Source organism: Virgibacillus oceani, from assembly GCF_041521345.1.
GTDB classification, from domain to species: Bacteria; Bacillota; Bacilli; order Bacillales; family Amphibacillaceae; genus Virgibacillus_N; species Virgibacillus_N oceani_A.
This window is the reverse complement of the sequence record NZ_JBGOHB010000008.1, coordinates 1-57,671: the sequence shown is the minus strand read 5'-3', so window position 1 is coordinate 57,671 and position 57,671 is coordinate 1. Positions and strand designations below refer to the sequence as shown.

General features: G+C 36.2%; 55 protein-coding genes and 4 pseudogenes. 49 read left to right on the top strand and 10 right to left on the bottom strand.

From position 1 onward, the window contains the following. The first annotated feature begins 52 nt into the window (after positions 1–52). The 28 genes and pseudogenes from ACDX78_RS07885 (at position 53) to ACDX78_RS07750 (ending at position 26,271) form a co-directional block, all read left to right on the top strand. Positions 53–1,048, top strand: a complete 996-nt coding sequence (locus tag ACDX78_RS07885; RefSeq protein ID WP_486026774.1) for a TRAP transporter substrate-binding protein — start codon at positions 53–55, stop codon at positions 1,046–1,048. Positions 1,049–1,165: 117 nt separating this feature from the next. Then, on the top strand, positions 1,166–1,642 hold the full coding sequence (locus ACDX78_RS07880; protein ID WP_486026772.1) for a TRAP transporter small permease: 477 nt from the start codon (positions 1,166–1,168) through the stop codon (positions 1,640–1,642). Positions 1,643–1,762: 120 nt separating this feature from the next. Next, positions 1,763–3,034 (top strand): TRAP transporter large permease, encoded by a 1,272-nt coding sequence (locus ACDX78_RS07875; RefSeq protein WP_486026770.1) that lies wholly within the window; start codon positions 1,763–1,765, stop codon positions 3,032–3,034. Positions 3,035–3,269: 235 nt separating this feature from the next. Further along, positions 3,270–3,983, top strand: coding sequence for a FadR/GntR family transcriptional regulator (locus ACDX78_RS07870; protein ID WP_486026768.1), 714 nt, complete (start codon positions 3,270–3,272; stop codon positions 3,981–3,983). 117 nt (positions 3,984–4,100) lie between these two features. Beyond that, positions 4,101–5,588 carry a malate dehydrogenase (quinone) gene (gene mqo / locus ACDX78_RS07865; protein ID WP_486026766.1) on the top strand — a complete coding sequence of 496 codons (1,488 nt, stop codon included), beginning with the start codon at positions 4,101–4,103 and terminating at the stop codon, positions 5,586–5,588. A 967-nt stretch (positions 5,589–6,555) separates the two neighbouring features. Beyond that, positions 6,556–7,029: a MarR family winged helix-turn-helix transcriptional regulator gene (locus ACDX78_RS07860; RefSeq protein ID WP_486026764.1), complete on the top strand. Its 474-nt coding sequence runs from the start codon at positions 6,556–6,558 to the stop codon at positions 7,027–7,029. Between the two features lie 17 nt (positions 7,030–7,046). Then, a complete protein-coding gene (locus ACDX78_RS07855) occupies positions 7,047–8,591 on the top strand; it encodes an ABC transporter substrate-binding protein (RefSeq protein WP_486026763.1) in 1,545 nt (514 codons plus the stop codon). A 78-nt stretch (positions 8,592–8,669) separates the two neighbouring features. Beyond that, positions 8,670–9,587 (top strand): ABC transporter permease, encoded by a 918-nt coding sequence (locus ACDX78_RS07850; protein WP_486026761.1) that lies wholly within the window; start codon positions 8,670–8,672, stop codon positions 9,585–9,587. Positions 9,588–9,601: 14 nt separating this feature from the next. Further along, positions 9,602–10,489, top strand: coding sequence for an ABC transporter permease (locus tag ACDX78_RS07845; RefSeq protein ID WP_486026759.1), 888 nt, complete (start codon positions 9,602–9,604; stop codon positions 10,487–10,489). 17 nt (positions 10,490–10,506) lie between these two features. Continuing rightward, positions 10,507–11,484, top strand: coding sequence for an ABC transporter ATP-binding protein (locus ACDX78_RS07840; protein WP_486026757.1), 978 nt, complete (start codon positions 10,507–10,509; stop codon positions 11,482–11,484). 8 nt (positions 11,485–11,492) lie between these two features. Further along, positions 11,493–12,506, top strand: coding sequence for an ABC transporter ATP-binding protein (locus tag ACDX78_RS07835; RefSeq protein WP_486026756.1), 1,014 nt, complete (start codon positions 11,493–11,495; stop codon positions 12,504–12,506). Then, positions 12,481–13,662 carry a M24 family metallopeptidase gene (locus ACDX78_RS07830; protein WP_486026754.1) on the top strand — a complete coding sequence of 394 codons (1,182 nt, stop codon included), beginning with the start codon at positions 12,481–12,483 and terminating at the stop codon, positions 13,660–13,662. The genes ACDX78_RS07835 and ACDX78_RS07830 overlap by 26 nt, the downstream gene beginning before the upstream one ends. A gap of 83 nt (positions 13,663–13,745) precedes the next feature. Then, on the top strand, positions 13,746–14,594 hold the full coding sequence (locus ACDX78_RS07825; RefSeq protein ID WP_486026753.1) for a M55 family metallopeptidase: 849 nt from the start codon (positions 13,746–13,748) through the stop codon (positions 14,592–14,594). Positions 14,595–14,659: 65 nt separating this feature from the next. Beyond that, a complete protein-coding gene (locus ACDX78_RS07820; protein WP_486026751.1) occupies positions 14,660–15,952 on the top strand; it encodes a M20 family metallo-hydrolase in 1,293 nt (430 codons plus the stop codon). Between the two features lie 178 nt (positions 15,953–16,130). Beyond that, complete coding sequence (locus ACDX78_RS07815; protein WP_486026749.1) at positions 16,131–16,337, top strand: ATP-binding protein; 207 nt, start codon at positions 16,131–16,133, stop codon at positions 16,335–16,337. 103 nt (positions 16,338–16,440) lie between these two features. Beyond that, positions 16,441–17,142, top strand: a complete 702-nt coding sequence (locus tag ACDX78_RS07810; RefSeq protein ID WP_486026909.1) for an ATP-binding protein — start codon at positions 16,441–16,443, stop codon at positions 17,140–17,142. Next, positions 17,142–17,708 (top strand): transposase, encoded by a 567-nt coding sequence (locus tag ACDX78_RS07805; RefSeq protein WP_486026747.1) that lies wholly within the window; start codon positions 17,142–17,144, stop codon positions 17,706–17,708. The genes ACDX78_RS07810 and ACDX78_RS07805 overlap by 1 nt, the downstream gene beginning before the upstream one ends. Positions 17,709–17,890: 182 nt before the next feature. After that, on the top strand, positions 17,891–18,253 hold the full coding sequence (locus ACDX78_RS07800; protein ID WP_486026746.1) for a DUF4433 domain-containing protein: 363 nt from the start codon (positions 17,891–17,893) through the stop codon (positions 18,251–18,253). After that, a complete protein-coding gene (locus ACDX78_RS07795) occupies positions 18,253–18,522 on the top strand; it encodes a DarT ssDNA thymidine ADP-ribosyltransferase family protein (RefSeq protein WP_486026744.1) in 270 nt (89 codons plus the stop codon). The genes ACDX78_RS07800 and ACDX78_RS07795 overlap by 1 nt, the downstream gene beginning before the upstream one ends. Before the next feature lie 12 nt (positions 18,523–18,534). Continuing rightward, complete coding sequence (gene darG, locus ACDX78_RS07790) at positions 18,535–19,557, top strand: type II toxin-antitoxin system antitoxin DNA ADP-ribosyl glycohydrolase DarG (protein ID WP_486026743.1); 1,023 nt, start codon at positions 18,535–18,537, stop codon at positions 19,555–19,557. A gap of 118 nt (positions 19,558–19,675) precedes the next feature. After that, positions 19,676–19,906 (top strand): annotated as a pseudogene (locus ACDX78_RS07785) (GDP-mannose 4,6-dehydratase); the annotation flags it as partial. Positions 19,907–19,961: 55 nt separating this feature from the next. Continuing rightward, the gene (locus tag ACDX78_RS07780) at positions 19,962–20,471 is read left to right on the top strand and encodes an NAD-dependent epimerase/dehydratase family protein (RefSeq protein WP_486026741.1); all 510 of its coding nucleotides are present in this window, start codon (positions 19,962–19,964) and stop codon (positions 20,469–20,471) included. A 712-nt stretch (positions 20,472–21,183) separates the two neighbouring features. Next, on the top strand, positions 21,184–22,209 hold the full coding sequence (locus ACDX78_RS07775) for an SMODS domain-containing nucleotidyltransferase (protein ID WP_486026739.1): 1,026 nt from the start codon (positions 21,184–21,186) through the stop codon (positions 22,207–22,209). Next, positions 22,206–22,637 (top strand): type II CBASS E2 protein, encoded by a 432-nt coding sequence (locus tag ACDX78_RS07770; RefSeq protein WP_486026737.1) that lies wholly within the window; start codon positions 22,206–22,208, stop codon positions 22,635–22,637. Before ACDX78_RS07775 ends, ACDX78_RS07770 begins: the two co-directional genes overlap by 4 nt. Then, entirely contained in the window at positions 22,637–23,599 is a 963-nt protein-coding gene (locus ACDX78_RS07765) for a CBASS cGAMP-activated phospholipase (RefSeq protein WP_486026736.1), read from the top strand. Before ACDX78_RS07770 ends, ACDX78_RS07765 begins: the two co-directional genes overlap by 1 nt. Positions 23,600–23,718: 119 nt before the next feature. After that, positions 23,719–24,723: a virulence RhuM family protein gene (locus ACDX78_RS07760; RefSeq protein ID WP_486026734.1), complete on the top strand. Its 1,005-nt coding sequence runs from the start codon at positions 23,719–23,721 to the stop codon at positions 24,721–24,723. Between the two features lie 37 nt (positions 24,724–24,760). Beyond that, positions 24,761–25,240 (top strand): annotated as a pseudogene (locus ACDX78_RS07755) (GDP-mannose 4,6-dehydratase); the annotation flags it as partial. A gap of 128 nt (positions 25,241–25,368) precedes the next feature. After that, complete coding sequence (locus tag ACDX78_RS07750) at positions 25,369–26,271, top strand: IS1634 family transposase (RefSeq protein WP_486026907.1); 903 nt, start codon at positions 25,369–25,371, stop codon at positions 26,269–26,271. Between the two features lie 409 nt (positions 26,272–26,680). Here ACDX78_RS07750 and ACDX78_RS07745 read toward each other — a convergent pair whose 3' ends face one another. Continuing rightward, a complete protein-coding gene (locus ACDX78_RS07745; protein ID WP_486026733.1) occupies positions 26,681–26,818 on the bottom strand; it encodes a hypothetical protein in 138 nt (45 codons plus the stop codon). A 349-nt stretch (positions 26,819–27,167) separates the two neighbouring features. Next, positions 27,168–28,067: a LysR substrate-binding domain-containing protein gene (locus ACDX78_RS07740; RefSeq protein ID WP_486026731.1), complete on the bottom strand. Its 900-nt coding sequence runs from the start codon at positions 28,065–28,067 to the stop codon at positions 27,168–27,170. A 125-nt stretch (positions 28,068–28,192) separates the two neighbouring features. On the opposite strand from ACDX78_RS07740, the gene ACDX78_RS07735 reads away from it, so the two are divergent. The 12 genes from ACDX78_RS07735 to ACDX78_RS07680 all read left to right on the top strand — a co-directional run bounded on the left by ACDX78_RS07735 (position 28,193) and on the right by ACDX78_RS07680 (position 39,361). Further along, positions 28,193–29,188: a tripartite tricarboxylate transporter substrate-binding protein gene (locus ACDX78_RS07735; protein ID WP_486026729.1), complete on the top strand. Its 996-nt coding sequence runs from the start codon at positions 28,193–28,195 to the stop codon at positions 29,186–29,188. Between the two features lie 127 nt (positions 29,189–29,315). Further along, positions 29,316–29,759 carry a tripartite tricarboxylate transporter TctB family protein gene (locus ACDX78_RS07730; RefSeq protein WP_486026727.1) on the top strand — a complete coding sequence of 148 codons (444 nt, stop codon included), beginning with the start codon at positions 29,316–29,318 and terminating at the stop codon, positions 29,757–29,759. Between the two features lie 13 nt (positions 29,760–29,772). Beyond that, entirely contained in the window at positions 29,773–31,284 is a 1,512-nt protein-coding gene (locus ACDX78_RS07725; RefSeq protein ID WP_486026726.1) for a tripartite tricarboxylate transporter permease, read from the top strand. After that, positions 31,281–32,330 carry an Ldh family oxidoreductase gene (locus tag ACDX78_RS07720; RefSeq protein ID WP_486026725.1) on the top strand — a complete coding sequence of 350 codons (1,050 nt, stop codon included), beginning with the start codon at positions 31,281–31,283 and terminating at the stop codon, positions 32,328–32,330. The genes ACDX78_RS07725 and ACDX78_RS07720 overlap by 4 nt, the downstream gene beginning before the upstream one ends. Positions 32,331–32,352: 22 nt before the next feature. Continuing rightward, positions 32,353–33,723 (top strand): acyclic terpene utilization AtuA family protein, encoded by a 1,371-nt coding sequence (locus ACDX78_RS07715; protein WP_486026723.1) that lies wholly within the window; start codon positions 32,353–32,355, stop codon positions 33,721–33,723. Position 33,724: 1 nt separating this feature from the next. Continuing rightward, entirely contained in the window at positions 33,725–34,684 is a 960-nt protein-coding gene (locus ACDX78_RS07710; RefSeq protein WP_486026721.1) for a DUF4387 family protein, read from the top strand. Between the two features lie 4 nt (positions 34,685–34,688). Continuing rightward, positions 34,689–35,669 carry a D-2-hydroxyacid dehydrogenase family protein gene (locus ACDX78_RS07705; protein ID WP_486026719.1) on the top strand — a complete coding sequence of 327 codons (981 nt, stop codon included), beginning with the start codon at positions 34,689–34,691 and terminating at the stop codon, positions 35,667–35,669. 41 nt (positions 35,670–35,710) lie between these two features. Beyond that, the gene (locus ACDX78_RS07700) at positions 35,711–36,895 is read left to right on the top strand and encodes an MFS transporter (protein ID WP_486026717.1); all 1,185 of its coding nucleotides are present in this window, start codon (positions 35,711–35,713) and stop codon (positions 36,893–36,895) included. A gap of 157 nt (positions 36,896–37,052) precedes the next feature. Next, positions 37,053–37,199 carry a hypothetical protein gene (locus ACDX78_RS07695; RefSeq protein ID WP_486026715.1) on the top strand — a complete coding sequence of 49 codons (147 nt, stop codon included), beginning with the start codon at positions 37,053–37,055 and terminating at the stop codon, positions 37,197–37,199. A gap of 97 nt (positions 37,200–37,296) precedes the next feature. Further along, entirely contained in the window at positions 37,297–37,485 is a 189-nt protein-coding gene (locus tag ACDX78_RS07690) for an RraA family protein (protein WP_486026713.1), read from the top strand. Positions 37,486–37,604: 119 nt separating this feature from the next. After that, positions 37,605–38,480, top strand: coding sequence for a fumarylacetoacetate hydrolase family protein (locus ACDX78_RS07685; protein WP_486026712.1), 876 nt, complete (start codon positions 37,605–37,607; stop codon positions 38,478–38,480). 89 nt (positions 38,481–38,569) lie between these two features. Then, positions 38,570–39,361, top strand: coding sequence for an SDR family oxidoreductase (locus ACDX78_RS07680; protein ID WP_486026711.1), 792 nt, complete (start codon positions 38,570–38,572; stop codon positions 39,359–39,361). A gap of 633 nt (positions 39,362–39,994) precedes the next feature. Here ACDX78_RS07680 and ACDX78_RS07675 read toward each other — a convergent pair. From ACDX78_RS07675 to ACDX78_RS07650, 6 genes and pseudogenes are all read right to left on the bottom strand, one after another. Beyond that, a pseudogene (locus tag ACDX78_RS07675) lies at positions 39,995–40,302 on the bottom strand (hypothetical protein); the annotation flags it as partial. 22 nt (positions 40,303–40,324) lie between these two features. Beyond that, entirely contained in the window at positions 40,325–41,173 is an 849-nt protein-coding gene (locus ACDX78_RS07670) for a M55 family metallopeptidase (RefSeq protein WP_486026709.1), read from the bottom strand. 75 nt (positions 41,174–41,248) lie between these two features. Further along, positions 41,249–41,746: a hypothetical protein gene (locus tag ACDX78_RS07665; protein ID WP_486026708.1), complete on the bottom strand. Its 498-nt coding sequence runs from the start codon at positions 41,744–41,746 to the stop codon at positions 41,249–41,251. Next, positions 41,743–43,230 carry a tripartite tricarboxylate transporter permease gene (locus tag ACDX78_RS07660; RefSeq protein WP_486026706.1) on the bottom strand — a complete coding sequence of 496 codons (1,488 nt, stop codon included), beginning with the start codon at positions 43,228–43,230 and terminating at the stop codon, positions 41,743–41,745. Before ACDX78_RS07660 ends, ACDX78_RS07665 begins: the two co-directional genes overlap by 4 nt. A 74-nt stretch (positions 43,231–43,304) precedes the next feature. After that, positions 43,305–44,426 carry a type 2 periplasmic-binding domain-containing protein gene (locus tag ACDX78_RS07655; RefSeq protein ID WP_486026705.1) on the bottom strand — a complete coding sequence of 374 codons (1,122 nt, stop codon included), beginning with the start codon at positions 44,424–44,426 and terminating at the stop codon, positions 43,305–43,307. A 58-nt stretch (positions 44,427–44,484) separates the two neighbouring features. After that, on the bottom strand, positions 44,485–45,222 hold the full coding sequence (locus ACDX78_RS07650; protein ID WP_486026703.1) for an RraA family protein: 738 nt from the start codon (positions 45,220–45,222) through the stop codon (positions 44,485–44,487). 749 nt (positions 45,223–45,971) lie between these two features. Between ACDX78_RS07650 and ACDX78_RS07645 the strand changes: the two genes are divergently transcribed. Together ACDX78_RS07645 and ACDX78_RS07640 are read left to right on the top strand one after the other, a co-directional pair. Further along, entirely contained in the window at positions 45,972–46,286 is a 315-nt protein-coding gene (locus ACDX78_RS07645; RefSeq protein WP_486026701.1) for a helix-turn-helix domain-containing protein, read from the top strand. 77 nt (positions 46,287–46,363) lie between these two features. Next, positions 46,364–46,934: pseudogene (locus ACDX78_RS07640) on the top strand (NAD-dependent epimerase/dehydratase family protein); the annotation flags it as partial. A 254-nt stretch (positions 46,935–47,188) separates the two neighbouring features. Here ACDX78_RS07640 and ACDX78_RS07635 read toward each other — a convergent pair. Next, a complete protein-coding gene (locus ACDX78_RS07635) occupies positions 47,189–48,064 on the bottom strand; it encodes a hydroxymethylglutaryl-CoA lyase (protein WP_486026699.1) in 876 nt (291 codons plus the stop codon). Then, entirely contained in the window at positions 48,061–48,726 is a 666-nt protein-coding gene (locus tag ACDX78_RS07630; protein WP_486026698.1) for a GntR family transcriptional regulator, read from the bottom strand. Before ACDX78_RS07630 ends, ACDX78_RS07635 begins: the two co-directional genes overlap by 4 nt. A gap of 295 nt (positions 48,727–49,021) precedes the next feature. On the opposite strand from ACDX78_RS07630, the gene ACDX78_RS07625 reads away from it, so the two are divergent. From ACDX78_RS07625 to leuD, 7 genes are all read left to right on the top strand, one after another. Then, complete coding sequence (locus ACDX78_RS07625; RefSeq protein WP_486026697.1) at positions 49,022–49,420, top strand: nuclear transport factor 2 family protein; 399 nt, start codon at positions 49,022–49,024, stop codon at positions 49,418–49,420. 20 nt (positions 49,421–49,440) lie between these two features. Continuing rightward, the gene (locus tag ACDX78_RS07620; protein WP_486026696.1) at positions 49,441–50,061 is read left to right on the top strand and encodes an isochorismatase family protein; all 621 of its coding nucleotides are present in this window, start codon (positions 49,441–49,443) and stop codon (positions 50,059–50,061) included. Between the two features lie 2 nt (positions 50,062–50,063). Next, positions 50,064–52,112, top strand: coding sequence for a hydantoinase/oxoprolinase family protein (locus tag ACDX78_RS07615; RefSeq protein WP_486026694.1), 2,049 nt, complete (start codon positions 50,064–50,066; stop codon positions 52,110–52,112). Positions 52,113–52,115: 3 nt separating this feature from the next. After that, positions 52,116–53,879 (top strand): hydantoinase B/oxoprolinase family protein, encoded by a 1,764-nt coding sequence (locus ACDX78_RS07610; protein ID WP_486026692.1) that lies wholly within the window; start codon positions 52,116–52,118, stop codon positions 53,877–53,879. 85 nt (positions 53,880–53,964) lie between these two features. Continuing rightward, positions 53,965–55,173: a CaiB/BaiF CoA transferase family protein gene (locus ACDX78_RS07605; protein WP_486026691.1), complete on the top strand. Its 1,209-nt coding sequence runs from the start codon at positions 53,965–53,967 to the stop codon at positions 55,171–55,173. Between the two features lie 20 nt (positions 55,174–55,193). Continuing rightward, on the top strand, positions 55,194–56,612 hold the full coding sequence (gene leuC / locus ACDX78_RS07600; protein ID WP_486026689.1) for a 3-isopropylmalate dehydratase large subunit: 1,419 nt from the start codon (positions 55,194–55,196) through the stop codon (positions 56,610–56,612). A gap of 2 nt (positions 56,613–56,614) precedes the next feature. Continuing rightward, positions 56,615–57,220 (top strand): 3-isopropylmalate dehydratase small subunit, encoded by a 606-nt coding sequence (leuD, locus tag ACDX78_RS07595; RefSeq protein ID WP_486026687.1) that lies wholly within the window; start codon positions 56,615–56,617, stop codon positions 57,218–57,220. Positions 57,221–57,671: the final 451 nt, after the last annotated feature.

The window sequence follows — 57,671 nt, the reverse complement described above, 5'->3', positions numbered from 1 at the left end:
TATCATGATTATAATTTTTCGACAATACGTAAAAAAATATAGAGGTGACAATATGAAAAAGATAATTATTTTCCTGTCAGTAATAATTACTACTTTATTTATAATATCAGGATGTAATTCAAATGAAAATTCTCTTAACAGTGAGGCTAAAATTTTACAGCTTGCAAATGTAACAACTGCTTCGGATGATATAGGAGTAACACTAGAAGACTTTGCAAAGAGTGTAGAGGAAGAAACTAATGGAGAAATTCAAGTAGAGGTCTATAATGATGGGGTTTTGGGTTCAGAATCTAAAACAACAGATCATGTTAGACAAGGACAAATTCAAATGCAACTCACACATAGTATTTCTATTTTAGAACAGTATGACCCGATATTTGGTATAGATGAGTTACCATATCTTTTTAAAAGTAGAGAAGATGCGCGTGCGGCTTATGATGGCGAAGTTGGAAATATTATAAATGAAAAGGCAGAAAATAATGGATTTAAGGTACTAGCTTATTGGGAGCATGGGGTCAGGCATATAACAAATAATGTCAAACCAATTAAAAATCTTGAAGATTTAGATGGAATTAAATTGCGTGTTACATCAGATACCAGAAGAGAAGTGTTTGAAAAACTAGGTGCATCACCTGTAACTATGGGTTTCACAGAGCTATATTCCGCTTTACAACAAGGAGTAATGGATGGGCAGGAAAATTCAATAAACAATATATATACTTCAAATATTTATGAAGTGCAAGATTACCTAAGCTTGTCATCCCACATGTATTCATCATCACCATTAATTATTAATCTTGATGTATGGAATAGTTTATCAGAAGATGAACGTAAGGTTCTTGAGGAGAATGCTGTAAAGTACCGTGATATACAGAGAGAAAGACATGTAGAACAAGAGGAAGAAAATATAAAAAGAATTGTAGATGAAGGTGTTGAGCTAAATGAAGTTGATATTGAGGAATTTGAACAAATTTCCGAACGAATTATGGATGAGTTAAGTGAGAGGTTTGGTGAAGAATTAATTAATGCCGTTGAAAAATATAGATGATTTCTTCTTACTAATAAGTACAGTGTTGAGGTTGGGGATAGTAATTAAGTATGAGGAGATGGCAATAAAAAAATATCAATATTAACTTTAGATTAGCATTTTTAAGGGGATGATAATATGAAATTACAAAGACTATTGACTATAATATTGGGGAATCTTACGAATATTTTACTTATAGCATTTACAGTTACAATTTTTTTTCAAGTGATTTTAAGGTATTTATTTGGTATAACTATTTTTTGGGGTGAAGAATTTACAAGATATTCATTGGTATTTCTGACTTTTTTGGGGATGGCCTTATCAACATCAGAAAAAACGAATATACGGATAACAGCTTTGATAGATATGTTTCCTCAGTATATCAGGCAATGGATTGAATTTACAGTGAATCTGTTATGTATTTCATTTGTTGTTATTGTTTCTGTTTATTCTTATGACTACCTATTAAATAACATGGACTTTAATTCTATATCTTTAAAAATCCCAATGACCATTATATACAGTATATTTCCTATATCTGGTTTATTTATTGTATACTTTATGCTTTTAGAAAATATAAATATAGTAAAAAATTTCAAAAGGAAAGTTAATTGAGGAAATTAAAACATCAGAAAAAACATCGTATTTTTAATCCTCTGAAATGAATGCTTTGTATATACTTATTCACAAAATTGGTTCTACTTTTTAGACGATTCAGGAGGAGAGTGGTTTTATATGATAATGTTACTTGGAAGTTTATTTTTCTTTTTGTTGATTGGTGTCCCTGTGGGTTTTGCCATTGGTCTCAGTGTTCTTTTGTTTATAGTGATTGACCCAATTCAGTCAGTTGATATAATTATACCAAGTATGGTGGCAGGTGTTGACTCTTTCCCATTAATGGCAATCCCTTTATTTATTTTTGCTGGTGTACTAATGGAAAAAGGTAGTACACCTAGGTTAACAAGATTAGCAGACAGTATAGTTGGTGCGATTAAAGGCGGATTTGGTGTGGTTGCCGTTGTTGCAAGTGCATTTTTTGGAGCAGTGTCAGGATCTGGCATAGCTAGTGCAGCAGCAATAGGCTCAATCATGGGACCGGAAATGACGAAACGTAATTATGAAAAAGGTTATTCTGCTTCTGTTATCACTGCTTCTAGTGGTTTAGGAACGCTGATCCCTCCGAGTATAACTTTAGTTGTATTTGGAGCTGTAAGTGGTACTTCAATTGGAAAACTACTAATAGCAGGAGTAGTACCAGGAATAATTACCACTATTTTATTAAGTATATGTACAATTTTATTAGCAAGAAAATTAAATTATCAAGGAAGTAGTAGTGATTTTAGCGTTAAGCAGTTTTTCATTTCTTTCAAGGAGGCTATTCTACCTTTACTAACTCCCATTATTATTATTGGAGGTATATTTACAGGTATATTTACTCCAACTGAATCTGCTGCTGTAGCTGTTGTTTACGCTTTTATTTTATCATTTTTTGTATATAAAGAATTGAGGATTAAAGACATTCCGAAGGTTTTAAAAAGCACAGTAATTACTAGTTCATCTATACTCTTTATTGTTGCTGCTACAGGTCCTTTTGGGTGGGTAATTACTACTGAAAATATACCACAAATGATTAGTAATACATTACTAACATTTTTTGAAAACCCTATCTTCATAACAATAATAATTTTGTTATTAATTGTAGTACTCGGAACTTTTATGGAGCCGACAGCAATCATTATTATTACAACTCCTATATTTTTTCCTATTTTAACTAGTATAGGAATGGATCCACTTGTATATGGTATTATTTTAACAATTTGTTTGATAATTGGTGGTATGACCCCTCCGGTTGCTATCAATCTTTTTGTTGCATCAAATGCGCTTGGTATACAAATACAAGAAACTTTTAGATATTTGTGGCCATTTATAATTACTGTAGTTTTATCATTAATTTTGCATTTAATGTTTCCTGTTTTTAGTACTTGGTTACCTAATCTACTATTATAATAATTTTAATTTTTTACCGAAACTTAAAGAAGATTAGTTGCAAAACGATTACTTTCCATTTATTTATCAAATCTTTCTGTTAACCAATCTAGTACAACTAAGCTAGGAGGTGCAATTTTAATCATTAATAGTTAAAGAAGGAGAAGTAATTCTAAACACCAGAGGATATATTAGAAATTGTTAATTAAGATGTGTCCTTTTTCAACAAAATATAATAAATAGGTGATAATTAAAGATGGAATATAAAAAAATACAAACAAAAAAAATTTATGAAGAGGTAGCAGAGTCTATTATAAGTATGTTAAAGAATGGAGATTTAAAACCAGGTGATAAATTAGAGTCAGTAGAACGATTGGCTGAACAATTTGATGTTGGCAAATCTACTGTTCGGGAAGCACTTAGTGGTTTACGTACAATGGGGATTGTTGAAATGAGACAAGGTGAGGGGACTTACATTCAACCTTTTGATTCTTCTAAATTTTCATTGCCAGTTACAACAGCCTTTCTTATGAAAAAAGATGACGTGAAAGAATTATACGAGCTTCGAAAAATTTTGGAAGGTGGTACAGCAGCACTTGCTTCTAAAGCTCATAAAGAAGAAGATTTAATACTAATTGAAGAGTCTCTTCAAAAAATGAAAAATGCACAGATAAATGAAAGTTTAGCATCAAGTGCCGATACAGATTTTCATATGGCTGTTGCCAATGCAACCCACAATGCATTAATCATAAACCTGATATCTAATGTTTCGAATCTAATTTCTGAAACGATACGAGAAACTAGGAAAGTCTTGTTATATTCCAACAATCAACCTGATAAACTATATTTGGCACACAAAGAAATATTTCAGGCAATTAAGAACAGAAAACCTGAACTTGCACGTGAATATATGTATAAACATCTTGATGAAGTAAATAAGGAATTATTTAGTCATCTAGACAAAATATAAGTATTCTTAAAAATAGTCTTTTATATTAATTTATTTTCTAGTGGTTTAAACACAAAATGAGTATTTTAAGTGTATTAAAATTTCTAAACTAATTACTTTATAGATAGGGTGAATCAAATGGATTATGCATCATCTGCGCCCAATGTGATTTTAATAGGTACAGGGATTGTTAGCGCAACTTTAGGCACTCTCCTAAATAAATTAGAACCAGACTGGCATATCACTATATTGGAGAAACTAGAAACAGCAGGAGAAGAAAGTTCTAATGAATGGAATAATGCTGGTACTGGACATGCAGCTTTTTGTGAATTAAATTATACTCCCGAAAATCAAGATGGTTCCATAGATATAGACAGGGCAGTAGAAATTAATGAACAATTTCATGTCTCACAACAATTCTGGTCTTATTTAGTAGAAGAGAATAAGATATACAATCCTGAAGAGTTTATACAGCCTTTACCGCATATAAGTTTTGTTTATGGGGAAAAAAATAAAGAATATTTGAAAAAGAGGTATGAAAAACTTTCTACTCATCCTCAGTTTCAAGGTATAGAGTTTTCCGATAATCATGGTCAATTAAAAGAATGGCTACCATTAATGATGAAAGGACGTACTACTGATGAAACCTTAGCAGCTACCAAAGTATCCCATGGCACCGATGTTAATTTTGGTGAATTAACACGTAAATTGTTAGGCAACTTAGAAAACCAAAATAATGTAGACATTCATTACAATCATAAGGTGACAGATATTAGTCAAACGAATAATAAATCATGGGAAGTCAATGTTCATGATTTCAAAAATAATATGTTAAAAGTTTACACTGCTGATTTTGTTTTTATTGGTGCTGGGGGCGGTGCTTTACCATTATTACAAAAAACAAGAATTCCAGAAAGTAAACGTATTGGTGGATTTCCAATAAGTGGCGAATTTTTAGTTTGTAATAATCCTGAAGTAATAAAACAACATGATTCGAAAGTGTATGGTAAAGAACCGCCAGGAACCCCACCTATGACTGTCCCGCACCTGGACAGACGACACATCAATGGCGAAGATACATTATTATATGGACCATTTGCAGGTTTTTCACCTAAATTTCTTAAGTCTGGTTCTTATACAGATTTATTGGCTTCTGTGAAACCAAATAATATTTTCACAATGTTGGCAGCTGCGGGGAAAAATATATCTATGATTAGATACCTAGCCCAACAGTTGATGATGTCTAAAGAACAAAAGATGAGAGAGTTACAGAAGTTTGTGCCGAATGCTAAAAGCAATGATTGGGAAATCTTAGTAGCAGGACAACGTGTTCAGGTTATTAAAGATACAGATACTCAAGGTAAAGGAGCCCTTCAATTTGGCACAGAATTAATTCATTCTGAAGATCTTTCATTAGCTGCGTTGTTAGGCGAATCACCTGGTGCCTCGGTTTCTGTTTCGATTATGTTGGAGGTCCTTGGAAAATGCTTCCCGCAATATTCTGATAAATGGAAACCGTATCTCAAAGAAATGATTCCTTCTTATGGTGAAAAATTAGCTGATAACCCTGAGCTTATTGAGAAAATCATACCTTCAACAATGAAAACTTTGAAATTGTATAACTGATGCTTGGCATTAAAAATATGGAGATTATAATTTTTAAAATTCCATTAATATGCCAATCTCAAAAACTTGTTTAATTTGGAGTACAACTTCTTGCTGCATATTTCTTGTTTTTTTTATACATTAATGGTTGCAGTTACTCCGCCTACAGGAAGTGCTGCTAATGTAGCAATGCTATCTGCGTCTTAAGTATTCTTCAATATCTATTGTTTTAGAAAGATACATGATTAATAAGTTGGCGGTTTGGGAAATGCTAGGATTATTTTTAGTTGTAATTCTAGCTTTTATTCACCCTTTCAAGAGATACCGCTAATTGGTAATGCTGTTTACTATAATATTTGATTATTGCAGATGAATTGAGCCACTTATATGGAGTTTTGAGTCAGAAAGTGCGAGAAAAGAACGCCTTCTGCGGACCGGAGAACCAGTGCTATTAATTGAATAACCTCTTGTATAATTAAAAATGTATGCAAACAAGCATCACAATATTATACAGGGGTTTTTTTATGGTTAATTGCCGTAAGATTCTGGAGTTGTATTTCAAAGGTGTCAGTCAAAGAATGCAGTCTCTGAGATTGTTCAGCATACCAAGAAAGTTGTTTTAGAAAGTTTGAACGAGACTATGATCAATTCTCGGGGAGCGTGTTACGCAGTGGAGTGAGTCCATGGGGGAATAATCATACAAAAAAAGAAGTGGTGCTAGCATGGTTTTTGTAGCAAAAAAGAAGAAAAATCAGGAACATGCTCCTAAGGTGATCCACGATTCTAAGAGAACGGATACTAAAGAATTTAGGGTAGTGAAAAGTGTAAGCTGCGAGATATCAGATTATTTAGTGTCTAAAACGTCTAAAGCAAACCATTAATAAAAAATTTCTAAAAAATTGGTTGACAATGACAACTAATTATTATAAGATTTACAACAAGTTGTTTGAAGCAACTATTTTATTTCTTTATAAAAGGATGGAAATGAATGGAGAAATCAATTGAAAATTACAGATTAGTCTCAACAGATGATTCAGCTGATAAAATTGAAAAAATTAAGAGATTCAACCGGTTCTATCTTAATATGATAGGTTTATATGCTCAATACACTGATGGAAGCCCTTACTCTATGTCAGAAGCGATGATCATGTTTGAAATTGATCAAATGAATAAGTGCACTGCGACTCATTTGTCGGAATATTTTTCATTTGATAAAGGTTATGTGAGCAGAATAATTAACAAACTTATTAAGGATAAAGTTATTGAAAGAGTATCGGCAGATGATGACAGGAGAATAAAATACTTACTTATAACAGAGCATGGAAAGAAAGAATTGCAATTATTATCAGACAGGGCAAGTGAAAATGTAAGGGGGATGATTGAGAAAGTTGATGAAAAAGAGATAGAGATGTTAATTAAATCAATGCAAAACATAGAAGCTATTTTATCAAAAAATGAGTGAAAAGGGAGATGGATTTCATGTTAAAGAAAAGTTTACTGGCAGTCCTTATGCTGCTGTTTCTAGCTGCCTGTACAGAAGGCACTGATGTAGAAAGTCAAAATGGAGGTGCAGACGAATCTGGGAATACTGATGGGGAACAACAAGAATCAATTGTTATTGGTTTTGAAGGGGATGCCGCTACAATGATGGCTAACCATGATGTGAATTATACAACAGACACATTAATTCGAAATATTTATGACCCGCTTATTGATCGGGATGGACAAACAGGTGAATTTGTCCCTGTTCTTGCAGAGGAATGGGAAAACATTGATGAAACAACTTGGTATTTTAAATTAAAAGAAGGGGTTGAATTCCATAATGGAGCAGAATTTAACGCCGAATCTGTGAAATATAGCATTGATTATATTTTAGATGAAAGCAATGGTTCTTATTACCGCTCAAGATGGGTTGACGTGGAAGAAGTTGTAGTTGTTTCCGACTATGAAGTGGAAATACATACATCCCGCCCTTTCCCGAGTATGATAGAACGTATTACAGAGGATCTGCTGATTATGGAACCAGGATATGTAGAAGAAGTAGGGGTTGATACAGCTTCTAATGAACCAATTGGAACAGGCCCATATACTTTTGTTGAATGGTCCAGGGATAATCACTTAAAACTAGAAGCATTTGATGATTATTGGCAAGGGGAGCCTTCTATTAAAAATGCGGAATTCAGAATTATCCCGGAGTTCAGTGCAAGAATGTCAGCTTTTATGGGTGGGGAAGTTCATCTTTTCAAAAATATTCCAGTAGATTCTGTTGAGGAAATAGGAGAAGACCGGGTGGGAGAGGTTCCTTCTTCCCGAATTAATTATTTGGCACTTTCTAACTTAGTTGATGGCCCATTAGAAGATGTAAATGTGAGGAAAGCTATTAACCACGCAATCAATGCAGATGAACTATTGGAAGCTGTTTTAAATGATTATGGTACAAGGATTACTGGTCCACTTTCCGAACTCAACTCTAATTACGTTGAGACAGAAGATTATGCTTATGATCCTGATTTAGCTGTTGAATTAATTGAAGAAGCAGGCTACACTCCTGAAGATTTAACGTTAACCCTTGATACACCTAGTGGACGTTATCCAATGGATTCACATATTGCCCAAGCAATTGCTTCACAGCTGCAAAGTATAGGAATTAATGTAGAGGTACAGGTAAATGAATGGGGTAATCACTTAGAAGGAGTTCAGAATAGAGAAACAGGAGATATGTTCATCTTAGGCTGGGGACCTGCTTTTGAGCCTCAATCAACAATTGAAAACTTGTTTACTGAAGATGCACCATATAGTAGTTTTTATGATGAAGAACTCGAAGAAAAGATATTTGAAACAAATGCATTATTTGATGAAGATGCACGTTTTGAGGGCTATGCTGAACTGCAGCATGACTTAGTAGAGCAGGCAGCTTGGGTACCGTTATGGCAGCAGGCAGATCTTTATGCTATTAATGAGTCTTTGAATTTCTCCCCTCGTGTGGATGAAAAGATAAATGTATTTGAAATTTCATGGGAATAAAAGAATGAATTTTTATTTAAAAAAATTATTTAGTATTTTCACCCATCTATCATTAAGAAACATAAGGGAAGGGATCGCATGCTAGATTTTATAGTAAAGAGATTTATACAAGTTATTATCGTCGTATTCTTGGCTCTTACCGTTGTATTCTTTTTAATTCGTCTTTCTGGCGATCCAACGACATTATTCCTGCCACCTGATGCGCCAAGGGAACAAATTGAGGAGTATCGGGAACAGCTGGGATTTAATCGGCCATTATACGCACAATATGGTGACTTCATGATTGATGCTGTACAAGGAGATTTTGGTGAATCTTTAAGAAGTGGGGAAGATGCCCTTGGCCTTGTATTGCAAAGAATGCCTGCAACATTTCAGTTAGCATTTGCAGCATTAATTGTTTCATTGTTAATTGCGATTCCTTTAGGTGTTCTTTCGGCGTATAAACGAAATACGCTATTTGACAGAATAGGTGTTGGCCTTTCCGTTGTAGGTCAGGCCATCCCCAACTTTTGGTTCGGGTTGATTTTAATTTTTATATTTGCTGCACAGTTGCAGTTTCTCCCATCAAGCGGTGGTGGTTCAATAAGTCATATGATTTTGCCTGTATTTACTTTAGCGTTATACAGCATTTCAAGGTTTGTACGTTTTACAAGGTCAGCCATGCTTGATGTGCTCAATAAGGATTATATCCGTACATCGAAGGCAGCAGGCGCACCCACCTCCAGTTTAGTAATGAAATATGCTTTAAGGAACTCATTGATACCAATTATCACGTTAGTGGCTCTTGATCTGGGTGTCTTATTAGGAGGAGCGGTAGTAACGGAAGTTGTTTTCTCCTGGCCGGGTGTAGGAAGGCTGCTGCATCAGTCATTATTAAACAGAGACTTTCCAATTGTACTGGCAGGAGTATTTATCATTGCTATTATCTATGCAGTAATTAATTTTATTGCTGATATTTTATACGCATATGTAAATCCTCAAATTAGAGTGAAGTAGGTGAAGTCGCGATTATGAATGCAACTGAGGTTATGGACAATCAGAAGGATAAAAAACCATCGAAAGTCAAAGATTTTTTCCGTAAGTTATCACGGAGCTGGACGGGTATGATTGGTTTCAGTATTATCGTTTTATTACTATTTCTAAGTGTTTTCGGAGAATGGATCGTACCATATGACCCTATGGATGCGCCCTTATCAAAAGGTTTATTGCCGCCAATGACAGATGGTCACCTTTTGGGCACGGATCAACTGGGCAGAGACATTTTATCAAGGATTATTGTCGGTGCCAGGGTTTCAGTCATTATTGGTTTAGCCACAGCATTATTGGCTGGAGTAGTTGGGACGATTGTTGGGGTCATTGCGGGCTTCTTCAGGGGCTGGATTGATGTAGTTCTCATGAGGATTGTTGATGTTCAACTAAGTTTTCCTTTTATTTTATTGGTACTTGTCATTAACGCGGTAATTGGAACCGGACTTACTAATATTGTTATTTCTCTGGCTGTTGCAGGCTGGGTGATTTTTGCCAGAGTCGTCCGCAGTGAGGTACTGGCTTTGCGGGAAAAGGAGTTTATTACTGCGGCTATTGCTACAGGTGTTTCAAAATTTGAGATTTTAGTACGGCATATTTTGCCAAATATATTTACGCCGATTATTATTTTAGCTTCATTGCAAATTGGTACTTATATAATTGCGGAGGCATCAGTAAGTTTTCTTGGCTTTGGTGTTCAACCACCAGAACCTGCATGGGGAAATATGCTTAATGAAGGTAAAGACTATATTTTCAGCTCATGGTGGCTGATTACTTTCCCTGGTATAGCTATTATCATTACAGCACTTGGCGTTAATTTGTTCGGGGACTGGTTGAGGGATACACTGGATCCTGATCTAAAAGGCGAATGATAGGAGAGAGATAACAAATGACTGATGTGCTTCTTGAAATCAAAAATTTAGGGATAGAATTTAATACAGGAGAAGGAACGGTTCAACCAATACGTGGTGTAGATTTCTCTTTGAAAAAAGGTGAAACGCTGGGTGTGGTTGGAGAATCCGGGAGCGGAAAAAGTGTTACTTCATTATCTATACTAGGACTTCTCCCGGAGAAAAAAAGTAAAATTGTGTCAGGAAGTATTCATTTCGATGAAGAAGACATTACAAATTATAGTGACCGGCAGTATAGAAAATTGCGCGGAAATGAAATATCGATGATCTTTCAGGAACCTATGACTTCACTTAACCCTGTTTTTACAATTGGAGAACAGTTAAGCGAGCCGTTAAAACGACATAAAAAGATGTCGAAAAAACAAAGGAAACAGGCAATCGTAGATGTTTTAAAACAAGTAGGCATACCGAGAGCAGAACAAATTATTGATGAATATCCGCACCAACTTTCTGGTGGGATGAGGCAGAGAGTGATGATTTCTCTTGCACTATTATGTGAGCCTAATTTATTGATTTGTGACGAGCCAACGACAGCTTTGGACGTTACAATCCAAGCCCAAATCCTAAAGTTAATGAAGCAAATAAAGCAGGATAAAAATATGAGTATGCTCTTTATTACCCATGATTTAGGTGTCGTTGCAGAAATGTGTGATCGAGTAGTTGTCATGTATGCCGGAGAAATCGTTGAGGTAGCAGAAATCAATGAGCTTTTCGACAACCCGCTCCATCCTTATACGAAAGGTCTATTATCTTCATTGCCAACGAATAATGACAGAAAAAGCAAGCTTTATTCCATTAAAGGCCAAGTACCTCGCCCCGAAGAAATAGGGGAAGGTTGTGCTTTTGCTAACCGCTGCCCTTTTGCATTTGACAAGTGTTTTGAAAAGACACCACCTGCTTTTACAGAAGGGGATCACTTAAGCAAATGCTGGCTGCAAGAGTCAGATGGGAGGTAAATGATGCTATGGAAGATAACGCGCTAGTAGAAGTTAAAAATTTAAAAAAGTATTATGAGATATCCCGGGGGTTATTTAAGCCAAAGCTAGTAGTAAAAGCTGTTGATGATATAAGTTTTTCCATAAAAACCGGTGAGACATTTGCGTTAGTGGGCGAGTCGGGATGTGGAAAGTCAACCACAGGAAAAACGCTTTTACGCTTAACAGATGCGACCTCAGGAGAAGTTCAATACAAAGGGGAAAACATATTATCTCTGCCTTATAATAAAATGCGTTCCCTGAGAAGTGAATTGCAAATGGTTTTTCAGGACCCATATGCTTCACTCAATCCAAAAATGACTATTAAGCAAATCCTTATGGAGCCCTTGAGAGTGCATAATAAATTTAGTTCGGAGGAACGCTTGCAGAAAATAGTGGATATTCTTGAAATAGTTGGTCTTTCCAAAATGCATTTAGGCAGGTATCCAAGTGAGTTTTCCGGAGGACAGAGGCAGCGGATTGGTATTGCACGGGCAGTTATCTTGAACCCGGACTTTATTATTGCAGACGAACCTGTCTCCGCACTTGATGTTTCCGTTCAATCGCAAGTAATTAATTTATTATTACAGCTGCAAAAGGAATTTGGGCCGACATATTTATTTATCTCCCACGATTTAAGTGTCGTTGAACATATGACAGATCGTGTGGCAGTAATGTATCTTGGGAAGATTGTTGAACTGGCGAATACAGAAGAATTATTTTCTGATCCAAAGCATCCTTACACCCAGGCACTGATTTCTGCCGTGCCAGTTTCTCACCCAAGTGAGGAAAGGGAACGGATAGTGCTGACAGGGGATGTGCCGAACCCGGCTAATCCGCCATCCGGGTGTTCCTTTCATACAAGATGCCCATTCGCAATGGATATATGTAAGAGAGTTGAGCCTGAATTAAAACAAGTTGGAAATGATCATATTGCAAGTTGTCATTTATATACAGAATACAAGGAGGAAAAAGAAGATGCTATTATCCATACCCAAGCATGAATTTAAAGAGAGGCAACAGAAGTTTATTAAAACTTACAAAGAAAAAGGTTGTGAGGCTGCTGTTCTATTTTCAGTAACAGATATCTTTTATTTAACAGGGTTTCACTTTCATTCTACAGAGAGGCCGATAGGTGCCATGATTGATCCTGAGGATAAGTTTCATTTATTTGTCCCGGAATTGGAGCATGAGCACGCAGAAGAATATAGTGTGATTGATCATGTACATTCTTATCCGGAATATCCAGGAATTAAACATCCAATGGAATATTTCAAAGAAGTTTTAATAGAGTTCAACTTTGAAAACAAGGTGATAGGATACGATGCTTTAGGTTATGGTTCACCAATGGGTTATAGAGGTCCATCGGTAGATGAGCTCATTGACGCTAAAGCGTTTACTTCCCTCCATGGTGTAGTGGAAGAAATGCGATTTATTAAGAGTCCAAACGAAATTGAACTTATTAAAGAGTCTTGCAGATGGGGTAATTTGGCTCACCGTTTAATGCAAAAATACACAAAAGCAGGCTTAAGTGAAATTGAAATTACCAGCAAGGCTTCTATGGAAGCAACGAAGGCTATGATAGATACATTAGGGCCGGATTATAAGCCCCATGGTCAAACAGCATACGCCATTTATCGCGGTCAGGTTGGACCTGAATCAGCTTTCCCTCACGCAGTTACACAAAACATTGTGATGAAAAAGGGAGATACATTAGTGACCGCAGCAGCATCCAGTGTATTTGGCTATACAAGTGAATTAGAGCGAGTTATGTTTGTAGAAGAGGCCTCAAAAGAACAGGAAAAATATTTTAATTATATGTATGAAGCGCAAGAGGTTGCTTTTCAGGCGATCAGACCAGGAAGAAAGTATTCCGATGTAGAGCAAGACGTTCAAAATTACTTTAAAGAAAATAATATAACGGAACTTACGAAGCACCATACTGGTCATAACATTGGTTTGTTAGGTCATGAAGCACCATTTTTTGACTTAGGTGACCATACAACAATTGAGCCGGGCATGGTTGTTACCGTGGAACCAGGTATTTATGTGGAAGGGCTGGGTGGATTCAGGCATTCAGATACTGTGCTTGTAACCGAAAATGGTATAGAGATGTTGACCTACTATCCTAGGGACCTGAATTCACTTATTTGTTATTAAATCTATTTAATAATTAAGCACTTGATGATCGTAATCAAGTGCTTAATTTTAGAAATTAACTTACTACATGAGGTGAAAAAAATATGAAACTATTTATATCTGTAGATATGGAAGGAATAGCTGGAGTCAGTACCATTCAGCAAATGGTAAAGGAAGGAGAATACCAACGTTTTAGAAAATTAATGACCGAAGAGGTAAACGCTGCAATTAGCGGTGCTTTCAAGGCAGGGGCAAAAGAAGTGGTTGTCGCTGATGGGCATGGAAACATGTCAAATATAATCATCGAGGCGTTGGATCCGCGTGCTCGTCTAGTATCCGGCAACAATCGAGTAATGTGCCAACTGGAAGGATTGGATGAAAGCTTTGATGGCATCATTTTCGTTGGCCATCATGGACGGGAAGGCGGCTCAGAGGCAGTCATTTCTCATACACTTGCCGGCGTTTGTGTCAATGAAATGAAGATTAACGGTGAAGTAGTTGGGGAGACCGAAATGAATGCCATGGTCGCAGGAGCTTTTGATGTCCCGGCCATTTTTATTAGTGGTGACAATTTGTATGTCTCAGAAGTAAAAGAGACACTGCCAGAGGTAGAAAGTGTGATAACAAAGTATGCCAAAGACCGTCTTTCTGCTGAGTTAATCCATCCGGAAAAGGTAAATGAGCTTGTGGAAGAAGGTGTAGCAAGCGCAGTAAAAAATATCGCCAACTTTAAACCATTTGAGACGAAAGATATGGAAACTACCTTTGAAATCCAATTCAAAGGGCCGCAACAGGCACATATGACAACTACTATTCCATCGGTGGAAATGACTTCACCAACTAGCATCAAATTCACATGTGGAGACATCGTAACAGCTTATAAACATATGTGGGGATGCGTGATCATTGCGATGGCAGCAACCAATGGTGTATTAGGAAGTGCCAATAGCTAGACGTGTTCGCTATTTTTAAAATGAAAATGTTATGAATCTATGTAGAAGAAAGTAAGGTGCAAATGATGAGTAATGACGGACCTATTTTTCAACGATTGATGGATGACTATGATGTTACATACGATGGTAATGGAATAAGTGGAAAGAGATTGGCATATCGGCTGGATGAGCTTGCGAAAATCGGCTTAACAGAAGAAAATGGTTCAAACCGTCCCGGATTTTCTATAGAAGAATTAGCTGCAAAAAACCTAGTAGCTAAATGGATGAAGGAGGCAGGGCTTGACGTTCATCAGGACGGTGCTGGAAATATTATTGGAAAATTAGAAGGGACAGACCCAAGTCTACCAGCGATTATGTCAGGTTCTCACGTGGATAGCGTTCCAAATGGAGGTCATTTTGATGGCCCCTTAGGAGTACTTTTGGCGTTAGAGGTAGCAGAGGCCTGGAAGGCTACAGGCTATCGTCCCCTGAAAAATTATAAAGTAGTCATTTTCACAGACGAAGAAGGAGCTACCTTTAATGGGGGATTACATGGCAGTCAGGCTTTAGTTGGGAATTATAATATTGAAGATTTGAAGAAACTTGTTTCTGTTGATGGTCATTCCTTTGAAGAAGTGTTAAAGCAAGTAGATTTGTCACTAGACAGTTATCAAAAAGCATTGATGGACTTTTCTGATGTAGGATTGTTTATCGAAGCTCACATTGAACAAGGAAAGCGGCTGGAAAAAGCAGGCCTGCCCTGCGGTATTGTGAGCGGCATAGCCGGACCTTGCTGGATAGAATTCACTTTTTCGGGAGAGGCCGGACATGCAGGGAACACACCAATGGATGATCGGAACGATGCCCTGGTTGCTGCAAGTGCATTTGTAACAAAAGTAGCAGGACTTCCAAGAAAAATTAATGACACTTGTGTTGCAACGATTGGAAAAATGCATATTTCCCCAAATGGTGTCAACGTTATACCTGGAGAAGTGAAATTATACGTAGACATCAGAGATATTTATGAAAATAGCCGAAACACACTCGTAGATCAGGTCATCCAGAAAGCAGAAGAAATTGCTGAAAATCATGGTATCTCCCTCTCCTTTGAAAAGAAAATGGAGACGCCTCCGGTGACCATTAAAGAGGAAATTCAGGAAACATTTAAGGCTGTATTGAATGAACAGTCCATTAAACCCACGCGCATACCAAGCGGTGCTGGTCATGATGCTATGATTATTGGTGAAAAAACAGATATTGCTATGTTATTTGTAAAAAGTATTGCAGGGATTAGTCATAACCCGTTAGAATGGTCGGACTTAAATGATTGTGTGCAAGCAGCGCATGTGCTTAAGGAGTTTGTCGAGAAGCGGAATTGATTTTTTGAGGATAAGGTAAGTTTACAGGCTATCTAATCATAATATTTACAGTGTAATGATTGTGGGGAGCGGCGTAAATAAAGTTCTGGATTTATATTCGAAACCCAAATAATGCTGGTAAAGGAGGATAAGATGGAGGTTATATATCAACATCTCGAAACACAAAAAAATCAAATGTATGCGTATCTGGAAGAAATCGTTTCACAAGAATCACCATCTGATTCTACCAATCTTGACTCAAGATAGTCAATTTGATGTGATGAGTATTTACCAGTTGGCAGGGGTAAGCAATACGAATTTTCAGGTTCCGCCATTTCGGGATCCACATCATTCCGCCTCAGCAGTTTCGCTTATTGGCGGTACCAAAGTGGAATTGCCCGTTTAGCGACGTACGGACTGGACTGAGCCGAAGGAGATAAAGGAAACACGGCGACGAAAGGAGCCGATGTTGACTTATCGTACGGAGGTGAAGGAAGTCGCGCTAGTCGCTGGGCAATGGAACTGGCGGAGGAGCAAATCCAAAACCGGGGGAAGTATCATTGGCCCACGAGGGGGTTCTTTTTCTCGATGAGATGGCCGAATTCCCAAAACGAACCTTGGACATGCTTCGGCAACCGCTGGAAAGTGGTTCTGTTACGATCAGCCGAGCGGCATCTACGGTTACCTACCCGGCAAGGTTTCAACTTATCGGTGCAATGAATCCTTGTCCATGTGGTCATTTAGGGTCAAGGCACTTTTATTGCACCTGCACCGAAAACAAAATCCAGGCATATAGAAATCGTGTGTCCGGACCTATCCAGGATCGAATGGATATGGTTTTGCAACTGGATAGGGAACCTCTTGACGAATCCACTTTAAAGCAAAATGAAACGTCAGAGGTTATTCGGTCAAGGGTTGAAAAGGCGAGGGAAATTCAATTTGAAAGATTTGGTAAAGAAGTTTGCAATGCGACTGTTCCCAATGAATTATTACTTACATTTGCTAAGTTGACTTCAGAGCAAGAGAGGATGGTGCAAAAGTGGGCAAGTAAATACCACTGGAGTACGAGAGCACAAATGAAGATTCGTCGTTTAGCAAGGACCATCTCTGACTTGAGTGGAAATGAACAAATTACCAACGAGGCGATTTGGGAAGCTGTTACGATACGCCGCACGCAGGATAAGCAAACAGTGAAAGGGATGGTGAATTAATGGCAAGAAAGCTACGTGTCTGGTATCCAGGAGCAATGTACCATATCACAAACCGAGGGAATCGCAGAACTTCTCTTTTCTATGATGCGATTGATCATCAAGCCTACCTGGACATTCTGGAAGAAAGTCGTGAATATTACCCTTTTCACCTTCACAGTTACTGCCTCATGACCAATCACATCCATCTGCAAGTAGAAACCATCCATCACCACCCCCAGTATATGATGAAAATGCTGAATTCCAGGTATGCTTTACATTTCAATAAACGACATCGCTTGGTCGGACATGTCTTTCAGGGAAGATACGGTGCAGAAATAATAGGAACGAAAGAATATCAACTGGAGGTGAGCCGCTATATCCACATGAATCCAGTCCAAGCGAATATGGTAGTCAGACCTGATGCTTATAAATGGAGCAGTTACCGGGCATACGTCTCAGAAGAAAAGAATCGGCATGTAAGCACTGAAAAGCTACTTGGGTATTTTTCTGAACCAGTAAAAGAGAAGTATCGGGAGTTTGTGGAGGGGGAAACATTAAAAAGTGGCATAGGTGTTGAAATGAGATAAAGTGCATTTTATGTCCGATCAGATTTATCGAGTCCCAAGTAATATCTAATGGTGAGGCACTTGCAATCGGCTTTAGTTACCTTGAGGGTTTATGAAAATATACGGAGGCGGAAACTGTTCCAATGATAACTAATATGATAAAATAAAGGTAGGTAATTAAATGTCGGAAGTGAGTCAACCACATGTCAAATAATCATCTTTTATATCATATATCCCACTATGAAAATTTAGCATCTATTCTACAACATGGCTGTCTTTCAGCACATTCAAATATACAAAAAGAAACCATGCGTTACATAAATATTGCTCATCACGGACTTCAAAGCAGGAGATCCACTACAATGATTCCGGTTAAGCCAATGGGAATTTTACATGATTATGTCCCATTTTACTTTGCTCCCCGTTCACCGATGTTATATGCAATTAAGCAGGGCCGAGTGGAAGGGTTTGCAGGGAATCAAAATGATATTATCTATTTAGTCACTCGAACAGATATCATAGAAAAACAGAAACGCCATTTGTGTTCACCGATGGTCATGCGATAATGTTCATTACTGAATTTTATAACCATATGAAGGATCTAGATAAGGTAGATTGGAATATTATGAAAGAACGGTATTGGAGTGACACGGAAGAAGATCCTGATCGGAAAAAGAGAAGGCAAGCGGAATTTCTTATACATCAATTTGTAGAATGGAAACATTTTTTGGGTATCGGAGTAAGAACAGAAAGAATGAAAATTTATATAGAGGAAATATTAAGAGAACATTCGATTGATCTGCCTGTCCTTGTCAGACCGAAATTCTACTTTTAGGAGGTGAACGAGATGGTTCATTATAAAAAAGGTAATTTATTAGATGATCAAGCCGAAGCTCTTGTAAACACGGTCAATTGTGTGGGTGTGATGGGCAAGGGGATTGCATTACAGTTTAAGCAGGCGTATCCCACAGTGTTTAAAGCTTATGCAAAAGAAGCCAAAAAAGGGAATATTAGAATCGGAAAAATGCATGTTGTTCCTACTGATTTATTATCTGGAACAAAATATGTAATTAACTTCCCGACAAAAGACCATTGGAAAGAAAAGTCAAAGATGTATTACATTGAGGAAGGCTTAAAAGACTTAGTGAAAACAATTCATGAATTAGACATCCGTTCTATTGCTATACCTCCTTTAGGTTGTGGAAATGGTGGACTTGAATGGGAGGTAGTTCGTTCGAAGATTGAAGCTGCTTTTGAGGGTCCCTCTGTAGAGGTCCATGTATATGAACCTGTTGGAAGTCCAAAGCCTGATCAAATGAAAGTACGGACAACGAAGCCCAAAATGACAAATTCACGTGCTTTATTATTAGCTTCGATGAATGACTATTCTGTTCCAGGGTATCGTTTATCATTGTTAGAGATACAAAAAATTGCTTATTTCCTACAAGAAGTAGGAGAGCCACTTCAGTTAGGATTTGAGAAAGGAAAATTCGGTCCCTATGCCGAAAATCTTAATCATGTTTTATTGCGAATGGAAGGACATTTTATTAGGGGATTTGGTGATCGCAACAGAGAGGCTGAGATTTACCTATTACCGAATGCTGCGGTTAAAGCTCATCATTTTCTTCAACATGATGGTCATTCAGAAAGCAGACTTTCTAAAGTACAAAAAATCATAAGAGGTTTTGAAACACCATATGGAATGGAATTGTTAGCAACCGTTCATTGGATCATGCGGGAATACGATGGTGCAAACCTGGATTTAATTACGAAAGAATTTCAAAACTGGAATGAACGTAAACGTAGAATTTTTACGACTAAACATATTGAGAAGGCTTGGGAGCACTTACGGAAAATTGAGGTCGAATAAGGTGTCTGTTCTCTCTTGGGGGCAGATCCTATTGTTTTTAGACAATATTAATGATTATTATGATATAAAATTAATACATACTCGTCTAGATTAATTAAAACCATATGAAAAATTCACCTTCATCAAAGGTGATATTTCAGACAAAGATACAATAAATAATGTTTTCGAAAAGCAGAAACCAATTATAGTCATAAACTTAGCAGCTCAACCTGGTGTGCGCTATTCAATAGAGAATCCGGATGAATATATCCAAAGTAATATTATAGGTTTTTTAAATATACTTGAAGCATGCAGACATCATCGAGTTCGGTTTATGGAGCAAATAAAAAGGTTCCTTTTGAAAAACTGATTTTGTAGATAATCCTGTATCTCTATATGCATCCACGAAAAAATCAAATGAATTAATGGCCCATACCTATAGTCATTTATACAACATTCCAGCATCCGGACTTCGTTTCTTTACCGTATACGGACCTATGGGACGACCTGACATGGCATACTTTGGATTTGCAAATAAGTACTTTGCCGGAGAACCAATTAAAATATTTAATAACGGCGACTTTGAAAATGATTTATATCGTGATTTTACCTATATCGATGACATTGTAGAAGGAATGGAACGTCTTTTAAGTAATCCACCAAATGGTGATGTTGGCAATCAGGTGTACAATATCGGAAATAACAATCCAGAGAAGCTGATGGTCTTTATTGAAAGCCTGGAGAAAGCTTTAAGTAATGCAACTGGCAAAGAAGTAGAGTTTGAAAAGGTATTCGAACCAATCAAGCCAGGAGATGTTCCAGCTGCATATGCTTCAACAGATTTATTACAGAAAGCGGTAGGCTTTAAACCAGAAACTTCAATTGCAGAAGGTTTGCTGATTGGTATGTGGAGTATTATCAAAAAGGCTCGATAGAAAATTAGAACCTCATTATGCCAACTATAAAGATGTTCTAAATTATAGAGATAGGTATGTGCATGCATCCCCTTTTATGGATGAATCACGACATATATCACATTTGCAACCTTTGTTACAGGTTACGATGAATAAAACAATTAAATTTCTTCAGTATTCTTATGATTTCGTATGTCAAGTAACGATATTCTACCAACTAAGTATAAAATGCTATTTTGGATGTTTGGCGATGAAGTAAATTTTTATAAGGAGGAACCGCTTTCTCTTACAAATGACCAGTCCAGATTAGGTAAAATTGGATATTATGATTAATTATGTGGTATTAAAATCAGTTATTGCTTGTAAGGAAATTAGTACGGAGATGACTAGTCACTTCCCGAATTTTTGTCGAATACAACCGACGCAAACCATTTGTATGAGTCGGTTATAACGAATAAGTCAGAAAAAAGTTTAATACCGATAACATTATTCTCCAACTGGTATTTTTTAGAGAAGGGAAAGCTTATAGTAGTTGAGCAATCAGAACGAACAAAAGTATTTGCAAATCTATTAACATAAGGCGCCTTAAAAGAGGATATTCCAGTCTTATTCACCTGTGACATTGGTAAGCATTGAGGTCAGATCCCCACCACAATAAATACTTTGATCAGTATATATGTTCGTGATACAATAGTATTACGAACATATATTTCTTCTTTAGGGGGCAGCTTAAATGAAGTTAAATGATTATTTTAAGAAGTTTGTAGGCAATATTTCCTTGGGAGCAACAAGGCTTAACAGAATTGATAGTGCTGTTGCAAATTGGGAATCAAAATTAAAAGATGATGAGGAATTAAGTGATATATTTGAAGATTACTTTCCTCAAGGTTCATATAGTACAAATACGGGGATTAAGCCTAAAAAGGGCAAAGAGTTTGATGTCGATGTGGTTCTAGTGCTTGATATTAATGAACAAAGCGATCGGGGAGATGTTATTAATCTAGTTAAGGATTGTATAAAATCACACGAGCAATTCAAAGATCGAGTTACAGCGAAAGATCGGTGTGTACGTATAGAATATGCAAATGATTTCCATGTAGATGTGGTGCCTGCCATGTTTTATGAAGAAATTCTAAAAATCCCATCTAAAAAAGAGGATGAATGGGTAAAGACAAACCCCCAGGGCTTTACAGATTGGTGTACCGGCATTAATTCATACACAGAAAATTATTTCATAAAAACTGTAAAAATTTTGAAATATTGGAGAGACGAAAATGTTGGGGAAGACACAGCTCCAAAATCGATATTACTTACAACATTGCTCGGAAATGCATTTGAAGAGATGCCTTCCCTGGCTGAAACTATTATAGAAACTCTGAAAAACATGATTTCAGACATAGAAGGGTACTTGCTCTTTTTAACAAATGACGATGATGTCCCAGTAATTTCTAATCCCTCCTTAAGTGAGGAGAATCTTGCAAGGAATTGGAATAAATTAAAAGCAGAGCGATTTAATAGAAAACTAAACAAACTTAAAAGTGATTGTGAAGATGCAATAGATGAAAAAAATAAAGATAAATCGGTTGAGAAATGGCAGGATATTTTTGGAAGTAATTTTCCATCAGATTTGGGAGAAGTCGCTTCTATGGCCAAAAGCATTGACCGTGGTGAAGTAAAAGTGGATGAAACAGGATCACTTAATAAGCTAACTGGTACAAAGATTAAAGACCACCGTTTCTACGGAGAGGAATATTTATGAAAAATCAAATACCACCTTCCAATCCTAAAGCTTTAAATTTAGGGTTGGAGATTGTGGCGATGCGCAAAAAATTCCCAGGGTTTCAATTGACAAAAGGGAGGAAAACTTTTTGGATTGGAACGTTACAACCATCAAAAAAGTCCGATCTATACCAGGTTAAGGTTGTTTATAATCCATATATCCCAAAAGTATTTATTCTTGATCCACATATAATTCCATTTGCTCCTCATCGATATCCTGACCTTTCGCTTTGTCTGTACCATCCTATGGATAACAGTTTTGGTGGTGAATCCTTAATTAGTGATACGATAATACCTTGGACAAGTGAATGGCTCTTTTTTTATGAGGCATGGCTCGAAGAAGGAGTATGGTGGGGAAAAGAAGCTCCGCACAGCCCGACTGGTAAAACAGATGATGAGGTGAGATGATGGATTGGACAGATTATAAAAGCGGTAATATCCCGACTAAATTCCCTGATGAATTTAGAATATTATCAATTGACGGTGGCGGTATGAAAGGAGTTATTCCTGCTGTTTATTTAAAACGTGTAGAAGATGAAATTGGTGCACCTATCCATGATTATTTTGACCTTATAACTGGCACTTCCACCGGTGGAATAATCGCTTTGGGACTTTCTTCTAAAATATCTGCAGAAGAAATCTCTAAGCTCTATATTGAAAAAGGAGCTACTATTTTTTCTAAGCGTCTTGGAGCTAATATTTTTTTGAGGGCAAAATATAAGAATAATAATCTAAAAAAAATTCTTCAAAATACCTTTGGTGAATTAAAAGTAGCTGATGCTAGTACTATGGTCTGTATTCCATCTATTGAACATTTTAAGGCAGAACCTAAAGTGTATAAAACTCCACATCATAAAGACTTTTTGTTTGATGGGAAAAGATATATGTGGGAAGTAGCACTTGCGACTTCAGCTGCTCCAATATATTTTCCTGCTGCAGAGATTGGAGAAAATGAACTCAAAATAGATGGCGGTCTATGGGCTAATAATCCTGTACTTGTTGGAATTGCCGAAGCAAAAAAAGTAGGATTCAATGTTGAACAGATACGTGTGCTCTCCCTAGGCACGGGAGAGAAGATATATAACGCAGATAATAAAGTAGCTAAAAAAAGTGGGTTATTGCAATGGGGGAGAAACATAGTCGAATTGACTTTCCAAGTGCAATCAAAATCCGCTAATTACACAGCCAACTACTTGTTAGGGGATCGATTATGCCGTATTACCCCGACTCTAGCAAAGTCATTAAAATTGGATTCTGTGAAAAAAGAAGATATTGATCATATGATTAAAGAAGCACATACATTATATCAAAATACGTATATCAATCAAAAGGTAAAAGATAACTTCTTTCAGAGGAAAGCTGCAAAATAGGTAAAAGGGCGAAAATATTGGTGTCAGCCCCCCACCACACTATTATTAGCAAATTAATAATGATGAGCAACTAATCTATATTTTCGAGTAGTTCAAAATAATTATTAGAAGGTGATTTCATGGAAAGCATCAATCAATTTGTTTTATATACAACTGAAGATGGCGATGTTAAGTTGAACTTGTTTCTTGAAGATGATACATTATGGCTCTCTCAGAAATTGATTGGTGAGCTGTTTCAAGTGGAGTCACATACAATTAATTATCATATCAAGGAGATTTATAAGAGTGAAGAATTAGAAGAAACTTCAACTACTCGAAAATTTCGAGTGGTTCAAAGAGAAGGAAATAGAGACGTTGCAAGAGATGTCACGTATTATAATTTAGATATGATTATTGCTGTTGGGTATCGAGTAAATTCAAAACGGGCAACACAATTTAGAATATGGGCCACAAAAGTTCTGAAAGAGTATATTATTAAAGGTTTTGCACTTGATGATGAAAGGTTGAAGCAAGGAGAACGCGCCTTTGGAAATGACTACTTTAAAGAACTCCTTGAAAGAATTCGCTCTATACGTACAAGTGAGAGAAGAATATATCAGCAGATTACTGATATTTTTGCAGAGTGCAGTATTGACTATGATCCAAAATCAGATGTTACAAAGGAATTTTATACAACTGTACAAAACAAATTTCATTACGCAATTTCAGGGAATACTGCAGCTGAAATTATATATTCTAAAGCAGATAAAAATGCTCCTAACATGGGTTTATTGACGTGGAAAAATGCACCTGAAGGTAGGATCTTAGCGTCTGATGTGACCGTTGCAAAGAATTATCTTTTAGAAAAGGAAATAAAGAGGTTAGAAAGAACCATTTCATCATTTTTTGACTACATTGAAAACATTATTGAGAACAGGGAAACGTTCACTATGGAAGCATTTGCAAATAGTGTAGTTAAGTTTTTGGAGTTCAATGAATTTCAAATTCTTTATAACAAAGGTAGTGTTTCTAAATTAGATGCTGATCAAAAAGCAAAGGTTGAATATCAGGAATTTAATAAAACACAACCGATACAATCAGATTTTGACAAACAGATTAAGAAGTATCTGGGTACAGATAAATAAATGGATAAAAAGGATTTCAAGCACTTTTGTCTGATTTATTATAGGTAATAGATCTTTTACCCTATGGGTGGACATTACCGGAGCAGCCAGGTTCATAGGATTCTTCCTATCAAAAAAACTACTAGACCAAGGCTGCATAGTAATAGGTATAGACAATATAAATGAATATTACGATATAAATTTAAAACATACCCGTTTAGATCTACTAAAACCATACGAAAAATTAACCTTCATCAAAGGTGACATTTCTGACAAAGATACAATTAACAATCTTTTCGAAGAGTACAAACCAAATATAGTCATAAATCTAGCAGCTCAAGCCGGTGTTCGTTATTCAATGGAGAACCCAGATGTATATATCCAAAGTAATATTATAGGTTTTTACAACATCCTTGAAGCTTGCAGACATTACCCAGTAGATCATCTTGTCTATGCCTCATCCAGTTCAGTTTATGGAGCAAATAAAAAGGTTCCTTTTGAAGAAACTGATTTTGTAGATAATCCTGTATCTCTATATTTAGATGCTCCCAATCCATGACGTTCTCTCATAGAGATTTTTGAATTATAGTGGACTCCTATTGAAAATCAGAAGACTCACAGTTGTGCATTCATGGACTTATCTACGTGGAATAATCATGGACGGACATCGGAAAACTGACAGATAAAAAAGACGCTGCAGAATATCGATACCAAGTCTTTGAGGAGAAATTAGATGAACGAAGCTATCGGTTTTCAGTGGTACATTCGAGTCAACTGGACAAACAAAAAGCGAAACGACTGGAACATGAAATTGAAAAAGAGGCAAAGGAATTGAACAAGGCGATTGAAAAGCTACAAAAAACAGCCTTCCATTGCGAAGCCGATGCAGAAGAAGCAAAAGTAAGCTTTGAACAGGAACACAAGACATCCCTACATCATTATAATCTAGCTACCTATACAGAAGAAGAGACGATTAAACGTAAGCGAAGAGGGAGACCAAAAAAGGGAGAAAAGGCAGAAATAAAAACGGTATATAAGGTTCATTTAAAGGAACTCAAACAAGATGAAAAAGCAATTGAAAATAGACGTCGTCTACTGAGCACTTTTGTTTTAATGACGAATGAGCTTGACGATAACAAGGTTTCAGATCTTGAAATTCTCACAACATATAAGGGGCAATCAGCTGCAGAAACACGCTTTCGTCTGTTAAAGGATCACCAAATGATAGACGCTGTTTTTCTGAAAACACCGGAAAGGATCCAGGCAATTGGAATTGTATATGTCATGGCATTACTGATATACGGGATGCTTGAATATCGTGTTCGAAGTGAAATGAAAAAAGAAAAGGAAGCACTCATCTTAAAAGGAAAACGAAAACTTTTCGCGCCAACTGCAAAAGTACTACTTGAACAACTAGATGATATTCGAGTCATTTTAATTAAACAAGACGGGAAAGTATTGCGGTATATACCAGACAACGTTAATAATCAAACAAAACGAATTGTGGAATTATGTGGCTATGACATGGCAATATATGTGTCGGACATTGGCGGAAACTCAGATAAATAAATAGAGATTCTGGAGAAGCACACAGAGAGTGTCGAAAAAGAAAGTAAAAAGAAGAAAAATCCTATTTTTTCATTCAGAATTATATAGGATTCTCTTCAACAAAAAATAGTAATTCAAAAATTCGGTACCACTATATTTTAAGTGCGAAATGTGAAATACAGTATGATTCGGGTTGTTTAAGAATCATTCAGCAGCCCCTGTTTAGATACGTAAAATATAAAAGGTGCATTATACTAGAGGTAACATAATTTCCAAGGTTAAAATTATTTAAAGCAGATTTCTATAAAGTCCCAACCTAATTCTGAAAGACGGAATATACTAATTTATAGTTCAGCTTTTTGCTTTGTAAATATTTTATTTGTCTGAATATATGGATGTTCTGTTAAATCAATATACTATTTATTACCAGTTAAATAAACATCCCGTCATTTACCTCCGAAAGCACGATAACTCCTAATTCCGGCTGTTCTGGCGAAAAAATGGTTGTTTCCACTTCCATGTAATCAAGCTTGCCCTCATAAAAACGTACTAACTTTACCGAATTCAAGCATTTCTCCATATTATTATAATACGGTATGCTCATCTCTAATTCTTGGGAGCTCGATAACCTACATTCTCGGCTTCCCTCGTGGAACAAAACAAACCCACTGGACGACATTGGTTGTTCGGTATCGATTCATATACTTCTGCTCATCGTCCTTCTGTTCCGCTTCTTCCAATTGGGAGAAGAGATCCGTATTTGCAGCCTCCTGGTCAGCAATTTCAGCTACTAATTCCTCATTTTCTGTTTCGGGGTCTGATAATTTTTATGTTGTTTCAGCTGAGGAAGAATATTTTTATATCCAATTACAAATTCTACTCCAATACACCTATGTACTTTTATTTAGTAACTCATATTATGAGTCTTTTGAAAAATAATCTAAAACTAATTTTAAGAAGCTTTGAGCCGGTCTAGAAAGGACTTTGTCGTTTCGATGTATATAATATAGGTTTCTATTCAATTCAATTCCTTGTATTTTTTTCATTGCAAGTTTATTTATTTTAACTTCTCTTTCTACAGAAAGTTGTGGCAGTATTGAAATGCCCAAATTTTGCTCAACAGTCCTTTTAATAGTTTCTATATTATTTAAAATGATTGTTGATGAAGATTCTATCCCCATTTCCTTTAAATAGTATTCAGTTAATTTTCTAAGAGCAGATGACATATCTGACTTGATAAAAGTTTGCCCTTTTAAATCATCTATTGTCAAACTCTCTTTTTTTGAGAGTGGATGACTAGCTGAGCAAATAACAACTAATTTATCCAAATAAAAAGGTTCGCAAATAATTTGTGGTGATGTAACTGCCTCTTCAAGTTCTCCAATAAATCCTAATTCATGATTATTCATTATCACTTCCTTTGTTATAATATTTGAAAACGCAACCATTACTTGGATATCAAGTGCGGGGTGCTTTTTTTTGAATTCCCCTAATAACATCGGTAGTACATAACTTCCAAAATAGGATCCCGCGCCTACTGATAGAGTTCCTAAATTTAACTGTTTAAACTGCTGAATAATAGTTATTACTTCATCGTAATCTGAACAAATTTTTGAAGCATAATTATAAAAGACTTTTCCTTCTTGAGTAAGCTGCAGGGATCTTTTGGTTCTGTCAAATAACTTAGACCCTAAATTATCTTCTAGTGATTTAATCTTCATACTAATAGTTGATTGTGATGAATATAGTTCTTCTGCTGCCTTCGTTACACTTTGTTCATTAGCTACTATTAAAAAAGTTTTCATTTTTTCAATCACTAGCAACATCCTTTATATCAATTTTTTTGATGATAATAACAAATTTATGATATTGATTTATATAAGAATAGCACTTATAGTATGAATTAATCAAATCTTATTAATTAAATCGAGGGGGATTTAGTATGAAGAAAAAACTTAATTTGATTGCGTTAGTAACAATTATTACTCTATTTCTAAGTGCTTGTAATCAGGCAACGAATGAAAGCGCTTCAAGTGAAGAATGGCCAGAAGATCCAATAACGCTTGTTGTTCCAACAGGGGAAGGTGGTAGTAATGACAGGCAGGCAAGAGCATTAGCACCAATTCTTGAAAAACATTTAGATGTTCCGGTTACTGTTGAAAATCGCCCCGGAGCTTCTACAATCCAAGGCACAGTTAGTTATTTAAATGAAGAGGACGATGGATCCTATTTATTTTACCCATTGCAATATCACTTCTCAGGTGGAATAGCGCGTGGTGGAGAATACGATGTAGATGATTTTTCAGTTTTAGGAGTTACTCATGAAGCTCCAATTGCACTTTGGGTTTCAGAAGACTCTCCATATCAATCTATAGATGATCTAGCTGATGCTCTTACTAATGGTGAAGATCTGTCCTTTGGTTTTCAACCGGGATCTGCTTCTCATGTAGCAGGGTTAGTATTACAGGAAGTTTTGGATGTAGAGTTCAGAGAGGTTCCATATGATGGCGGTGGAGACCAGCGTGCAGCACTTCTTGGTGGACATATAGATTTTATGACTACAGATTTTGAGGGGACTCTGGCTGCGGTTGGTGATGATGCTATACCTATAACTATTTTTGCAAATCAACCTCATATATTGGATGAAAATATTCCATTAGCTAAGGAGGTTTTAGCTAATTACACAAATGAGCATTTTGTGGAGACTGTGCAAAATTTTCGATATATAGCAACTCATAAATCTTTTGAAGAAAATTATCCAGATAGGTTCGATATATTACGTGAAGCTTTGGAAAATGTATATGAAGATGAAGAGTTCATTGAATGGGTATCCGAATCGGAGTTTAATATGGATTTATTAGATATTGAAACCTCAACACAAATGACAGAAGAAGCCGATGAAGTAATAAAATCATACGGAGATCAACTAATTGAGTAAATTTAATTGAATTATTTTAAGAAAATAAAATAGGTGGTCGGTACCATATCTAACTACAACAATTATAGTAAATGGTACCGATGCGCTTTATTCTAACAAATATTAATAAAAAAAGGAGGGGTGTTGGGTGAAAAAAATAGCTAATATACTATTTGTTGTGTTTCTGGTTATATACGGTACAACCTATTACTTAGAAGTATTAAGTCAGTCAAAAAGCATTGAAGATCATGCTATGATCACTTTAATTTATTTTTCACTTCTCATTTTATCTATAATATCCGTTGTTATAGATATTCGGAAATGGACTGTAAACAAAGAAAATATATCCATCCCTTGGTCGTCAGCAAAAAAACCGTTGATATTTTTACTTCTTTTAACTGGATATTTAATTTTGATACCAATATTGGGGTATTTTGTATCTTCATTAATATTTTTTGTAGTAGTGGCATATTGGCTGAAATCAAAAAAATGGAAAGAACTTTTATTGGTTCCAGTTGTTTTATTAATTATAGTATATTTTGTTTTTGTTGTCCTATTAGATCAACGTATAATCAGTGGTTATTTATTATAAAGGAGGGATGAATATGTTACAGTGGGAAGCTTTTGTTGATGGTATGGAAATGCTATTGCACTGGAGAGTATTTTTATTTATTATCATTGGAATTATTTACGGACTGGTAATGGGAGCTATACCTGGGATTTCGGCTACTTTAGCCATTGGATTAATGCTTGCTCCATCAATGTTTATGAGTCCTGTTGAAGCTATTGTTTTTCTGTCTGCCGTTTATAGTAGTGCAGTTTATGGTGGCGGAGTTACTGCAACTATATTTAATATTCCTGGAGCTCCTGGGGCAGTTGCGACTACATTTGATGGATATCCTTTAACAAAACAAGGGAAGGGTACCTACGTGCTAGGCATTGGTCTCGTAAGTAGTTTTATAGGAATACTCATTTCATATGCTGTCATTCTATTTTTTATGGAACCACTTGGAAGATTTGTATTAAGATTTGGACCTCCTGAAATGCTAATGATTGTTTTAATTGCATTAAGCATTATTGGATTAGTTGGGGGAGGGTTTCTAAAAAGCCTACTAGCCGGAATGTTTGGATTATTAATTGGAACAATTGGTTCTAGTCCGCTGGGAGCACCAAGAGGAACATTTGGTTTTCATCAACTGTATGATGGAATTCCCTTGGTACCTGCTGTAATAGGCTTGTTCGCAGTGTCAGAGTTGTTCTATATTATAAAACAAAAATCTTTGGTAACTGAAACAAAATCCAAATTACCAGATTCGGTAGGTCCCATTCAATATTTAAAAGAGATTTTATATGGAATGAAGGAAGGGCTAAGACATATTTATATAACTATTAAATCAGGAATAATCGGTCTTGTTATTGGAGTCTTACCAGCTGCAGGGAGTTCTATTGCCTCCCTGATAAGTTATAGTCAAACTAAAGAAAGTGTTAAGGATTCTTCCAAATTTGGTAAAGGAGATCCTAGGGGAGTTGTAGCTTCAGAAACAGCTAACAATGCATCAGAGGCTGGAGCTATGGCAACAACATTGGCATTTGGGATACCAGGCGGAGGAGCTGCTGCTGTTTTATTATCTGCCTTTTTAATGCACGGTATGATTCCAGGTCCCTACTTAGTGAGAGACTCCATGGATGTTGTTTATACATTTATTTTATCAAACTTTATCCAAGCATTCGTTTTGTTATTAGTTGGAGTATTCTTTATTTATTACTTTGCCCGTGTTGTTTATGTACCATTAAGGGTACTTATCCCTTCAATATTTGTATTGACTGTAATTGGTACATATTCTGTTACTGGAACAATGGCATATCCAGTAATAGCCCTTATTTTGGGGGTGTTAGGGTATATTTTGAGACAATTAGATTACCCTGTTGTATCAGTAGTTTTAGGGCTGATATTGGGTTCAATGGTAGAGTCTGAATTTCTGAAAATGTATCGTTTGTATAGTGGTGATTTTGGAGATGTTTTTACCAGACCGATTTTCATTGTATTGCTACTGATGGTTATAGGAATTTGGACTTATATACTTATTAAAACGCTAAAGCGAGGTAAGACAACATGAAATCTTATGAGATATCTATAGATGAATATATGCGTAGTGGAATTAAACTACTAGAATTAATTAATGTTCAGAAAAAGGACGCAGAAACTATTATAGCTTCTTTATTGGAATCTGATTTAAGGGGGATACACACCCATGGTTTGTTTCGCTTACCAAGGTATATGGAACAAATTAAAGACTGCAACATCAACCCGCAACCTAATATACGTACTTGTCATACTAATCAATGGCTAGAAGTCTTAGATGGTGATCATGGACCAGGAGCTGTAGTGGCAAAAAGGGCTATGAAGCGTGCGATTATGAAAAGTAAAGATATTGGCATAGGGGCATCGGCTGTTCATAATGGAAATCACTTTGGAGTAGCAGCCTATTATGCGGAAATGGCTTCCTTAGAGGGAAAGATAGGTATAGTCATGACAAATAGCTCACCAGCAATAGCTCCAACTGGTAGTCTTAAAAGGTTAATCGGAAATAACCCTTGGTCTATCTCAGTACCCGGAATAGATAACCCTATTACATTAGATATTGCTAACAGTGTGGTGTCAAAAGGAAAATTACGTGTTGCTAGAGATAGAAATGAGAAAATACCACTTAATTGGGCACTGGATTCTAAGGGGAATCCTACTGATGATCCAGAGAAAGCGTTAGAAGGTATTGTATTACCAATAGGTGATTACAAAGGATATGGTATTGCTCTATTGGTAGAAATACTGGCTGGTGTATTAACTGGAGCTGACTTTAGTGAGAGGATGGTTGATCATGATGCCGATCAAAAAAGAAATGTTGGCCACCTTTTCATTGTGATGGATGTAGAATCTTTCATGCCAATGAATGACTACCAGGAACGTGTAAAAGAATTGGTGAATTCTATAAAAAACGCCCCTGTTATTAAAGATAAAAATGTTTATTTGCCAGGTGAAATGGAGTGGATAAATAAAAATAAGAACAATCTTAATAATGTCAGTATTCCAAAAAACACAATAAAATCATATTTAGAATTATGTCGGCAATTTAACGTTTCTACTAATATAGAAACAATTTTTTAACATAAAATAAGGAGGAGATTGTATGTTCGAAATACGTGCAATATCTACATCAGGGATTCTTGGCTATGGTTTCCCTGAAGAAAGTTTAGAACGTTGTATAGAGAAAAACCCGCATTTTATCGCTTGTGATGCTGGTTCAACTGATGCGGGACCTCACTATTTAGGAAGTGAAGAATCATTTGTTTCTCGAGCTTCTGTTAAACGTGATCTTGAACTAATTTTAAAAGCAAGTAGAAAATTAAATATACCAGTAATTATTGGATCTGCTGGTGGATCTGGGAGTAATAAAGGTGTTGATGATTTTCGAGAGATTGTTAATGAGATTAGTAAAGAAAATAATTTTTTTCTAAAGGTAGCATGGATTTATAGTGAATTGGATCATGCCATTTTAATGGAAAAATTCATATCAGGGAAAATTAAGTCCTTAGGTTCTTTGGATGAATTGAATGAAGATAAAATTAATTCGTTAGATAGAACTGTAGGAATGATGGGTCCGGAACCAATTATAAAGTCGTTAGAACTAGATGTTGATATTATTATAACTGGTCGAGCTACAGATGCTTCAGTTTTTGCATCTTACCCAATTTGGAAAGGGTGTAATCCTGATACTGCTTGGCATGCAGCGAAAATTATTGAATGTGGAGCGGCAACTGCCTTCCCAAAAAGTCATGATTGTATTATGGCTTATATCAGAAATGATGACTTTATTATTGAGACACCTAACCCAAATAAAACATTACCTTGGAAAAATGTAGCGGCTCATAATATGTATGAAAACACAAGTCCTTTTCACTTATATGAACCTGGAGGATTATTGGATACCACGGAAGCCAAATACGAACAAGTTACTGATAAAAAAGTTAGGGTTTTTGGATCCAAATTTATAACCAAAAGTCCTTATACAATAAAATTAGAAGGTGTTACTAAAGAAGGGTATCGTTCCATTTGTTTTGCTGGTATCCGTGACCCTATATTAATTAATGAATTGGATGATTATTTAGAATTTGTCAAAAAGGAGCTCGAAAATAAAATTAAAGCAATAGATCCAACTATCCGTCCTGGTGACTATAATTTGAAATTTCATCGCTATGGGGTAGATGGTGTACTTGGGCCGTTGGAATTTGTGAATTCTAAATCACATGAAATTGCCTTATTAATTGATTTAATTGCTGATACCCCTGAACGTTCCAAGGCCTTTTTAGCAGCAGCAAGAACACTAGTATTGCATAGTCATTATAATGGCAGGTTAACTATATCTGGTAATGTTGCTTTTCCTTTTTCGCCCCCTGACATTTATGTAGGGGAAGTGTATCAATTTAGTTTGAATCATGTTGTAGAACTTGAGGACCCTAATGAATTTTATCAAGTTAATATCGAGGAGGTTGGGATATAGCATGACTAAATTAAAAGATGTAGCATATGTTCTCAGAAGTAAAAATGCAGGTCCATTTTACTTGACTATAGATATTATTTTTAACGATAGTGAAATTTATGAATCAGTACTTAAGAGTGAGATAATTTCAAACAGGAAAGTAGCTTCATTGTACAAATGTAATCCAAATGATGTGGAAATTCACCCTTATAAACAGGCGCAATCCATTAAAGTGAGTTTTCCACGAAACGCTATATCTGGTGATATGAATGATACAGACCTTTTTGGTGCGCAACACCATGTCCCATTAATGGAAGAGACGATTAATACAGATGCTAATCCAGCGGCGAAAAAAATCCGGGATGGAAGAAAGGCTTGGAATCAGGTTAACACTACAAGTGTATCAGATGCCCTTAACGGGTTAACAAACCTCCATAATTCTATAAAGCCAATTTCAGATCATTTAAAAGTAGTCGGGCCTGCTTACCCTGTAAGTGTCAATGCAGCAGATAACTTACTTGTTCTTCGTGGCATTGCAGAAGCTAATCCTGGGGATGTACTTGTCATTGATGCAAAGGGTTATCAGCAAAATGCTTCATGTGGTGATTTTGTTATTGGTTTAGCTAAAACAATGGGGTTAGCAGGAGTTGTAGTTGATGGGGTAGTGCGAGACATAAAAGGAATTCATGAAATGGATTATCCTGTATTTAGTAGAGGTACGACGGTAGCAGCAAGCGGTAAACATGGAACTGGTAAAACTGGTGAACCAATATCATGTGGAGGAATCTCTGTACACCGGGGAGATCTGATATTAGGAGACATTGATGGTGTTACAGTAATACCAAAAGAAAAAGAAAATGAAGTATTAGTGAAGGCTTTAGAAAAAGAAGAAAAAGATACTCAAAGAGAAGAAAACATATTAGGTAATAAAGAAGCTGCTCTTTCTTATATCCAAGAACAATTAGAAAAGGCAGGAAGGTAGGATGATGAAAACTATTATTCTCGATGATTGGGAAAAATATATGTTAAATCACCCTTCTATAACAGAATTAAAAAAAATATCAGAAGTAGAAGTATTTACAGACAAACCTTCATTTAATAACCTTATAGGGCGTCTCAAAGAAGCAGATATCATCATACCAATTCGAGAGAGAACTAAGATTGATAAAAAGTTAATTGATAGAATGCCAAATTTAAAAATGATTGCTCAGACAGGAACTGGATTGGCTCATATTGATATTGATGCAACAACCAAAGCCAATATCCTAATTGCAACTACTCCTGGTGGTTCCACAAAATCAGTAACGGAAATAACTTTTTCATTTTTATTAAATCTTATTAAAAATGTTCATCATCTAGATTACTCTATGAAGAATAATTTATGGCCGGAAACCATAGGCACTAATTTGCATGGTAAAACACTTGGTATTATAGGTTTAGGGAAAATAGGAGGTTCAGTTGCAAATATAGCTAAAACTTTTGGTATGAATGTAATTGCATGGGGACCAACATTAAGTGAAGAACGTGCTTTGAGGGAGGGGGTCAAATATACCACGCTTCACAACTTACTAGAAACAGCTGATGCAGTTACTTTGCACGTAAGATTAGTTCCTGATACTATTCACTTACTACGGAGTGAGCATTTTAATCTTATGAAAAATTCTGCTGTATTAATTAATACTTCACGTGGAAAAGTTATTGATGAAAAAGCTTTAATAGAGGCAATTCAAAAAGGCAATATCGCAGGAGCAGGACTAGATGTATTTTATGAAGAACCGCTCCCCAAAAACCATCCATTGCGTGATCTGAATAATGTATTATTAACACCGCATGTTGGTTGGAAGACCCAAGAAACTTTTAATAATTTTCTAAATGGTTCAATTAAAAATATTAAAAGTTTTTTTATAGAAAACAACCCACAAAATATAATAAATAAAGAGGAGCTGAATCACAAGTGTAATAAATAAGGAATGTATATTATTACAATTCTGGAAAAGGTTAGAATATAATGAAAAGAGATTACAGAAGTAAATTAATAGCGATTGCAACTTTATTTTTTATGACCGGTATTGTTGGGACAAGACCTTTAATTCCTTTACTTTCTAATGAGATTGGTGCTAGTACCTTTGAAATAGGAGTCATAATCGCCTGCTTTTCTGTGCTCCCACTTTTTCTAGCTGTTAAACTAGGTCATTGGGTAGATAAAGTGGGACAACTCCTTCCATTGCTTATAAGTACAGTATTTGGTGCCGTTGCAATGGTATTACCCTTTATATTTGACAATTTAAGCGGTGTCTATATATCCCAATTAATTGGTGGAGTATCTCAAACTATATTTGCACTATCAGCCCAATCGTTCGTTAGCTATGGAGTTTCCGGAAATAGAAGGGAAAAGAATATATCTATTTTCAGTATGGGAGTAGCTGGGGGCGGGTTTATTGGTCCTTTCTTATCTGGATATTTAGCAGATTTATTAGGTTTTTCAATTACGATTGCTTTATTTAGTAGTGTTATTCTGATAGCATTTTTGATTATTTTACGTATTTACATTCAAGTTCAGTCAAAACTGAAGTATAAATCTATTAGGATCCAGAATAGTAGACAGACTGAGGATAACCTTATTTATTTATTAAAAAACAAAAACCTTAGAAAAGCAATTTTAATCAGTATGCTTATTTTACTAGCTAAGGATTTATACTTATACTATTTTCCATTATTGGCTAATAACATCGGCTTTAGTGCAACTGCTATCGGCGTAATTATAGGCTTGCATAATGGAGCGGGGATTCTAATACGATGGTTTTTAATTAAGTTAATTGTGAAGTGGGGAAAAAGCGAAGTAATTGTTGCTTCCATTCTTTTATCTGGGCTCTTCCTTGGTCTTTTGCCTTTAACAGATACTTTAATTATTAGTGCGATCATCTCCATATTATTGGGGGCTATGTTAGGAATAGGTCAACCACTTTCAATTTCTTCTACAGTAAATTATAGTCCCGAGTACAGAACTGGGCAGGTTTTGGGTTTACGTTTAACCTTTAACCGTTTTACCCAATTTACATCACCAATTATTTTTGGAGGAATTGCAAGTCTGTTTAACTTAGCATCTATTTTTATCATTGTTGCTATTATACTGGGAATAGGTAGTACTCAATCATTTATAAGGGGAAATTCACGTCAGCAAGATAAGAACTAAATTTATTTACTTTTTAACCAACATTTAGATAGTGAATACAAGTGTAAAAGGTGTATCTGATCCAAAAGGTAAGATAAATTTATACCGAAGTTTTGTGACACCTTATATATCGGATCATATGTAAAGGCTTTATGCGGTTGATTCTACTATAAGACTATTGTATCAAAGCGGGACATTGGTAGGTCGTGCCTTCATTGCTAAAAATCGTCCTGGAGGTAACCTATTGATTCACAAGTCAATAGATATGGTAACTGAAGGAGATGTAATAATAGTAGAGACAGATACGGTACAGCAAATGCAATAATGGGCGAAATCATGGTATGACTTACAAAGAAGGATAATATAGAAGGTTTTGTAATTGACGACGCTATTAGAGATTCAGAAGAGATTTATAATATAAATTGTCCCTTTTTGCTAAAGGTGTCAACTATCGTGGTCCAAATAAAGACGGCCTAGGAGAAATAAATATTTCCATCCGAATTGGCGGGACTGTAATTCATCCTGGTAACTTGATTGTAAGGGACATGGATAGAAATGCCGTTGTTCCAAAAGAAATGGAAGTAGTAGCAGAGAAAGTAAAGAAATGCTGAATAGGAAAAAAGTATTTTTGATTCCATTGAAAATGGAACTATTGACCGCAGTTGGATTGGTGACAATTTGATCATGGGTAGAAGTGGCAGTATTAAGATTAAGGGGGAATGAAGTAATAATGAGATTAATAAACATAATTGAACATAGACAGGAACTTGCAGGTGTTATTCTTGAAGATAAAGTGTTAACTATTTCTTCTATAAATAAATTCCTTGGAAAAGAATATTGGTCAAATACGGTGTTTAAACTTATACAAAATGATGAGCTTGACTCTTTAAATAGCTGGTTAAATGAGTCTAAATATTTGTTTAAACATTTGAATTGTGTAAAAGAATTAACTGAAATAAAAGTTGGACCATTATATAGAAGGCCCCGTAAAATTTGGGGGATTGGGCTAAATTATGTTGATCATGCCTCGGATTTAAGTACAAAAGCACCGAGTACAGAACCAGCGAGCTTTATGAAACCAGACACTACAATTATTGGTCCTTCTGATACAATTGAAATACCGTACCAGTCAGAGCGAACTACTGGTGAGGCTGAATTAGGAATCATTATTGGAAAGGAATGCAAGGATATTTCTGAAGAGGAAGCATCAGGTGTTATAGCTGGTTTTACAACTGTAATTGATATGACCGCGGAAGATATTTTACAAAAGAATCCCCGTTACTTAACGCGATCCAAAAGTTTCGATACATTCTTTAGTTTTGGACCTCAACTTGTGACTCCAGATGAGGTTGCTGATGTTCATGATTTAAATGTGTCAACGGTGGTTAACGGTGAACTTCATCGTAAAAATCTTGTGTCAAACATGACATTTCTTCCATGGGATCTTGTTTCATTTCACTCGAAGGTCATGACACTGTTACCGGGAGATATCATTTCAACAGGAACCCCGGGTGCTACGGTTATTCGTGACGGTGATGTCATTGAATGTCACATTGACGGCTTTGATCCGCTTGTAAATTTAGTTAAAGACTTAAAGGTGAAATAACTATGATAAGGAAACAGGAATTTAGTGAATTTTAAGCTAAAAGTCGGTTTAAGTCCTACATAATCCGAAGCTGAAAGGGGAACAACAGAATGGATTTAGGTTTACAAGGAAAATCAGTAATTGTTTTAGCGGCAAGCAAAGGGTTGGGAAAAGCAACGGCAAAACAATTTGCAACAGAAGGGGCGCATGTTTTAATTTCAAGCCGTAATAAGGAGGAATTGCAGAAAACACGGGATGAAATACGCTCGGAAACTGGGAATAATCATGTTGAATATACAGTTTGTGACATTACAGTTGCGCAGTCTGTTAAAGAATTGGTATCTAAAGCCGTAGAATTATATGGAACTGTTGATATATTGATAAACAATGCTGGCGGCCCTCCCGCAGGAATATTTGATAAAGTTGATGATAGAGATTGGCAAAATGCATTTGAGCTGAACCTGCTCAGTTTTGTACGTGCAATTCGGGAAGTATTGCCCCATATGAGAAACCACGGAAGCGGTCATATTATCAATCTCGCTTCTTCCTCCATTAAACAGCCAATTGATAATTTGATTTTATCGAATACCTTTAGAGCAGGAATGGTGGGATTTTCCAAAAGCTTATCACAAGAATTGGCTCAGGATAATATTTTAATCAACACCATTGGCCCGGGGCGAATCGCAACCGATCGTGTTGCACATTTAGACAATGTGAAGGCAGAAAAATTAAACATAGCCTATGAGGAAGTCAAATCTCAATCGGAAAAATCGATCCCTATGGGTCGTTATGGTACACCTGAAGAGTTTGCCAACATGGTAGTTTATCTTTGTTCAAGTGCAAATACTTACATTACAGGCCAGTCATTACTTGTTGACGGTGGCATGGTGAAAGCATTGTAAGATTTTTTTCCTTATGGATAAAGTCTAAGTACTTATTATTTAATAATGCATGTGACAAATTTTTTTGCGTGCTGTCACTTCCCTAATTTTGTCGAATGATGTTAGAGTAAAAGCATAATAAAATGAAATAGTAACTGAAATATTGGAAGGTGGTTGGTTGTTGCGTGATTATTTCTCATTCCACCTCATCAACAAATGAATACGCAATTAAAGTCAACAAATTCACGATTCAGGTCCACTTATCTTCCTTCTTTCGGTATATTTAATTGGGAGCATTCGCTTTCAAAATATAACCTGAAGGAGGCCTTTTTTATTGCCAGAAAATTTCCAGCTAAGTTAATTCTCGAGTACGGTACTATCTCGCAACATGATTGCCAAAACAACATGTGCTGTAAAAAGCTCTGTTAGTGACGTTTTCCAACGTGCCGATGAATTATAATTAGCGTATAATGAGTATTGCGGACAGAATGAGCCACCAGTGCGGAGTTTTGAGCCACCTTCTGCGGATAAAATAATAGAGCCAGTAAATGCGGAGGAGAGAGCCACTGATTATTAATGAAGAAAAATATACAGCCATTGAAACAATTTTGTTCTGTTCCAATGGCTGCTGACCTTACTTAAAATGTTTATCTTCTAATTGCTCATCAATAATCTCAACCGCCCAACGAACGAGCTCATTGTGATCCAAATCCTCATATTCAAGCCATATGCAGGTGGTAAAATAGCTTCCGCAATCGTTTCAATTCTTAATTTTAAATGCCATCCACTGGATCGATTTGTGAACAGAAAATAGTCGAAGCTACCTTATGGCGTGCCTCGATGTACAATCTCCAACAATATTGCGGCTTCGTCGGTTGATAAATCTGTCAAGCAAGTATGAGTACATCGACTTTCGTATATATTTTAATGCATTTCCGATAGCTTCCTTCTGCTGCTAACTTTTACCATAGTCCTTTACGGTAATTAAAGATTAAAATGCCCTAACACACCATCAGTTGCAGACGAACCTATAATTACACATGCCCACATTAATTTATATGCTTCAACCACATTCTCACTTGAAAATCTAATGCTTTTTGGTCCTATTAATTCCACACATGGAATGGTTGTAGTCATTAATGCTTGATTTGTTAACTTAAACTCCAGTTCAAATGTAATTGGGCCTTCGATTTTATAAGGATTGATATTTTTAGCTTTTTCCATAGACTTTTCCGCATTTTCTCTAATTAATGCTCTAGCTTTTTCTGGGGAAAGTAATTCAGCTGAGAAACGATCTATTCCCCACTTAACCACTGCACTTTCAACATTTGGGAGCGTTTCTTTTACTTCTTGACAATATGCATCATCACCAGAGATGAAAACTGCTGGTACATCATAGTACCCGGCAACTATAGTGTTCATTTCAGTTTCTCCAACAATTTGATTATTGATTTTTATTTCAGATAAAGAAATGCTGGATAAAGAATGATTAATAACTGTATGTGGCGAACCACCTTCACGTCCGTGATGACCTACAAACATAATGGCATCAAAAGAATGATCAAGACCTTCAAGCTGGCACATGACTCTATTACTGCCTGAAATGAGTCGGGCACGTTTATCTAAATGCTCGATGTATATGTTAGACATATTGGCGTGTCCATCTGCCACAACTACTTCAGTTGCTCCTCCATGAAAAGCACCTTCAATTGCTGCATTTACGTCGTCTGTCATTAGTTTCCTAAACCTGAGATATTCATTCTCTTTATTTAATTGAACCCTGGTAGTTACACCGGAAATACCTTCCATATCTGCAGAAATAAAAATTTTCATATGAACTCATTCCTTTCCGTTTAATTTACTCAGTGAGACGAATCTATGCGTTTAATATGGTAAAAACATGGCTAATCAAGTAGTAAATATATTTTCTAAGATTCCTTGAGGGAAGTATAGTGCTATACCTTCTTGAAGAAAGATAAGCAGTCCAATAGTTAGGACTACACTTAGAATAATTTTTAACGAGTTGAAGTCTGTTCGTATTTTTAAAAATAAAGCAATAAAACCGGCAGCAGCAATTTTAAACCCAAACAGGAATATTAAAACGAAAAAACTGATTAACCAAAGAAAGTTAATGGAGGCTACTTTAAAATCGTGTGTTACTGGCATTTCTGTATCGAATTTATTATTGTTATCTTGTTCTTCCATAATCATTTCAGTTTTTTTATGATAAAGGAGTGAACGAACCTGAGAGAATATATTTATGAACGATAGTAAAATACCTATACTAGCAAGAGTTTGTGGAAAATATCTTGCTAACGGTAAAAAGTCCAGTGACATCCAGAATACCCAACAAAATAAAATAAATAATGCTATGCTGAAGATAAGTGATAATATGGACTTCATCATATTTTAACCCTCTTATTTCTTTGATTTTTTATATAACTTACTAAGGGACTTCCAATAATGGTTAAGATAATTATTATCCCAATAATAATAACTACGGGACGTGTTAACCAATCTAGACCATAACGTTCTATTGATATAAAAAAGTAACGCTCAGAGGGAACAGCCAAAACAACACCAATAATAAATGGAATTCTGGACCAATTAATTTCTTTCATAATCCAGCCAATGAAACCAAAAGCTAGTAATAGCAAGAGATCAACCCAGCTTCTGGTGGCTTGATATGCACCTACACTAATAATAACTAATAGAAAAGGAACAAATTTATTTGGATCTATGGTTGTTAGCAGGCTAACTGGTTTTGCTATAAAGAAGGAAACCCCCGTTGCAAAGATGTTGGCTATAATTAATGTCCAAATGATCGACATGGTTATCGGCAGGTTATCAGATACCATACTGGGTCCAGTCTCTATGCCCATTAAAATAAGTCCACCTAACAATACTGCCATAGATGTGCTTCCGGGAATGGAAAAAAGTAAGGTACTAATCAATTGCCCACCTTCTTTGGAATTAGTGGCACTTTCAGGTGCTATTACCCCTCGGATATCACCTTTTCCAAATCCCTCGCTATTTTTTACTGTTTTCTTAGCTAAAAAATATGCGATCCAGTCAATGATGCTTCCTCCAAGGCCAGGTATAGCTCCGATAAAAGCACCGATACTTGAACTGCGAATTACTAACCATTTGTTATTAAATACATCACGTATACCTTGGAAACTACTACCTTCAAGTTTTCCTGTATTAGATATTTTTCTTTTTGAAGATAAGAGTTCTACCATTTCTGGTATTGCAAAAAAGGCTAATACAAGGATGATAATGGATATCCCGTCATACAGGTACAACCAATCGAAAGTAAAACGATATTCGGGAGCTGCTGGGGCAGCACCTATAGTTCCTACTAATAATCCTACTATCCCCATTAATATTCCCTGTATAGGTTTTCGGCCAGCTACCATCCCAATGATTGTGATTCCAAACAAGGTCAGCATAAAAAGTTCTGGTGAGCCGAAACTCAAAATTAACGGTCTTATTATAGGGATTGTTAGAAATAATGTAATGCCACCAATAATTCCACCAAACATGGATGAAATAAAAGCAGCAGATAAAGCTCTTCTTGCGTGTCCTTGCTTCGCCAACGGATATCCATCCATAATTGTAGCTTGAGATGCTGCTGTTCCCGGGATTCCAAACAAAACGGAAGGGAATGTGTCTGAAGTTTGTGTAACCGCTAAAAGTCCAATCATCAGTGCTACTCCTGCATAAGGATCCATTCCATACAAAAATGGAATAACAAGTGCCATGCCCACAGTTCCGCCAAGTCCAGGAAGAATCCCTATTATTAAACCAATAGTTATACCAAGAAGCATAAACGTCAGGTTAACAGGCTGTATTACATTTCCTAATGCTTCAATAGCAGCATCAATCATTCTTGTCCCTCCTGTAGAGGGGAAGAGGCGAATACAGACACCTTCTATCCCCTGACCAATCTGTGACGCTTAATCTATTCATTACTTCCCAAACCGGGTACATCATACTTATCGGTAAATAGTTCTTGGACAAATTGTAAAACCTCTGGCCTCATATTCTCTTCTTGTTGTTTTAGTGCATTTTCCAGTTGTTCACCAGCTAATAGATCTTCGGTGCCGAGTGCATTTATTGCGCCATCTATAAATTCCTGATCCTGTATAGCTTCCTGAGCTGCCTCTTTTAAAATTTCAATAACTTCCTCAGGAGTATCTTTATGAACATAGAATACTCTATAAACTTGTGTTAGTGAGCCGTTAAAAAGTAAATTTGCATCCCAAATAGGTCCAGAAGGTTCTTCTCCATACATTTCTTTATAGAGCTCTTGCATGGTAGGAGCATCAATGTCTGGATTCCCCTCAAAGTTTCCTTCCTCATTTAAATATCCATTTTGAAACAGGGGAATAGTAGCACCTGATTCTTCCATTGGAACGATAGAGTCAAAATAAGTAGTTTCTGCTTGTGAATCAAGAGAGATTTCACCTCTTTCCAAAGCAGCCATCAACTCACCGCCGCCATCATATCCTTGAACAAAATTCAGCTTATCAGTAATCCCTAAAAATTCTAATTGCAGGATTTGGCGAATACTGCCTATAGGGTCATGAATACCTACCGGAAGCTCTTCTTCTTCAAATTCCAATAAATCTTTGGGTTCTTCATAACCAGTTGTGGTAGAGATAGACATAACACTGTTTAATGGAACACCTAAAAATGGTTCCCAATCATCCATATCAAATTGTGCTTCCTCTCTTCCAAGTAAATAGGGAGCCAATATAGCTGTGTTACTTGCAAATATGCTATATCCATCAGCTTCACGCATAGCAAAATCATTTGCTCCTGTTAAGCCTCCGCCCCCAGTGATATTGACAACTTGTACAGATGGATCTCCTTCTATATGTTCACCTAAAAATTCAGCGACATATCTACTGGCAGTATCTGATCCACCGCCTGCTCCATATGGCACAACCATTTCTATGACATCACTGCTTTCATAAAAAGTAGAATCCTGGTCTGCATTATTATCTGAACCGCTTGATTCTTCAGCACTGCATCCGGTTATAAAAAGGAGAATACTTGCTAAAAAAATTATTGTCTTCATGTAATTACACCTCTCTGTTCCTAATATTTGTTTTTTTGGAAAATTAAAATCAGAAGAATTACTTGTTATAATCCTTTTGTATAATTTCTACGTTGCGTTCGGCGATCACTTTATCATAATAAGCATCCCTTGCTTTATTTCTTTCAACAACATCCGGCCAATCATCCTCATCTTCTCTAATGGGAACTTCCTCGCATTTTTCAATAACTTTATCAACATATTGCTTAGGGATACAGCATACCCCTTCCTCATCACCGACAATGACATCGCCTGGATTCACAATAACGCCACCGCAGCTAATGGGTACACCAATTTCGCCAGGACCAACTTTAGGGCCAGTAGCTGGATGTATGCCTTTACAGAAAATCGGAAAATCCAAGTCTTCAATTTGACTCATATCACGATAAGCTCCATCTACTACCATGCCTGAAATGCCTCGCCTTTTGCTGATAAGTGTATGTCCTGCTCCACCACAGCAATGTGTAGAGTGTCCACGGGCATCGACAACTATAACATCTCCAGGCTCAGCCAAAGTCAGTGCTTTAATTAACATCAGGTTGTCGCCAGGTGGAATTTTAACTGTAAATGCAGTCCCTAATAACTTCTTCATAGGTTTATATCCCGGTCTTAAAGAGGCATCCATGGAATAAAGTGGGCCAACTAAATCAGCAATATCAGGTACAAAGAATTTTTGGAAACTCTCCACTTTTTGTCTAGCAGGTCTATCAAAGTCCAGGTTAATTTTGAGTCCAACTATTGGGTATTTGCCATTCCAATCAGGGTTTATTTCATTCATTTTTAAATTCTCCTTTTATTTTTTTCGAGTGTAGGTCAGATACGATCAAGTCTATAATTGATAAATTTATAGTTTAGTAGTTTGAACTTCTTTAGGTTGTAAGCCTTTTCAAATCAACTGAAACTATACATACAAACAAAGAATTTATGTTGTATACAATGTAAGAGTCTATCAATTATGTGATTTATTGATGAAAAACCTGGGCGCTGTAACGAATTTTATAATTCGTAGTCATGTTTTAATCAATATTGATTTTAATGATAAGTTGGTCGTATACGTAAAACTGTACACCTTATACCGTGATAAACATGACTAAAGACCTATTAAAATGGTGTAACTATGTTCTTGTTTTTCTGTTACAACTATGTCCCCTCATAATAATGTTGAAGTGATTGAAACTTGAATCAGAGAGATATATACTTATCTCTTTGACACATGTTTCATGTTTCAGCTAACAGAAATTACGTACGGACTGCATTGTTGATTATTGACATTTAAAATAATATTTTCTTATTTTGTCACCACCTCTAAGTAGTTAATACTTCAGCTTAAAGCATTTTTTTAAATGTCCCTAAAGCTAAATCAATTGAATAATAAGTCCTGGATAATTTGCCAACTATTCAATTATTGACAATTATAACGTAAATAAATATTAAGTCAATATTTTTATCGTTATTTACGTTAAAAATTATTTCTGTTCTGATTTATCCCGCATGAATAAATACTATAATAGAATTTGGGGGTGCAGAATGGATATAGGAAAACGAATTCGTAATCTCAGAATTGCAAAGGGTTTTTCAGTTTCTGAACTTGCAAGAAAAGCTTTTATCTCACAATCATATTTAAGTGATATTGAAACTGGAAGAACTGCTCCTTCTCTTGATAAATTAAATGTAATTTGTGAGACTTTAGGGATTTCTTTGAGTGAGTTTTTTGGTGTGGTTCCAGAATTACCGGCAGAGGTAATAAAGCTAGTAGAAAATGTTCAAAAACTAACCGAAAAAGAAGTTAAACTCTTATCTGATTTCCTTGAAGTAATAGTAGAAAGAAACCAATTGAAATGAAAAATGCTGCCGATGCTATATATGTTCAAGTCGGCAGTTTTTTTGTTTTATAAATATGGGGTATTTTTTAGAAAGGTTTTGTTAATAATCTTTTATCTCTATATGAATCTACGAAGAAATCAAATGAATTAAGGCACATACCTATAGCCATTTATACAACATTCCAGCTTCCGGACTTCGTTTCTTCACCGTATACGGACCTATGGGACGACTTGACAAGGCTTACTATGGATTTGCAAATAAGTACTTTGCCGGAGAACCAATTAAAATATTTAATAACGGTGACTTTGAAAATGATCTATATCGTGATTTCACCTATATCGATGACATTGTAGAAGGAATGGAACGTCGTCTTTTAAGTACCCACCAAATGGCGATGTTTGGCATCAGGTATACAATATTGGAAATAACAATCCAGAGAAGCTGATGGTCTTTATCGAATTCTTCGAGAAAGCATTAATTAATGCCACTGACAGAGAAGTAGAGTTTGAAAAAGTATTCGAACCAATAAAGCCAGGAAATGTTCCGGCTACATATGCTTCAACCGATTTATTACAGCAAGCAGTAGGATTTAAACCGGAAACATCTATTGAGGAAAGATTGCAGAAGTTTGCTGATTGGTATGTGGATTATTATCAGAAGGGTTAGATCAGGGGAGGCTGTGATGGTGATCAAATCAACCGTCACAGTTGGATACAGAAAGTTAGTAGGAGAGAGATTTGATACAGATAATATCATTTCTCTCCAGAGTCACTTAGAGAAGGTAAGCTTTATATGACAATTTACAGCAATCCGATAATCAACATTGGGGAACAATCAGAAAGAGCTAAGCGCTTCTTCAGTTTATTATCTTTATTTTTAATAGGGATTGATTATTTGAAAGGGCTCGAAAGAGCCCTGAATTAAACCTTCATCATCATTCCATCAAGATTTTTGCCCATTTGGCTTTCCATCCATTGAGCAGTTTTGATTAACTTGGATAAATCGGTATATGTTTCAATTCCCATTTCACTAAACATATTTACCATATCTTCAGTACATACATTTCCGACAGCCTTTGGTGCAAATGGGCAGCCTCCTAATCCTGCAATGGAAGAATCGAAATGACGTACACCGGCTTGATAACCTGCCAATACATTTGCCACTCCAAGCCCTCTGGTATTATGAAAATGTAATCCGAGTTCAATATCTTTACCAAAAAAATCAACAAATGATTCCACTATTTTTTTTACCTGCGTAGGGTTAGCTAATCCGGTAGTATCAGCCAATGTAATAGAAGTTGCTCCAGCTACTGCAAATGAATTTGCTACTTCCAATAATTTATTAGTTGAAATCTCCCCAGCAAAAGGACAGCCAAAAGCAGTACCTAATACTCCGGTTACAGTTTTATGTTCTTGGGCAGCCTCTCTAATGACTTTAGACAGTTCATCAACACTTTGATCAACTGTTTTCTTAGCATTTTTTAAATTGAATTCATTACTAGTAGCTGTAACTATATGATAATCGTCTATCTCGGTTTGTAGAGCTCGCTTAAGTCCAGAATAATTTAAGACAAGTCCAGCAAATCTGACTCCATTCCCTTTTGGAACCAATTTCATCAATTCTTCGGCATCTGCCATTTGAGGTACTATTTTTGGATTTACAAATGAAACAGCTTCAATTTTTTTGATGCCGGAATCAATTAATTGAGTAATTAATTGTACCTTTTGTTCGGTCGTAATCGTTTTTTTTTCATTTTGCAAACCGTCTCGGGGGCCAACTTCACAAATACTAATCAATTCATTTCAACCTCCCTTACATTTGTATTCTTTATTTGTTTTAATACATCATCCCGTCCTTGGTAAATATGTTCCTGCATTGCAATTTTGGCACGTTCGGGCTCCTGATTTTTAACTGCTTCTAAAATAGTTTTATGAACCTCCAGAGATCTCATAAGCTGCCGCTCATTGTACCAATAGAAAGATCGAAAAACTAACGGAAGAACGACTACTTTGGAAATATGAGATTTTAAGTGTTCATTTTTTGCAGCTTTGAAAATTTCTTCATGAAATTCCTGGTTTGTCTGTTGTATTCTCTTTACAATGAAAATATCTGGGTTTTTTTGGGTAGCAATTGCCTGCTCATACAAGGAGTTTTTTTCTTCCATTTTTATCAATTCTTCTTCTGTTCGATATAAAGCTGCTTCACTCGCACCATAGCTTTCCAATAATGCTCTTAAATTATAAATTTGTTGAACATCTTCTTTGGAAAATTGTCTTACGATTACGCCACGGCGTTGAAGTGGAGTAACCAATCCTTCTGATTCAAGTTGTTTTAAAGCTTCACGTATAGGGGTTCGACTTACATTTAAATTCTCAGCTAAAGCTTCCTCGGTTAATCTTTTTCCAGGTTCAAATTCCCCTGTGATTATGGCATTTTTAATAGATATATATGAGCTCATGACTAATCCTCCTTAAACATATTGTATACAATAATGTATTTTATTTCAAATTACGTAATTTAATAAATAGTAAAATGCATTTTAAAGTTGATTAAACACTATTTTATAGAGTTAAATCAAATTCACTAATATGACTATTGACACATTGTATACAAAGTGGTATATTATCAATACATTACAACTTTTCTGTATTTAGCGACAATATATAAGTGTAACAAAAGAAAAGGGGGCTAGTTAGTATGCGGATTGTTTGAAAGTGTTTTAAAAAATTTTATAACTTTAAGGTGGTTTTCTAATGAAGGAAAGAGAATATTTAATTGATATGGTTATCTCAAATTATTTTGAAAGCGTTGACAATTATGATGTTAATGGTGTTCTTGATTGTTTTTGGGAAGATGCGACTTTTACTGTACGTTCTGGTCAACCGGCAAAACATAATGGAAAAGAAGAAATAAGAGAAATGTTTACTGAACTATTTAAAAGTTTTCCAAAGAAAATGGTTCATAAGGATTTTAAACATATAGTGGATGAAGATGAAGAATCTATAGCTTCACAATTCAACGTAGAATTAATGTCTGGTGATAAAGAGGAAGTTTACCAGACAAATTGTAATTTCTTTTACCTTGAAGATGGAAAATTTAAAGATGTTTATGTTTATATGATGGGTCAAAACGTTCTAAAAGGAAAGAAATAACAAATGAAAAGAGAGATAGAATGTTATTAGAACAATTTGAAGGGTTTGGCAGCTCGGTTGGTCCTGGCAACAACCCAGCTATAATTGTAATAGATTTTATAAACGGCTTTACAAATGATGCTTGCCCCTTAGGTTCGAACTTTGATAAAGAAATTAAGGCGACTGAAGAATTACTTCACATTGCACGACAAACTGAAACGCCGATAATATTTACCACTGTAATTTATGAAGAACATTTTAAAGAAGGCGCTTATTTTATACAAAAGGTTCCTGCCTTGAAACATTTAACAAAGGAGAGTGAGTGGGTTGAAATTGACTCGCGGCTAGAGAAACAAGAAAGTGAACCATTAATTATTAAAAAATTTGCAAGCGCTTTCTTCGGAACTAACCTTTCATCCTTATTGGCTTTCGAAGGAATTGATACAACATTAATTTTGGGCTGTACTACATCTGGATGTGTAAGAGCTACTGCGGTAGATGCAATCCAGCATGGTTACCGGGTGATTATACCGGAAGAATGTGTTGGGGATAGATCCCAACAAGCCCATGAAGCTAACTTATATGACATACAAACAAAGTATGGAGACGTAATTAACTTAGAAACAGTGAAAAATTACTTACTCAATTTGAAAGGGGAATAACAATGTACAGAGTTGCTGTTGATATAGGAGGTACATTTACGGACATAGTTCTGCAAAATGAGGAAACAGGTCAAATTTACGGAACCAAAACTCCATCCACTACTTATGATCAGTCGGTTGGATTAATGACTGGAATAAAGAAAATATGCGAAGAAAATGATGTTGATATTGACGAGATTCGGTCTATTATTCATGGAACTACTGTAGCCACTAATGCTGTACTAGAAGAAAAAGGTGCCAAAGTAGGCTTGATTACAACTGAAGGTTTTGAGCAAATTTTACATGTAGCACGATCATGGACGCCTGCCCCAATTACTGCATGGATGGGATTCCATAAACCAGATCCATTAGCTGATTTAATTTATACACGCGGTGCGAAAGAACGTATAACAGCTCAAGGTGAAGTTTTCAAGGAATTAGATGAAGCGGATATTAGGGATAAAATAACTTATCTATATGATGAGGGTGTTGAAAGCTTAACAATTAGTCTATTAAATTCCTATGCAAACCCTTCCCATGAAAAACATATAATGGAAGTTGCTGAATCAATTAATCCGAATATACCTGTTACAATATCTTATGAGATTTTACCGGAATTTAGAGAATACGAAAGAACATTAACTACAGTAATGAACTCTTACGTCCGTCCACCAATGCAGCGCTATTTAACCAATGTTGAATCGAGACTAAATGAGGAAGAATTCAATAGCCGAATTAGTATAGTTCGATCCGATGGGGGACTAATGAGTCTATCTGCAGCTTCTTCAAGACCAATTCATTCTATGTTGTCAGGACCGTCAGGCGGTGTAACTGCTTCTGCGATGATAGGTGTAGAAACTGGATATAAAAATATAATTTCTTTTGATATGGGAGGCACTTCCACAGATGTTTCCTTAACGTATGATGGAAAACCTAAAGTTGCAAGAGAGACAAAAATTGGGGTCTTTCCTGTCAAAGCTCCTTCTTTGGAAGTGGAAAGTATAGGGGCAGGTGGTGGATCCATCGCTCATGTTCCTTTAACAGGTGCTTTACGTGTTGGCCCTCAAAGCTCAGGTTCTACACCAGGTCCGGCTTGTTATGATCAGGGCGGTATAGAACCGACAGTTACAGATGCTAATGTAGTTTTGGGCTATTTGCCTCCTAGTCTTGTTGGAGGAGAAATGAAATTAAATATTGAAAACTCCAAGGCTGCAATTCAGAATATAGCAGACAAACTTAATGTGGATATTTATAAAGCGGCACAAGGGATATATGATATTGTAAATGAAAATATGTATGGAGCAACAAGAGTTGTATCTGTTGAGAAAGGGTATGACCCTCGAGAATTTTCTTTACTTGCTCTAGGTGGAGCAGGGCCGATGCATGCTAACGCATTAGGGAAATTATCAGGTAGTTTTCCTGTGATAGTCCCACCAACACCTGGAGTACTTTCGGCACTTGGCTTTCTACAATCAGTTATTCGAAATGAATATTCCAAAACATTTATCCATTCACTGAGTGAGTTGGATTCGGAAACGGTAGTATCGGAATTGACAGAACTGGGTGCTGAATGTAAACAGTGGTTAAATGAAGAAAATGTTCCTGAGTCAAACCAAACAATTCGATTTGAAGTAGATGTACGTTATTATCGTCAGGGTCATGAAATTTCAATTGAAGCTCAACTCGATCAAATAATAGAAGAGAGTCTGGGAGCAATTAAAAATCAATTTGACACAATTCATGAACAAACATATGGGTTCAAAATGGAGACTGAGGTTGAAATTGTAAATATTCGCGCAGTTGCCATTGGAAAAGTTAATACGCCTACACTTCCAGTTAATGATCCTGGCAGTGAAGACGCTTCACACGCAATAATTGACCATGAACATAAGGCTTATTTTGATGATGGATTTGTAAAGTCTCCGATTTATGACAGAGCATTACTGCAGCCAAATAATAAAGTGAGTGGCCCGGCAATTCTAACTCAGAAGGATAGTACAACGGTTGTATTGCCAGGAAATATTGCCAAAGTTGATGAGCATATGAACCTTATAATTCATGAGGAGGAATAAAAAATGGCGAATATAGACTCAATTACTGTTGATATTATTGAGAATGCGCTTAAGAATATTAAAGAAGAAATGGATGTAACCTTATTTCGTTCTGCGATGTCCCCTGTTATTCGTGAACAGCATGACTGCTTTCCAATGATTACAGATGCTGAGGGTAGAATGGTAGTTGGGAATTTTGGTTCCCATGTGCCGGAGGTTACTAATCAGTTCCCTGAAGGCATACATGAAGGAGATGTGATTTTTGTAAGTGACCCTTACAGTTGTGGAGGATCAGTATCTCATATAAATGACTGGATGATTATTTTACCTATTTTCAATAGAGGAGAACTTGTAGGTTATTCTTCCATGTTTGGTCATGTAATGGATGTAGGTGGGCCAGTTCCTTCGAGCATGCCGGTTGATGCCACCAGTATTTACGGAGAAGGTGTGCGTTTTCCACCTGTTAAATTATTCGATAAAGGTGTGCTTAATGAAGCAATAATAAAGATTATCAAAGCTAACTCTAGAACTCCATTAGAAAATTACAGTGACTTAATGGCACTTGTTGCATCTTGCCGAACTGCTGAAAAACGAGTTAAAGAATTATGTGAAAGGTTTGGTATACCAACTTATTTTGAAGCTATGAATGCTTTATTAGATCGTACAAATATAATGATGCGTGAACTCATTAAGAATTTCCTTCCGACTGAGCCTGTTTCATTCGAAGATTATATTGACGACGATGGGTTAGGAAATGGTCCATTTAAAATGAAGCTTACTATGTGGAGGGAAGGAGATAATGCCTATTTTGATTGGAAGGGCACGGACAAACAATCACCAGGTCCGATAAACTATTATTTGAGTGAACCAATGTTTAAAATGTTTATCGGTTCTTTCTTGATCTCTGTCTATGATCCGGCAATTAACTTTAATGATGGGTTTTATGATATTCTTCATATCGAAACACCGGAAGGAACTATGATGAGGCCAAAAGCACCAGCAGCATTAGGCTGTAGAACACATGCTTTAAGCCGTCTCTTTGATGTATTAAGTGGTGTTCTTTCTATTAATACACCAGAAAACAGTCCTGCAGCAAGTTATGGTACAAGCCCATATTTTATATACTCTGGGTATGATGATGATGGACAATATTTCAATTTAATGGAGGTTATGTACGGCGGTTTACCAGGCAGACCAATCGCTGATGGTTTAGATGGTCACTCATGGTGGCCAGCATTTGTAAATATTCCGACTGAATATTTGGAAACATATTATCCATTAATGGTAAATTCCTATAAAACTGGTACAGATTCAGGAGGTGCTGGAATGAACAGGGGTGGTAACAGTAATGAAAAGTTATATACCATTCTCGCTGATGGCGTAGTCTCCATTCATGATGATCGTTCAAAGATCCAGCCATGGGGAATTAATGGCGGGGAGCCTGGGTCTACTTCTTCTAAACTATTAATTAAGAAGGATGGGACTGAGATTGCTCTTGCTTCAAAAATTGATGGTGTGGAAGTGGAAAAAGGCGACCAGATCCTATTTATCACAGGAGGAAGTGGGGGATGGGGAGATCCGTTGGAGAGAACCCCTGAGCAAGTACGTTTAGACGTAGCACGCGGACTCGTAAGTAAGGAAAAAGCGCTGGAGTCTTATGGTGTATTCATTGATGAAAATGATGAAATTGATCAAGCAGAAACTGAAACAAACCGGTCCAGAATGAGATTGGAAAGAGAAGAACTGGAGGCATTCAACTTCGGGGATCGTGAAAAAGTGTTCAGCTGATATTCATAAAAGCAAGCACTTTGTTTAAATAATATGATACAAAGTGCTTGTCTTTTAGAAAGGTAATAGAACTGGAGGTAGGAAGATGACTAACAAAAATGAAAAATTACCTTTAGAAGGTATCAGAGTTCTTGAACTAGGAACATTACTTGCTGGACCATTTACCGGCAGGCTTTTAGGTGATTTTGGAGCTGAAATAATAAAAATTGAAGCACCGGATAAAGCAGACCCTATGCGTCAGTGGGGTAAACAGAAAGACGGTGAAGGACTTTGGTGGCCGATTCAATCAAGAAACAAAAAATCCATTACATTAAATTTACGAACAAAAGAAGGACAAAACGTTTTTAAAGATCTGGTAAAACAATCAGATATAATTATAGAAAATTTCCGTGCAGGTACGATGGAAAAATGGAACTTATCCTATGAGGTTTTATCAGAAATAAATCCAGGGGTCATTATGACCAGGACATCCGGGTATGGTCAAACTGGACCGTATAAAGACAGAGCCGGTTTTGGAAGTGTAGGGGAGGCTATGGGGGGTCTTCGTTATGTGACAGGGTTTGAAGATAGACCGCCTACCAGAATTGGAATTTCCATTGGAGATACACTTGCAGCACTTTTTGCAACAGTGGGGAGTTTAACTGCACTTCATGAGAGAAATGATTCTGGGAAAGGGCAAGTTGTTGATACAGCCATTTATGAGTCTGTTTTTTCAGTTATGGAAAGTATAATTCCTGATTATTTGCTGGCTGATTATGTTCGTGAGCGTATGGGGAATATATTACCTGGTGTAGCGCCTTCTAATATTTATCCTACAAAAGATGAAACTTATATAGTGATTGGAGCAAACGCTGACGGTGTATTCAAACGATTGTGCGAGGCGATGGATCAACCTGAACTATTTGAGAATCCCAAATATTCTTCACATCATGCCAGAAGTGACAATATGTCGGAATTAGATCAATTAATTGGAGAATGGACGAAAGGACATGAATCAGAATATGTTCTTGATTTATTAGCGGAAAAAGGGGTGCCTTCAGGATTGATTTATTCAGCAAAAGATATCGTGAAAGATCCCCACTATAACGCGCGAGATATGATAATTAAAAAAGAACATCCTAAACTAGGAGAGTTTCCGATGCCGGGAATTGTACCAAAGTTAAGCAGGACTCCAGGTGATGTAAAATATGTTGGAGCTGAATCTATAGGTAAACACAATAAAGAAATCTACAGCAGTCTATTAAACTATGATGATAAAAAACTAAATGAGTTAAAAATCAATAAAGTGATCTAATTAAGCTGGAGGTGAAGATAATGGGAAAGACACTTTATGAAAAAATATGGGAACGGCATATTGTGAGTGAAGAATTGTCAGAACCGGATATTGTTTATATTGACCTCCATTTAATTCATGAAGTAACATCACCACAAGCTTTTGATGGGCTTCGAATGGAAAAGCGAAAAGTTCGCCGTCCTGATCGCACACTCGCTACAATGGATCATGGTATACCTACTACGGATAGAAATTTGCCTTTTGAGGATAAGATTGCTAAAAAACAGGTTGATGCTCTATACAAAAATTGTGAAGAATTTGGTATAAAACTTTATGATTTATTTAGCCGTAATCAAGGAATTGTGCATATTATAGCACCTGAACTTGGATTAACTCAACCAGGTCAGACAATTGTATGCGGAGACAGCCATACTTCTACACATGGTGCTTTCGGAACACTTGCATTTGGTATAGGTACCAGTGAAGTTGAACATGTATTAGCTACACAAACTTTAAAGCAATATAAATCTAAAACGATGGCAATTAATTTTGATGGTGATCTTCCATTGGGTACAACTGCTAAAGATTTGATGCTCGCTTTAATTGGGAAGTATGGTAATGATTTTGCCACAGGTTATGTAGTTGAATATCGGGGGAAAGTGATAGAAGAATTATCAATGGAAGAGCGAATGACTATATGTAATATGTCCATCGAAATGGGTGCACGTGCAGGTTTGATGGCGCCTGATGAGACTACATTTGAGTACTTAAAAAATAAAACATATGCACCTAAAGATGAAGAATGGAAAGAAGCATTATCGCATTGGATAAAACTCTATAGTGATGCTGATGCGAAATTTGATCTATCGGTGGAGTTTAACTGTAGAAATATTTCCCCACAGGTAACCTGGGGGACCAATCCGAGTCAGGTAACATCTATCAATGACAATGTTCCTGAAACAGCTGACATACCATTAAAGAAAAGAAATATGGCAATAGAAGCTTTAAAGTATATGGACCTTATGCCTGGTACTAAAATGACTGATATTTCTCTAGATACTGTGTTTATAGGCTCTTGTACAAATAGCCGCATACAGGATTTGAGGGAAGCAGCTATCATAGTTCAGGGTTACAAAAAAGCAGAAGGCATTCGGGGGCTTGTAGTACCTGGATCTCAGGTTGTAAAGAATCAGGCTGAAGAGGAAGGATTGGATCAAATATTTAAAAAAGCTGGTTTTGACTGGAGGGAAGCCGGGTGTAGCATGTGTTTAGGGATGAACCCCGATAGTGCAAAACCAGGAGAACGTGTTGCTTCAACTTCAAATCGTAACTTTGAGGGAAGACAGGGGAGAGGTGCAAGAACACATCTGGTTAGCCCCCCTATGGCTGCTGCAGCTGCAGTTAAAGGTCATTTTGTTGATGTCCGTGATTGGGTAATTAGGCAGGGGAAGGAGGTATAAAAATGAGACAATTCAAGACACATACAGGTCTTGTAGCTCCTCTCGACAGAGCAAATATAGACACCGATGCAATTCTCCCGAAGCAATTTTTAAAGCGAATTGAGAAAAGAGGCTATGGAAAATATCTGTTTTTCGATTGGCGATATACTTCAGATCAAATTGAAAATCCGGATTTCGTATTAAATAAGCCAGAATATCGTAACTCAACAATTTTATTAACCAGAGAAAACTTTGGTAGTGGTTCATCTAGAGAACATGCACCATGGGCACTCGAAGACTTCGGATTTCGTGTTATTATTGCACCTTCATTTGCAGATATTTTTTATAATAATTGTTTCAAAAATGGAATTTTACCTATCATGTTAGGTGAAAATAAGGTAGAAAAACTTTTTGGTAAAACAAACAATATTAATGGATATGAATTAAAGGTTGATCTTGAGAATAAAGAGGTATCTGATGACTTTGGCTTTCAAGTGCAATTCGAAGTTGATGATTATCGAAGAAATATGCTTTTAAGCGGTTTGGATGAGATTGGCTTAACTATCCAGAAAGAGAAAATGATTTCAGAGTTTGAAGAGAATCATCAAGTATTTTATCAGTTAAGTTAATAATAAACTCACTAGCATTTTATTATATTTTCAAATAATATTCAAGAAATATTTTATTATTTAATTCAAAATTAGGAATCCATTAATTATAACGAAATACCTACTATTGTTTATTTTTAACGAATTGGTGCCTAGAGATTTTTCAACGGCAATAAAAAATATTCACTAATCAGAAGGTGAGATTGAGATTGCAATGGAAAAAATCTATGGAAAGGGGGGCACAATATCTGTATTTCAATCAAGAAGGACAATAAACTTTGGTCCCTTTAATCGTTTATACCTATAGCTTCATATAAGTCTGTAAAGTAACTTAGACATACTGATGGTTAGCACCCAAAAACTAAGGTTTTTATTTTAATTTACAATCCCAATCCATAAAAAAAGTATTTTCTTTGGTTCAGAAGTCTATTTTTTATTTTGAAAAAGAAATCCCACCACTTTATACGGTGGC

Coding starts and splice junctions, on each gene's coding strand:
- ACDX78_RS07885 (WP_486026774.1), top strand. CDS start 53: ATGAAAAAGATAATTATTTTCCTGTCAGTAATAATTACTACTTTATTT.
- ACDX78_RS07880 (WP_486026772.1), top strand. CDS start 1,166: ATGAAATTACAAAGACTATTGACTATAATATTGGGGAATCTTACGAAT.
- ACDX78_RS07875 (WP_486026770.1), top strand. CDS start 1,763: ATGATAATGTTACTTGGAAGTTTATTTTTCTTTTTGTTGATTGGTGTC.
- ACDX78_RS07870 (WP_486026768.1), top strand. CDS start 3,270: ATGGAATATAAAAAAATACAAACAAAAAAAATTTATGAAGAGGTAGCA.
- mqo (WP_486026766.1), top strand. CDS start 4,101: ATGGATTATGCATCATCTGCGCCCAATGTGATTTTAATAGGTACAGGG.
- ACDX78_RS07860 (WP_486026764.1), top strand. CDS start 6,556: ATGGAGAAATCAATTGAAAATTACAGATTAGTCTCAACAGATGATTCA.
- ACDX78_RS07855 (WP_486026763.1), top strand. CDS start 7,047: ATGTTAAAGAAAAGTTTACTGGCAGTCCTTATGCTGCTGTTTCTAGCT.
- ACDX78_RS07850 (WP_486026761.1), top strand. CDS start 8,670: ATGCTAGATTTTATAGTAAAGAGATTTATACAAGTTATTATCGTCGTA.
- ACDX78_RS07845 (WP_486026759.1), top strand. CDS start 9,602: ATGAATGCAACTGAGGTTATGGACAATCAGAAGGATAAAAAACCATCG.
- ACDX78_RS07840 (WP_486026757.1), top strand. CDS start 10,507: ATGACTGATGTGCTTCTTGAAATCAAAAATTTAGGGATAGAATTTAAT.
- ACDX78_RS07835 (WP_486026756.1), top strand. CDS start 11,493: ATGGAAGATAACGCGCTAGTAGAAGTTAAAAATTTAAAAAAGTATTAT.
- ACDX78_RS07830 (WP_486026754.1), top strand. CDS start 12,481: ATGCTATTATCCATACCCAAGCATGAATTTAAAGAGAGGCAACAGAAG.
- ACDX78_RS07825 (WP_486026753.1), top strand. CDS start 13,746: ATGAAACTATTTATATCTGTAGATATGGAAGGAATAGCTGGAGTCAGT.
- ACDX78_RS07820 (WP_486026751.1), top strand. CDS start 14,660: ATGAGTAATGACGGACCTATTTTTCAACGATTGATGGATGACTATGAT.
- ACDX78_RS07815 (WP_486026749.1), top strand. CDS start 16,131: ATGCGTATCTGGAAGAAATCGTTTCACAAGAATCACCATCTGATTCTA.
- ACDX78_RS07805 (WP_486026747.1), top strand. CDS start 17,142: ATGGCAAGAAAGCTACGTGTCTGGTATCCAGGAGCAATGTACCATATC.
- ACDX78_RS07800 (WP_486026746.1), top strand. CDS start 17,891: ATGTCAAATAATCATCTTTTATATCATATATCCCACTATGAAAATTTA.
- ACDX78_RS07795 (WP_486026744.1), top strand. CDS start 18,253: ATGTTCATTACTGAATTTTATAACCATATGAAGGATCTAGATAAGGTA.
- darG (WP_486026743.1), top strand. CDS start 18,535: ATGGTTCATTATAAAAAAGGTAATTTATTAGATGATCAAGCCGAAGCT.
- ACDX78_RS07780 (WP_486026741.1), top strand. CDS start 19,962: ATGGCCCATACCTATAGTCATTTATACAACATTCCAGCATCCGGACTT.
- ACDX78_RS07775 (WP_486026739.1), top strand. CDS start 21,184: ATGAAGTTAAATGATTATTTTAAGAAGTTTGTAGGCAATATTTCCTTG.
- ACDX78_RS07770 (WP_486026737.1), top strand. CDS start 22,206: ATGAAAAATCAAATACCACCTTCCAATCCTAAAGCTTTAAATTTAGGG.
- ACDX78_RS07765 (WP_486026736.1), top strand. CDS start 22,637: ATGGATTGGACAGATTATAAAAGCGGTAATATCCCGACTAAATTCCCT.
- ACDX78_RS07760 (WP_486026734.1), top strand. CDS start 23,719: ATGGAAAGCATCAATCAATTTGTTTTATATACAACTGAAGATGGCGAT.
- ACDX78_RS07735 (WP_486026729.1), top strand. CDS start 28,193: ATGAAGAAAAAACTTAATTTGATTGCGTTAGTAACAATTATTACTCTA.
- ACDX78_RS07725 (WP_486026726.1), top strand. CDS start 29,773: ATGTTACAGTGGGAAGCTTTTGTTGATGGTATGGAAATGCTATTGCAC.
- ACDX78_RS07720 (WP_486026725.1), top strand. CDS start 31,281: ATGAAATCTTATGAGATATCTATAGATGAATATATGCGTAGTGGAATT.
- ACDX78_RS07715 (WP_486026723.1), top strand. CDS start 32,353: ATGTTCGAAATACGTGCAATATCTACATCAGGGATTCTTGGCTATGGT.
- ACDX78_RS07710 (WP_486026721.1), top strand. CDS start 33,725: ATGACTAAATTAAAAGATGTAGCATATGTTCTCAGAAGTAAAAATGCA.
- ACDX78_RS07705 (WP_486026719.1), top strand. CDS start 34,689: ATGAAAACTATTATTCTCGATGATTGGGAAAAATATATGTTAAATCAC.
- ACDX78_RS07700 (WP_486026717.1), top strand. CDS start 35,711: ATGAAAAGAGATTACAGAAGTAAATTAATAGCGATTGCAACTTTATTT.
- ACDX78_RS07685 (WP_486026712.1), top strand. CDS start 37,605: ATGAGATTAATAAACATAATTGAACATAGACAGGAACTTGCAGGTGTT.
- ACDX78_RS07680 (WP_486026711.1), top strand. CDS start 38,570: ATGGATTTAGGTTTACAAGGAAAATCAGTAATTGTTTTAGCGGCAAGC.
- ACDX78_RS07670 (WP_486026709.1), bottom strand. CDS start 41,173: ATGAAAATTTTTATTTCTGCAGATATGGAAGGTATTTCCGGTGTAACT.
- ACDX78_RS07665 (WP_486026708.1), bottom strand. CDS start 41,746: ATGATGAAGTCCATATTATCACTTATCTTCAGCATAGCATTATTTATT.
- ACDX78_RS07660 (WP_486026706.1), bottom strand. CDS start 43,230: ATGATTGATGCTGCTATTGAAGCATTAGGAAATGTAATACAGCCTGTT.
- ACDX78_RS07655 (WP_486026705.1), bottom strand. CDS start 44,426: ATGAAGACAATAATTTTTTTAGCAAGTATTCTCCTTTTTATAACCGGA.
- ACDX78_RS07650 (WP_486026703.1), bottom strand. CDS start 45,222: ATGAATGAAATAAACCCTGATTGGAATGGCAAATACCCAATAGTTGGA.
- ACDX78_RS07645 (WP_486026701.1), top strand. CDS start 45,972: ATGGATATAGGAAAACGAATTCGTAATCTCAGAATTGCAAAGGGTTTT.
- ACDX78_RS07630 (WP_486026698.1), bottom strand. CDS start 48,726: ATGAGCTCATATATATCTATTAAAAATGCCATAATCACAGGGGAATTT.
- ACDX78_RS07625 (WP_486026697.1), top strand. CDS start 49,022: ATGAAGGAAAGAGAATATTTAATTGATATGGTTATCTCAAATTATTTT.
- ACDX78_RS07620 (WP_486026696.1), top strand. CDS start 49,441: ATGTTATTAGAACAATTTGAAGGGTTTGGCAGCTCGGTTGGTCCTGGC.
- ACDX78_RS07615 (WP_486026694.1), top strand. CDS start 50,064: ATGTACAGAGTTGCTGTTGATATAGGAGGTACATTTACGGACATAGTT.
- ACDX78_RS07610 (WP_486026692.1), top strand. CDS start 52,116: ATGGCGAATATAGACTCAATTACTGTTGATATTATTGAGAATGCGCTT.
- ACDX78_RS07605 (WP_486026691.1), top strand. CDS start 53,965: ATGACTAACAAAAATGAAAAATTACCTTTAGAAGGTATCAGAGTTCTT.
- leuC (WP_486026689.1), top strand. CDS start 55,194: ATGGGAAAGACACTTTATGAAAAAATATGGGAACGGCATATTGTGAGT.
- leuD (WP_486026687.1), top strand. CDS start 56,615: ATGAGACAATTCAAGACACATACAGGTCTTGTAGCTCCTCTCGACAGA.